The organism is Amycolatopsis sp. NPDC052450, assembly GCF_044547565.1.
Classification (GTDB): domain Bacteria; phylum Actinomycetota; class Actinomycetes; order Mycobacteriales; family Pseudonocardiaceae; genus Amycolatopsis.
On record NZ_JBIUAQ010000005.1, the window covers coordinates 232,346 to 289,277 of the forward strand.

Sequence of the window (56,932 nt, forward strand, 5' to 3'; positions counted from 1 at the left end):
TTTGGGCGTTGTGTTCTCGCCTAGCCCCCCCGTACCCCCCCCCGGGGGCGTTCCCCCCTCCCCCCCGGACCCTACACCCCCGCCCCCGACGGCCACCCCCGCGACTCGCCTTGGCCATAAATCGCCACTCATGACCCACCGGACCGGGCGGAAACGGCACCGCGATACCAGTACTCGAGGGTCAAGATGTGCCAGAGGTGTTTGGACCGGTCCTGCTGCCCGGACGCGTCTTCGTCGACGAGCCGTTGCAGGGCCTCACGTTGGAGGAACCCGGCCTTCACCAATTCGCCTTCGTTCGTCACCTCGCGCACCAGTGGCGCGAGGTCGCGGCTCATCCAAGCCCGCAGTGGTGCGCTGAACAGGCCCTTCGGCCGGTGCACGATCTCGGCGGGGAGGATCGAGAGCGCCGCTTCCTTCAGCGCCATCTTCCCTTGCCGCTTCACGATCTTCTTGTCGCCGGGGATCCGGAACGCGGCCTTCACGACCTCGATGTCGACGAACGGCGTCCGCACCTCGGTGGACGCGGCCATACTGGACCGGTCGGTGTAGGCGAGGTTGAGCCCTGGCAGGAACAGCCGGGAATCGGCGAGGCACATGCGGTTCACGAAGTCGGTCAGCGTGTTGTCGTGATAGGTGTCCGCGTGTTCGGTGATCACGTCGTCCACCGCGCCCGCGAGGTCCGGGTTCAGCAGCGCGACGAGCTCGGCCTGGTCGTACATCGTGTAGCTGCGCCGGAACGCGGTCTCCTCCGGCAGTTCCGCGAACGAGAGGAATCGTTTGGCGAACCGTACCGAACGGAATCCGCGCTTCGACGTCGCCACCGGCAGTCTGTCCACAAGGGACTCCACCGGACGCCGCACGAGACCGGGTACCCGTTGGTACTGAACGGCGATCTTGTTCGCGAGATGCTTGCGGTATCCGGCGAACAGCTCGTCGGCACCCATGCCGGACAGCATCACCTTGACGCCGGCCTCGCGGGCGGCCGTGCAGATCAGGTAGCTGTTGATCGCCGCCGGATCGCCGATCGGCTCGTCGAGGTGGTACGTCATCCGCGGCAGCAGATCGAGCACCTGCGGCGCGATCTCGATCTCGTGCAGGTCGACGCCGAACTTCGCGGCGACCTTCTTCGCGTACATCAGGTCGTCCGGCATCGCTTCGAACTTCGCGTCCTCGGCCCGGAAACCGATGGTGTACGCGGAGATCCCCGGCTGCTCACGGGCGGCGATCGCGGTCAGGTAGCTGGAGTCGAGGCCGCCGGAGAGGAACGTCGCGACCGGCACGTCGGCCATCAGGTGCTTGCGCGTGGAGTCCTCGATGACGGCGTTGAGGTCGAACTCGCCCTCGTACGCGGCGCCTTCCTCGGCGACCTGGCGCAGCGACCAGAACGTGCCGCGCTCGACATCGCCGTTCGGCCGGAACCGCGCCCAGCTGCCCGGCGGCAGCTTCTCGGCCTCGCGGAACGCGCAGCGGCCGTCCGGAACCCAGTAGTAGAGCAGGGAGGCGACGAGCGCGGTGTCGTCGACGGTCAGGGAACCGCCGAGTTCGGCGGCCAGCGCCTTCAGCTCCGAGGCGAACGTGACCCCCTTGCCGCGGCGCACCAGGAACAGCGGTTTGATGCCCAGCTGGTCCCGCACCAGGGTCAAGGCGCCGCTGCGCTCGTCGAAGACACCGAACGCGAACATGCCGCGAAGCCGGTGCAAGCCGTCGGTGCCCCACTTGCGCCACGCCTCCAGCAGGACCTCGGTGTCGGACGTCCCCCGGAACCGCACCCCGGCGGCTTCGAGTTCCTTCCGCAGCTCCGGCGCGTTGTACAGCTCGCCGTTGTAGGTCAGCGCGAGCCCGTCCTTGACCATCGGCTGCGCGCCGGTCTCGGTCAGGTCGACGATCGACAGCCTTCGGTGTCCTAAGTGGACTTCCCCGTGGTCGTACCGGCCGGAGCCGTCCGGCCCGCGATGGGCGAGGGTCTTGGTGAGCCGATCGGTGAGCGGGCCCCCGTCCGGCCAGAAGTAGGCCCCTGCGATGCCGCACATCTGCTTTCGCTCCCTAAAGCGCTTCGGCGTTGTCCGGTGAAACCGGCGCGAATCGTTTGGTCGGCTGATCGGCGTTGCCGAGTTCCTTGGCACGTTTGTACGGCGTCGGATGCCCGTTCTTCTTCGGGAACATCTCCAGCGGCTTCGGCATGGGCCGGGCGGCCCGGCCGCGTAACGCCGTGTGCAGGCCGTCCCACAGCGTCCCGTCGGTGTGGTCGCGCGGATCCGGGTCCACCACGACGACCCCGATGATCGGGATGTGCCGGTCGGCCAGCTGGCGGGCGACGGTGTGCAGCCATTCGGTGTTCGCGTGCCCGGTGCGGACGACGAGGATCGTCTCCTCACCGAGGACTTCGAGGTCGGTCCACGACGTCCCCGGCTCGACCGAACCGACGCCGATCCGGCGTTCCCCGGGAGCCAACGGCGTGTCTCCGCGCTCCAGCACCTGGATCGGGCCTTGGCCTGCCAGCTCCCGGAGGTTCGTCTTCGGCAGGTCGTCGACGAGCGACGCGGTCCCCTTCTCCGCCAGCTCGCGCGCCATGTCGACGGCGAGCGCGGCGGTGATCTGCCGGGCACCGAGGTCGAGCAAGGACACCGAACCGCCCTCCTGCCGGACGGCGCGGACCAGCGTCGCCGCGACCCGCTGCCGCCTGGTCACCGCTCGCGAGCGGCGCAGGAAACGCGGTGGCTCGGGCAGTTGCGCGATCACGGAAGCGCCGAGGTGCTGTGAGATCTCGCGGCGCAGCACCGGCCGGTCCTTCACCACACTCGTGACGGCAGCGAGCCCCAGCCCGGCGAGCAGTCCCAGCGCGAAGCCGATCCCGGCGTCGGTGGCGAGCGTCCTGAGGAAGGACTGCGGCAGGATCCGCGGCGCGTCGACGATCTGCGTCCCGGCGGCGACCTTCGGCGTGCCGATGCCCGCCTCCTGCGCGCGGCCGTCGTAGTCGGAGATCTTGGACGTCAGCTCCGCGCGGCGCGAGTACAGCCGCTCCAGCTGAGCGGGGTTGGCGTTGCGGTTCTTGGCCTCCTCGGCCACGATCGCCGACTCGATGGAGCCGAGTTCGTTCTGTGCCTGGTTGCGCTGGTCGAGCAGGGCCTTCTGCTCGGCAGCCGCGGCCGCCTGGTTGCGCGAGATGTACTCGGTGATGAAGGAGTCGGAGATCGCCTGCGCGCGAGCCACTGCCTCTTCGTTGGTCTTGCCTTTGACCGTCAGCTGGAGGACGTTGTTCGTCAGGCCCAGCCCCTCGTAGTCCTTGAGGAACTCTTCCGGCGCCTGGGTGCTGTTCAACTTCTTGAGCGCCTCGGTGGCGGTCTTCGTCGTCTGGAGCACGGCGACGTCGGTCCGCATCAACGTTCCGCTGTCGGTCGGCGAGTCGTCGGGGTGGACGACCAGGATCTGCGCGACGGCGGTGGGCGGCGACGGCAGGAACACCGCGACCAGCCCGCCGACGATGAGGCCGAGCAGGGCCATGGACGTCCACAGGCGGCGCCGTCTCCGCACCGAGACGACCAGCCGCTGCAGATCGATGAGCGGTTCGGACTTCGCTTTTTCGGCGCTGGTCACGCGGTACCTGCCAGTGCTTCGTGGTCGGCGGGGGTGGACGCGCCGGGCCGGGTTCGGGTCGGGGAGACGGGGCGGAGCAGCACGGTGCCCACGACGGTGAGCCCGGCGTCGGCGACGGCTTCGCCGATCCCGACCAGCTCCCACGCGGACCGGGAGCCGAGGCTCGTCACGACGAGGACGCCCTCGGCGTCGGCGTCTTCGACGACGGGCCGCGCCGGGGACACCGTCACCGTCGCGAACCACCGGCCGGCGAGGCGGGCGATCCGCTCGGCGGCCGCCTGCCCGGCGTGGTCACCGTCCACGGCGAGGACGAGCAGCCGCCGGTGCGGGAGCCGCGAAACCAGGCGCCGGTACTGGATGTCGGCGTCGATCTCGTCGGCGAAGACGTCGACCCGCGGGATGTTCCACGGCCGGTCGTCACGAAGGATCTTGGCCCGCAGGGTGGTTCCGGCCGGGCGCCGGTCCACGGCGTCGAAGGTGGCCAGCACCGGGCCGCCGACCGCCGCGGCGATCTCCTCGTCGTCGCGCAGCCGCCGGTCGGTGCGGGCGGTGAACAGATGCCCGAACAGGCCGATCAGGAAGAACAACGCCGCGCCGCCGAGGGCGAGCTGCGGCAAGGTGGGCGCGGCCGCCGCGGACGGCAGTTCGGCCGAACCCAGCACGACCATGTTGCCGAGACCGCTCGCCGTGTCGGCCGCGTTCAAGGTGGACATCGCCGACTCGATCGTCGAGCGCAGCCCCTGCAGTTCGGTGCGGAGCTGGACGCTCTCCACGGTCGTCTTGCCGTCGTTGACCTTCGCCGAAAGTTCACTGATCCGCTGGTTGGTCTGCGCGACCTGCTGCCGCAGCGTCTCGCGGCGCTCCTGCGCCAGCTGCACGGCGGCGTCGCCGGAACCGGCGATGATCTGCGTGGAGTACTTCACGAACTCCTGGGCGAGCTGGTCCGCGAGCCGCTGCGTCTGTTCGGCGGTGTCACCGGTGGCCTCGATGGTGATGACATTGCCCTGCGCGACCGACGTGGTCACCTTGTCCCGCAGGTCGGCGCCGGTCTCGCCGTCCCCGAGTCCGGCGGCGGCCCGGTCGAGCACGACCGAACTGGTCGCCACCTCGGCCTGGGTGAGCAGTTCGTCCGCCTCACGCGGGCCCTGCAGCAGCACGCTGGAGGTGGTCCGGTAGCCGGGGGAAAGGATCACCGACGATCCCGCGCCGACCAAGGCGCCGAGGAGGGCGAGGACCACCAGGGTCCGCCACCTCCCGCGCAGAACCTGTCCGATCATGGACAGGCGCACCGTGTCGTCACTCAAAGCCGGGATCTCCCATCGGCGCGGTTGGGTGTGGCATGAATCCCGTCGGACCGACCACGGCGTTGGTTACAGGATTGCCCCAGTCTTGTTCAAAACGCGACCGGGAAGCCGATCAACGGATCGCGGCCTCGTAGGCCGAGAGCAGGGCTTTCTGCGAGTTCTCCCAAGAGAGCGGACCGGCGACGCGCGCCCGCCCCAGCTCACCCATCGTGGTCCGCTGCTCCGGCGAGTCGAGCAGATGCGCGATCAGCTTCGCGAACTCCGGCTCGTCGTTCGCCGGCGCGTACAGCGCGGCCTCCCCGGCCGAAACCCGGGCCTCCCGGAGCTCGAACGAGACGATCGGGCGGCTCATCGCCATGTACTCCATGATCTTGTTCATGGTCGACACGTCGTTGAGCGGATTCAGGGGGTCCGGCGAAAGACAGACGTCGGCCGCGGACAGATAGCGCAGCAGGTCTTCATCGGAAATCCGGCCGGTGAACTCGACCTGATCGTCGAGCTTCAGCTCCTTCGACAACGCCACCATGGCGTCGAAGGCGTCACCGGAACCGATGAACACGGCGTGCCAGTCGGCGCGGCCGACGACGTCACGTAGCGACGCGAGCGCTCGCAAGGCGTAATCGACGCCGTCCTGCGGGCCCATCACGCCGAGGTACGCGAGCAGATGCGGCTTGCCCTTCTTCAACTCGGGCTCGACCGGGACCATGTGGAACCGCTCGACCACCGGCGCGCTTCGCACGACGAAGACGTCTTCCGGCGACTTGCCGCCGCGCTTCACGGCGACGTCCTTGTAGCTCTCGTTGGTCGCGATGACGACGTCGGCCGTCTTGTAGGTGCGGCGCTCCAGCGCGCAGACCGCGCGGTACAGGAAGTCCTCACCGCGGTCGAACCGCGAAAGGTACAGCTCGGGACACAGGTCGTGCTGGTCGAAGATGAACTTCGCGCCCTGGCGCTTGAGGTACAGCGCGACCAGGAACAGCAGGTCCGGCGGGTTGCAGGCATGCACGACGTCCACCCGGCCGACCTTGCGGGCGAGCCGGAGCGTGTGCCACAGCGCGGAGCCGTACTCCTGGACGTACCCGGCCGGGCCACCGGTGGCGGCCTTCAGCGGGTACCTCAGGATGTGGACGCCGTCGATGGTGACTTCGGCTTCGGTGTCCCGCTTCGTCCCTTGTGGACAGATGACGTGGACTTCCCAGCCGGCGTCCCGGAGTGTCTGGCACTCCTGCCAGACGCGGCGATCGAAGGGGACGGAAAGGTTCTCGACGAGGATGAGAGCTTTACCAGGCAAGGCCGACATATCCCTCTTCAGTCCGGCGCCGGTCGGCGTCGGGTACGCGGACGAGATCGACGATGGTGTGGCCGCCGCCCGCCGGGAGCGCCGCGAGGACCTCCGGATCGGTGCAGCCGATGAGGCAGACCTCGGCGTGGTCGACGACCTCGCCGATGGAACCGGCCAGCAGCTGGCCGAGATGCGGCAGCCTGCCCTCGATGTACTCGCGGTTCGCGCCCATCAGCCGCGAAAGGCTGACGTTGGCGTCGTAGATGCGGAGGTCGTACCCCTTGCCGAGCAGCCGCTCCGCCAGCTCGACGAGCGGGCTCTCGCGGAGGTCGTCGGTGCCGGGTTTGAAGGACAGGCCGAACAGCCCGACCTTGCGTTTGCCGGTGCGCGCGACCAGGTCGAAGGCGCGCTGGAGGTGTTCGTCGTTCGAGGGCAGCACGTGCGACAGGATCGGGACGGCGACGTCCGCGCGGTGCGCGGCGTGGACCAGGCCACGCAGATCCTTGGGGAGGCACGAGCCGCCGAAAGCGAACCCGGGGCGGAGGTAGGCGGGGCTGATGTTGAGCTTGCGGTCGGCGAGGAAGACGTCCATCACCTGATGCGAGTCGAGCCCCAGCGCACGGCAGATGGAGCCGAGCTCATTGGCGAAACCGATCTTGAGTCCGTGGAAGGAGTTGTCGGCGTACTTCGTCATCTCGGCCACCGGGATCGCGACGCGGAAGACCTCGCCGGGAAGCCCTTCGTACAGCGCCGCGACGACGTCGCCACTGGCCGCGTCGAGCTCGCCGATGACGGTCTTGGGCGGGTCGAAGAAGTCCTTGACGCTGCTTCCCTCGCGCAGGAACTCGGGGTTCACCGCGACCCCGAAATCGACGCCGGCGGTGAGACCGGACGACTTTTCGAGGATGGGGACGAGCAGGTCCAGACAGGTGCCCGGGAGCATGGTGCTGCGGAAGACGACGGTGTGCCGTTGTGTTTTGGTCTTGAGCGCTTCGCCGATTTCCTCGGCGACACGCTCCAGGAAAGCCGTCGAGAGACTGCCGTTGGGAGCCGAGGGGGTACCGACGCAGATGAGGGAGACTTCGCTGTCCGCGATCGCCTGTCTTACGTCGGTGGTCGCTCTCAGCTTGCCTTGGGCGACCACCTCCGCGGTCAGTTCCCCGATCCGCTCCTCGACCACCGGCGCCTTGCCGCTGGAGACGAGGTCGATCTTCACCGGGTTCACGTCCACCCCGACGACGTCGTGCCCGCGCCCGGCGAGGCACGCCGCCGACACGCAACCGACGTAACCGAGCCCGAAGACACTGATCTTCATGACGAATTCCTCCAGCCGCATTCCGCTGCCCGTTGGTCGGCAGGAGGACCGGGTTCGTTACCGGTGGCATGAGTTCGCCTGCTTTTGGCGGAATGCCTGTGCGGCAAGGGAATTACTCATCGCTCGAAGGGTGCGAAACGCTACAGGGAGCGCGTAAGGGTTTCGTCTCGATCTCCTGTACACGCCCGGGACGCCCTCGCGGTTGCCTTTCGGTAACGCCGGAATGTTCCGTGCTGGTCAATCGGACGACGCGGCTTTTAGGTTCGTTCCGTCAACGACGAGCACTTGGGGGAACATCGATGCGCAGAACCCTGTCACGGTCCGTCCGCGCTGTCAGCGCGCTGACCTTGGCCTTCACCGTCACCGGAGCGATGGCCGCGGTACCCGCGTACGCCGATCCCGGCCCGAACCTCAAGATCACGGCGGCCGTGCCGGAAGGGCGCTGGCTCCGCGGCGACCACATCCCGATCGACCTCAAGATCACCAACATCGGCGATGCCAAGGCGACCGAGGTCAGAGCCACGGGAAGCACCTATTCCGGCCCCTACTACGGCTTCGACCCGAACACGTGGGGCGACCTGGACACGAACGGCCCCGGAACCTCCTTCGAGGCGGGCGAGAGCCGGACCTATCGCGTGACCGGTTACATCTGGGGCGCCGAGGCGGGCAACCCCGTGGTGAGGATCGACTTGAGCGCCCCGGCCGACACCGACTACTCGGACAACAGAGCCGACGTCCCGGTGAACCCGATTCCGCCCGAGACCACCGAACGCGTCGCGGGTCAGGTCTACGGAGACAAGAACCGCGACGGCGTGCTTTCCCCCGGCGAGGAACTGGCCGGGCTCACGGCACTGGTGGGCGGCCCAGGGCTGTCGCAGCCGCTGTCGGTGGTCACCGACGCCGCGGGACGATTCTCCTTCGACGCGGTCCCGGTCGGCGTCACTCGGGTGCTGTATTTCCGGAACGACCCTGACGGCTGGCTGTTCCCGGAGGGCGATCTGATGCGCCTGGACGGCAGCGGCAAGTACCAGAACCTGAGCGTCCAAGGCAGGCAGCCGCTGGAAAAGGACCTTCAGGCGAAGATCGAATTCGACAAGGCGCGCTACGCGCCCGGAGAGACGGCCAAGGCGACGGTCACTCTCACGAACAGTGGCGCGTCCCCGCTTTCCGGGCTCTACGCGACGTGCAGAGACCCGCAAGGCACTGATATCGACCTGAAGATCCCGCAGGAGCAGTGGGGCGCCTTCGGTCCCGCACAGGCGGGCACGCTGGCCGCGGGAGAGCGACTGACCCTCACCCTGACCGGCCAGGTGCCCGAGAAGGCGCAATACTTCGGCAAGACCATCCTCGACTGCAACTTCAACGGCAAGACCTACCTGCGCGGCCCGTGGGTGTCCGCCGAAGCCACGGTACCCGGCAAGCGTGCCGATTCCCGAGGGCTGGCCTGGGTCGACAAGAACCGCAACTACCAGCCGGACGACGGTGAAGGCCTGCCGAACACCACCGTCACTTTGTCCACAAAGGACAACAAGCTGGTTTCGCTCGCCAAGACCGACGCCAAGGGATTCGTGACCTTCCCCAATGTCGCCGCCGGCGAATACGAGTTCCGTGTCGTCGGCCCATGGAAGGCGGTCGACGACTCGACCGTCCACCACGTCGCCCCGCCGTACGGCTGGGAGTGGTGGGTGCAGCTGGAACCGCGCTGACGCCCGGGATACCGGGGTTGCCCGTGAAGGACTCCTTGAGGGACCCAGGGTCTCTCAAGGAGTCCTTCACGGACCTGGAACACCTTCAGCCCTGGACGAACTTCGCCGCCAGCCCCTCCCCCACGGAGGTCGCCTTCCCGTGGTCCTCGGTCGGCGACACCTTCGAGTTCTTGAAGCAGATGTACGTGACGCCCGAGTCGACGCCGCCGTTCTTCGGGTCCGGGTTGATGCCCAAGGCTTTCGCGGTCGCGTAGGACGCTTCGCCGATGATGTCCTTCGGGCCCGTGTCACCGATGACGGTGTAGAGCACCTTGTTGTTGTAGATCACCGCGCACGAGCCGGCGCCCTTGAGGCCGGACTTCTCGAAGTTCCACGTGCCGCTGATGCTCGGCACGACGATGTAGGGCGTCTGGTCGGCGATCAGCGCCTTGCCGTCGGAGCGCGGGTACGCGGTGCCGTCCTGGAACCACGGGTCGGTGGTCTTGTTGCACCGCGCGGTCGGCTGCCCGTCGCAGTCGACGTCCATGTCGGCCTTCCAGAACACGGCGCCGCCCGCGTCGCAGACGGCGATGGTGCGGCCGGTCTCGTCGTCGGTCTTGTACTTGCCGTTCGAGATCTGTTTGCAGGCGGTGGTCTTCGCCAGCAACTGCTGAGCGGTCGGCGCCGCCTGTACCGAGGGGGCGGCCACGGCCGTCGCCGCGGGGGCCAGCCCCGCGGCCGCCACCATGGCCGAGAACAGCAGTAGTTTCCGCATACCGAGCACCCCTTAGTTAATAAGACTTCTTTACCGAGGATGCTCAGGATGCCGCCGTGCGCGATTCGGCTCAAGGGGCAGCGGGGTGTTGTTTTCCTGCTATGCAACGAAAAACGGTCAAAAGCGGGCAAGCCTGGCGACCCGCGCGATGACTCGTCCCGCTCGGCGGTACAGGCCGTCTCGTTCAGCGAGCACGCTGTCGAGCCACTCCTGGTCGACGTCGTGCCGCACCTCGACCCGCGGCCGCAGCCAGCCGTCGCGCGACGCCGCGCCGCCTTCGGTCGTGTAGACCCTCGTCGCGCCGGAACGCCGGAGCCTGCTGAGCACTCGCCGGTCGTAGGCGCCGAACGGCGGCGCGTACGCGCGTACGGGTTCCCCGCTCAGATCGGCGAGCAGCTTCGGCGCGGTTTCGAGTTCGCGCCGGGCGTGCCTGCCGTCGAGCCGCCGCCAGTCGCGATGTTCCCAGCCGTGCGAGCCGATCGACATCCCCGCGTCGACCAGTTTGCGAAGTCCGTCGGCGTCGAGGAAGCCCCGCTGACCGATACGGCCGGCCAGCGGGAAGAACTCCGCCGTGAGATCGCGCTCCACCAGCCTGGGGAGCGCGATCTCGACGTCGGAGGAGTTGCCGTCGTCGAAGGTGAGCCCGACGTCTTCCCGTCCGGCCACCGTGTCGAGCACTCGCTCGAACTGCTCGACGGTCACCCATGTTTCGTTTTCGCCCGGATCCAGCGCGCGCACGGGCCTGCCCACGCCGCCTATCGCCAGGATCACCATCCGCGCCTCATTCGGGACCGAGTGTGTTTCCCGATTAATCGAGTTGGCGAACGGAGTAGTTACATGATCCCGCAAGGTCTCCACGAACGGATTACTTGCGGATCTCCAGGGTGCAGCACTTCGGGCCGCCGCCCGCCTTCCGGAGCTCGGAGATGTCCAGGAAGACGACCTCGTAGCCGCGTTCGGTCAGCCGCGCAGCCAATCCGGTCGCCTCGACCGGCAGGACGACGTTGCGGCCGTCGGACACCCCGTTGAGGCCGAAGCACTCCGCGTCGGCCCGGTCCGCGATTACCGCGTCGGGGAACATCCGCTCCAGCACCTTCCGCGATCCGGCCGAGAACGCTTCCGGGAAGTAGGCGATCTGGGCGGCCGTGGTGTCGGTGGCCTCGGCGAGCACGAACAGCGCGGTGTCGAGGTGGTAGTAGCTCGGGTCGATCAGCCGCAGCGAGACGACCGGGACACCGAGGACCTCCTGCGCTTCGGCGTGCGCGGCCGGGTCGGTCCGGAAACCGGTGCCGGCCAGCAGGATCTTGCCGGTCCAGGCGAAGTCGCCTTCGGCCTCGTTGATCTTCTCGGGCATGGTGATGTCGCGGTAGCCGTGCTCGACGAACCAGCGGCGGAAGTGCTCGGCCTCGGCGGTGCGCTGCGGGGCGCGGAACCGCGAGCCGAGGACACGGCCGTCGACGACGGTGCCGGAGTTCGCGGCGAACACCATGTCGGGCAGGCCGGGCTGGGCGTCGATCTCCTCGACGGTGTGGCCGAGGCGTCGGTAGGTGTCACGGAGTTCGGTCCATTGCGCCATCGCGGTGTCGACGCTGACCGGGATGGATGGGTCCATCCAGGGGTTGATGACGTAATCCACCGCGAAGTACCGCGGCGGGCACATGAGGTAGCGGCGCGTCGTGGGTACACGGGGCTGCTGCTCCAGTTCCGGCATACCCGAAGGGTAAGGCTCACCTAATTCCGCAATCAATCGCTGTTCGCTGCGCGTATACCTGCTAAACATTGCGTGTGAACACCATCGACCAGCGAATCGTTTCATGCCTGATGGCCAACGCGAGGTCCAGCTACGCCGACATCGGCAAAGTCGTCGGTCTGTCCGCGCCCGCGGTGAAGCGACGGGTCGACAGACTGCTCGAAACCGGGGTCCTGCGCGGCTTCACCGCGGTCGTGGATCCCGAGGCGCTGGGCTGGGGCACCGAGGCTTTCGTCGAGATGACCTGCAACGGCAACATCACCCCGGCCCGGATCCGTGCCCGGCTGGAGCCGTTGCCGGAGGTCGTCGCGGCGTACACGGTGTCGGGCGCGGCCGACGCGATCGTCCACCTGCGCGCGTCGGACATCCACCATCTGGAGACCGCGCTGGAACGGCTGCGCGGGCTGGAGATCGTCGACCGCACGGTCTCCACCGTCGTCCTCTCCCGGTTATTGGAACGCCCGCCGACCCCCGAGGCGTGACACCCTCGGTCCCGTGACCGATCAGATCCGTTCCAGCCACGACGGCGGCGTCGCCATGCTCACCATCGACGCGCCCGCGACCCGCAACGCCCTGACCCTCGACCTGTCCGCGCAGCTGGCCGAGGCCGTTTCGCGCGCCGAAGCCGACGAAAGCGTCCACGCTTTGGTCGTCACCGGCGCGCCACCGGCCTTCTGCGCGGGCGCCGACCTGGACACGCTCGCCGACGCCCGGGAGGACGGACTCCGCGCGATCTACGACGGATTCCTCTCGGTCGCGCGGTGTTCTTTGCCGACGATCGCCGCGGTCGGCGGTGCCGCCGTGGGCGCCGGACTGAACCTCGCGCTCGCCGCGGACGTCCGCATCGTGGGACCGAAGGCGAAGTTCGTGGCCAGATTTCTCGATCTCGGCATTCATCCCGGCGGCGGGATGACGTGGATGATCCAGCGGCTCGTCGGCCCGCAGAAGGCCGCGGCGATGACACTCTTCGGTGAGGTCGTCGGCGCCGAAGCCGCTGTCGAATCCGGGCTCGCGCTAAAGCTTGTCGACGGCGATCTCGTCGAGGCCGCCCGTGAACTGGCGAAACCCGCCGTCGATGCTCCGCGCGACGTCCTTCTGGCGACGAAGCGCACGCTTCGGCACACCGCTTCACTGACCGACCATTCGGCCGCCGTCGACGCCGAGATCGAGCCGCAGCTGGCGTCACTCACCGCGCCCGCGTTCACCGAACGACTGACCAGGTTGCGAGCGGCACTGTCCGGCCACTGACCGGTCCCCGACCGGACTTCACTACGCTTGAAGGAGATACGGCTCACAATCGAGGCGTACAACTAACCGTTACCATCGGTAACAGATAAACCGGGAAACCCCCGCTCAGCGACGAGCTCAGGACACTCGAGAAGTAGGTCCAGGCCTTTTTTAGGGCAACCTGGGAAGTGTGCCGAGGACTAACCTCGGGACATGGCACCTGTGACCTGGCCGACATCGCCGGGCGAGGCACCGGATCTCCGGCACGGCCGGGGACGACGCACGTCGGGAGAGAGGGAATCCCTGACCTATGAGCACGAGTGCGAACGGCAACGGCTCCTTGTCGGCCGTCAGGCCCACCGAGGTCGCCAAACTGGACCGGGTGGTCATCCGGTTCGCCGGCGACTCCGGTGACGGCATGCAGCTGACGGGCGACAGGTTCACCTCGGAAGCGGCCGCGTTCGGCAACGACCTGTCGACCATGCCGAACTTCCCCGCGGAGATCCGCGCGCCCCAGGGCACCATCCCGGGCGTCTCGAGCTTCCAGGTGCACTTCGCCGACTACGACATCCTGACGCCGGGAGACCGGCCGGACGTCCTGGTCGCCATGAACCCCGCCGCGCTGAAGGCGAACATCGCCGACGTCCCGTCTGGCGGGACGATCATCCTCAACACCGACGAGTTCACGAAGCGGAACCTGGTCAAGGTCGGTTACGACAACGACCCGCTCGACGACGACACCCTTTCGGCCTATCAAGTCCACCGGGTGGCCATGTCGACGTTGACCAGGGGCGCGCTCGAAGAGACCGGACTGTCCAAAAAGGACGCCGAACGCGCGAAGAACATGTTCGCGCTCGGGCTGCTCTCCTGGATGTACCACCGGCCGACCGAAGGCACGGAAAGGTTCCTGCGCGAGAAGTTCGCGAAGAAGACCGACATCGCCGAGGCCAACATCCTGGCCTTCCGCGCCGGCTGGAACTACGGCGAGACGACCGAATCGTTCGCGACGACGTACGAGGTCGCGCCCGCGAAGCTGAACCAGGGCACGTACCGCCAGATCACCGGGAACACCGCACTGGCCTACGGGCTGGTCGCCGCCGGGCAGCAGTCCGGCCTGCAGATCCTGCTGGGCACGTATCCGATCACCCCGGCGTCGGACATCCTCCACGAGCTGTCCAAGCACAAGAACTACGGCATCCTCACCTTCCAGGCCGAGGACGAGATCGCCGGCATCGGCGCGGCGCTCGGCGCCTCCTACGGCGGTGCGCTGGGCGTCACCTCGACGTCCGGGCCCGGTGTCGCGCTGAAATCCGAGGCCATCGGTCTCGCGGTGATGACCGAACTGCCGCTGGTCGTCATCGACGTCCAGCGCGGTGGGCCGTCGACCGGGCTGCCGACCAAGACCGAGCAGGCTGACCTGCTGCAGGCGATGTTCGGCCGCAACGGCGAATCCCCGGTGCCGATCGTCGCGCCGCTGTCCCCCGCGGACTGCTTCGACGCGGCGCTGGAGGCCACCCGGATCGCGCTGAAGTACCGCACGCCGGTCTTCCTGCTCTCGGACGGCGCGATCGCGAACGGCTCGGAGCCGTGGCTGATCCCGGACGTCGAAGACCTGCCGGATCTGAGCGTGGAATTCGCCACCGAGCCGAATGCCGAGGACGGTTCCGGGGAATTCTGGCCGTATGTACGCGATCCCGAGACCCTCGCCCGAGCGTGGGCGGTGCCGGGCGAGGCCGGTCTGCAGCACCGCATCGGCGGGCTGGAGAAGGCCGACAAGACCGGCCACATCTCCTACGAGCCCGACAACCACGACAAGATGGTCCGCCTGCGCCAGGCCAAGATCGACGGCGTCGACGTCCCCGACCTCGTCGTCGACGACCCGAGCGGCGGCAAGGCACGGGTCCTGGCGCTCGGCTGGGGCTCGTCCTACGGCCCGATCGGCGCCGCTTGCCGCCGCGTCCGCAAGGACGGGATGCCCATCGCGCAGGCGCATCTACGGCATCTCAACCCGTTCCCGGGCAACCTCGGTGACGTACTCCGTTCGTACGACACCGTCGTCGTCCCTGAAATGAATCTCGGCCAGCTTTCGATGCTCTTGAGGGCCAAGTACCTCGTCGACGTGAAGTCGTACACGAAGGTCGCCGGGCTGCCTTTCAAGGCCGAAGAACTGCAAGGCGTCTTCACGGAGATCATCACCAGTACGGAGGGGACGAAGTGACCGCGATCGATCTGGGGATCCCCACCCTCGGCGGCCTGGACCTTGTGCCGACCGAGACCGAACCGCAGAAGGCCAAGGACTACAAGTCGGACCAGGAGGTCCGCTGGTGTCCCGGCTGCGGGGACTACGTCGTGCTCAACGCCGTGCAGTCGTTCCTGCCGACGCTCGGCCTCAAACGCGAGAACATCGTGTTCATCTCGGGTATCGGCTGCTCGTCCCGGTTCCCGTACTACCTGAACACCTACGGCATGCACTCGATCCACGGCCGGGCGCCGTCGATCGCGACCGGACTCGCGACCGCGCGGCCGGATCTGTCGGTGTGGGTCGTCACCGGTGACGGCGACGCGCTGTCCATCGGCGGCAACCACCTCATCCACGCGTTGCGGCGCAACGTGAACATCAAGATCCTGCTGTTCAACAACCGCATCTACGGTCTCACCAAGGGCCAGTACTCGCCGACGTCCGGGCCGGGCATGGTCACGAAGTCCACCCCGATGGGCTCGGTCGACACCCCGTTCAACCCGCTTTCGCTGGCGATCGGCGCCGAGGCGTCGTTCGTGGGCCGCGCGCTCGACTCGGACCGCAAGGGCCTGACCGAGGTGCTGGAGGCCGCCGCGAAACACCGCGGATCGGCGCTGGTGGAGATCTACCAGAACTGCCCGATCTTCAACGACGGCGCCTTCGACGTCCTCAAGGACAAGGACGAGGCCGCGAGCAGGCTCATCCCGCTGAAGCCCGGCGAGCCGATCAAATTCGGCCCGCAGGGCGAATTCGGTGTCACGCGCGGCGGCTGGGCCGGGCTGGAGGTCGGGAAGGTCGCGAACATCGGCGAGGAGAACCTCGTCGTGCACGACCCGGCCATCGAGGACACCTCGTACGCGTTCGCGCTTTCGCGGATCGGCGACCAGAACCTGAACCACGTGCCGACCGGTATCCTGCGGCAGGTCGAGCGGCCCACCTACGACGACCAGGCGCGTGCCCAGGTCGCCGAGGCCCAGGCCGCCCGCAAGCCCGATCTGCAGGGGCTGCTGCGCGGCAAGGACACCTGGACCGTCGTCAGCTAGCTCCGTAGTGCAATGAAGGGGCCTTTCATAGCAAATTTGCTATGAAAGGCCCCTTCATTGCGATCAGGTGAGGGGACGGAAGCCCACACGCTCCGCGTCGGCGGCGGACCGGAACCAGACCTCCGCGACCATCTTCGGGAACTGCGGCGAGTCTTCGGTGCAGTACCGCAGGGCCGTCACGCTGGCCTTGACCGCGAAGTCGTCGGCCGGACGGCCACCGCCGGGCCGCGGCATCGCCGATCCGGGGCCGAACGGGCCGGGCGGAACGGACTCGGTCACCGGAGCGGCGACCTGCCGCGCGGGCGGGGGCTCCGGCGCCGGCATCGCGTCGCCGGGCTGGACGGCGGGCTCGAACAGCGAGCCGCTCTGCCCGCCGGACAGTTCCGGCTCACGACGTTCGATCGCCCGCATGGACGGCTGGATCGGCTGCGGCGGCTCGAAACCACCGCGGACCGTGCCCCGGGGCGTGCGCTTGGGCAGCACCTGGGTGGCTTCGGCCGGCGTCTCGGGCTCCGAGTCGAGGAGCCCGGCCTTCGCTTCTTCGTCGGAACCGAAGGCGTACGCGGGCGGATCGTGCAGCTCTTCTTCGCGCTCGAACCAGTTGGTCTCGACGGGCGCCTGCTCCGTCTCCACGCGTGACGCGGGGCTGAACAGCGACACCGGCTCCGGCTGCGTCTCGACGCCTTCCGGGTCCAGCTGCATCTCCAGGCGGGACCGGTACGGCCCTTCGCTCGGCACGGGCGGCTGAGGCTCTGGCTCGGGTTCCGGCTCGACGTCCAGCTTCGACGCGGGCTGGAGGTACTCGGTCGCCGCGCTGACGTACGGGTTGCCCGGCTCGGGTTCAGGCTCAGGCTCGGGTTCCGGCTGGGCCGCCGGGATGTACTGCGTCCGCTCGGCCGGCTGCTCCGGTTCGGGCTCCGGATCCGGCTCCTGGTCCGTCTGGGGCGCCGTGCGGTACTCGGCCTCGTACTCTTCTTCGGGCTCGAAGGTCCGCGTCGGAGTGGCGACGGGCTCCTCGACGATCTCCTGGGCAGGTTCGGTCCACTGCTGCGCGGGTTCCTGCTCGGTGAGCGTCTCGGGGTACGCGGGCTTCGGCTCCTCGACCGCCGCGAACTCCTCGTCCAGCTCGTCGTGCGACGGCTTCGTGAGGTACGCGGTGCCGCCGGCGACGGCCGCGGCACCCGCGCCCAGGCTCACCCCGGCGGGCAGCCGGGACGTCTCGGCGTGCGCGGTGGCCAGCGAGCTTTCCAGCTCACGGATGCGCTTGCGCGCCGGGACCACCAGCACCAGCCAGGTGAGCAGCGCGCCGACGACGAACGCCAGCAGACTCCACAGCCAAACCTGTCCGAAAATGGACATCTAACCTGCCCTTTGTCAATGCGTTCGTGCGACCAGGTAGTCGGCGACCGATTCGCAGGCGTCCCGGGCGGGCGACGCGGGCAGCGCCGCGAGTTCGGCACGCGCCCGACGAGCGTAGTCGGAAAGAGTTTCGCGTGCGCGTTCGAGTCCGGACGAGGCCCGCAGCAGGTCCAGGGCCTCGGCGACGAGCTTGTCGTCGGAGATCGGTCCCGACAGCAGCTCCACCAGGCGCGGGTCGGTCGCCGGGTCGGCCAGCGCGTACAGCATCGGAAGCGTGCGGACGCCTTCGCGCAGGTCTGTGCCCTGCGCCTTGCCGAGCTCGTCCGAGGCGGACGCGATGTCGATGACGTCGTCGGAGATCTGGAACGCCGTCCCGATGATGTCGCCGAAGCGGCGGAGCGCGTCGATGTAGTGGTCGGGCGCGCCGGACATCATCCCGCCGAACCGGCCGGAGGTGGCGATCAGCGAACCGGTCTTCTGCGCGATGACCGTGAGGTAGTGCTCGACCGCGTCGTCACCGTCGGCCGGGCCGACCGTCTCGCGCATCTGGCCGGTGACCAGCTCGCCGAAGGTTTCGGCGATGATCCGGGCCGCGTCGGTGCCGAGGTCCGCGACCAGCCGCGAGGCGTGCGCGAACAGGAAGTCGCCGGTCAGGATGGCGATGGTGTTGTCCCAGCGGGCGTTGACGCTCTCCGCGCCGCGGCGCATCGTCGCCTCGTCCATCACGTCGTCGTGGTACAGCGTCGCGAGATGCACCAGCTCGACGGCCGCTGCGGCGGTGACCACCTGGTCGCCCTGCTTCGGCCCGAACTGCGAGGAAAGCAGCGTGAACAGCGGACGGAAACGTTTGCCCCCCGCCTCGACCAGATGCGAAGCGGCGTCCTCGACGGCCTTGACGTCACTGCGGACGACCTCGCGGAGCAGGGTCTCGACGTCGGCGAGACCGGTCGCGAGGGTGCGCAGGAGCTGCTCGTCGGCGATCTGGAGCCCCACGGACGCGCGCAGGTCCTCGATGGCACCACCTGGGGCAGGTGAAGACACAGACACGTCGGCTCCGCTCTCTTTGACACCGTTCGGGGTTGCTTCCAGCGTAGTGGCTACCCACCGAGGCCTGTTGACGTGCTGTCCAGGGGAAACGGTGACGAATATGACACCCCCGCCGAGTATCCTGCCCGCTCTGGCGCGAACTGGGGGAACACCATGGGAAGTCCGGACGATTCCGGCGAAAGACCGGCGTGGAGACCTCCCGCCGAAGACCATCGCGAGCAGCGGTCGACGGTGTGGATCACCGTCGTCCTCTTCGCCGTGTTCATGGCGGTGATGCTGGTCGTGGCCGTGCTCGTGGTCGGAGGCCTGAAGGAGTCGAGGGCCGGCGCCGTCCAGACCTGGCAACCGACCGTCCCGCCGACGTCGGCGGGCGCGTCGTCGGCTCCACCGTCTTCATCGCGGGAGGTGCCGATCCGCAAACTCGAGACGGCGGCCAATCCTCTCGTCGCTCCCGGCGTGACGATGCCGAAGGTGACCTGCGAACTGCCCAGGCTCCGCGGCACGAAGGAGCAGCTGGACGCGTTCTATCTGGCTTTGATCCCTTGCCTGGAGCGGGCGTGGCATCCGGTCCTGACCCAGGTGGGCGAGCCGCGGATACCGGTCGCGGTGAACCTCCACGACGTCTCGAACACCGCCTGCGGCCCACCTCCACCCGCCTCGGAGGCCATGGGCTTCTACTGCTCGGACGACAAGACGATCTTCTTGCCGTTGCCGAGGCAGCTCGCGAACGGCGGACCCGAACTCCTGACCCAGCTGTTCCTGCTCGCCCACGAATACGGGCACCACGTCCAGGAGCAGTCCGGCATCCTTCGGAAACACGACACGCTCTACCGCGAGGCGGACGGCGACCAGGTGAAGATCCTCGACCTGAGCAGGCGGCTCGAACTGCAGGCCGACTGTTTCAGCACACTGTTCCTCGCCAACGCCGCCGGCCGCGGCTCGATCGGCGCCGGGCTGATCGCCCCGCTCAAACAAGGCGGCTTCGAAGGCGAGGACAGCGAGACCCACGGCTCGGCGAAGAACGCCACGCTGTGGCAGAAGCGCGGGCTGACGGCCAAGGACACCTCGGCGTGCAACACCTTCGCCGCCCCGGCGAACGAGGTCTCCTGAACGGCCGTCGTCAGCGGCGGCGGATCTTGATGTCGTCCATGCAGGTCGCCTTCCCCGCGACGTCGCGGTACGGGTAACCCTTGGCGTCCAGCAGTTCCATGACCTTCAGCTCGGCCTCGTCGAGCACGTCGCGCTCCTCTTCACCCCGCAGCGTGATGCGGAAGGTGAACGAGCCGAGGTGCGCGCTGTAGGTGAGCAGGCCGTCCTCGGTGAACCCCATCGCCTGGTGCTGATCGAGTTCGGCGAGGAGCCGGGCGCGGGTGCCGGCGTCGGGGTGGTCGAACTTGCCGTTGACAAGGACGCGGTAGGTCGGCATGCGTTCGAATATACAGATCTGTATCCGAATACGAATCCGAATATCCAATGGGTGCCCATGATCCACGGTCGAGTGAAACGACCGTCACGCGCGCAACGGGCGAATCCGACACGCAGATAGTGATGACAAAGGAAGAACGGCCGATCCGGCTCGCTCTCCATCACGTGAGGAGGAAGCCCATGCGTAGCACCGTCGCAAGCCGGGCCGGCCTGGTCGGCGCCCTGCTGCTGGCAGGCCTCGGCACCGGCGTGACGCCCGCCGCCGCCTCGAACCCCGCGGGCGTGGCCTCGCTCGGCTCCGCCGCCTTCACCAAGGGCACCTCGGCGCCGATCTCGATCTCGTCGCTCGCCGACTGCGCGGTCGAAGGGCCGACGAGCAACTCGTCCGGGGTCGCGACCAGGACCGGGGTCACGTTCGGTGGCGGCACGTCGACGTGCACGACGACCGTCGTCGACCCCGAAAACGACGTGACCTCGACGAAGTCGGAGGCCAAGGGGCAGAACTTCGAACTGTCGGCGCTCGTCTCGTCGAGCGGCCCGCGGATCAAGCTCAGGTCCTACTCGGTCAGCTGCACGGCCACGCAGACCAGCACGAACGCGAGCTGGACCTACGGCGGCGCGACCGGGCTCGGCACCCTGCCGTCCCCCGTGCCGGTCGGCTACGTCAAGCCGATCACCAAGTCCAACGGGACCCTGCTCGCCGAGGCGATCTTCAACGAGCAGACGTTGCCGGGCGACGGCAGCATCGCGCTGACCATGCTGCGGATCAAGTTCGCCCCGGCCTCGAACATCACCGGCGAAGTGGTCATCGGGCGCACGGCCTGCTCCCCCACTCCCTGAGCCGACCCGCCGGGAAGGGGGCGTCCGGATTCGACCGGGCGCCCCTTTTCCATTCTGGCTTATATAAGCCTCTGCTGATACCTTGGCGGCAGCCGAGCAGAGGAGGGCACCCATGGTCGACGTGACCACCCAGATCAACTCCGTCCAGCGCCAGCTGGGCAAGCGCGTGGTCGAAGCGGGCGAGGCGGTGACGGCCACGGTCAGCCAGGTCTACGACACCGGCCTCGACGACCTCTGGGACGCGTGCACGAATCCCGAGCGCATCCCGCGCTGGTTCCTGCCGATCAGCGGCGAGCTGCGCGTCGGCGGCAAGTACCAGCTCGAAGGCAACGCGGGCGGGACGGTCGAGCGCTGCGATCCGCCGAAGAGCTTCGCCGCCACCTGGGAGTACGGGGGCGACGTCAGCTGGATCGAGCTCCGGCTCAGCCCCGAAGCCGACGGGCGCACCCGGTTCGAACTCACCCACACCGCCGTTCCCAACGAGCACTGGAACCAGTTCGGGCCGGGCGCCGTGGGCATCGGCTGGGACATGATGCTGAACGGGCTCGCGCTGCACCTGGAATCCGGAGAATCCGCCGACCCCGAGGCCGCCATGGCCTGGATGACCAGCGAAGAAGGCGTGCGGTTCATGACCTTGAGCAACGAGGCCTGGTACGAGGCCGACGTCGCCAACGGGACGGACGCGACCACGGCCCGCACGCGCGCCGACGCCACCTTGGCCGCCTACACCGCGCCCCCGGAGAGCTGAAGGTCTTCGGCGAGTTCCGGCGCGCGAAGCAGGTCGATGAGCTCGTCGTCCGCCTGGAACACGGCGCGGGCGCCCGGCATGCCCGACTGCCGGAGCATCGCGTGGAGGACGTCGGCGTGCGGCTGATCGAGCAGGGTCCAGATCATCGCGCGCCGCCTTCGGTCATCCCCCAGTTCGCGCGCGGTCCACCAGCCCATGACGAGCGCGCTCACCTGGTTGACCGCCGTTTCCCGCCCGCGCGCCAGTTGCGCGCGGTTCAGCCCGCACACCTTGATGGTCTGCTCGCCCTTCGCGGTCAACGCCCGATAGGTGCCGATCGACAGCACCAGGAACAGGTGGTCCAGCGGGTCTTCGGCGGTCGGGTCGATCAGCAGGCTGTTGCCGTCTTCGTCCACCGGGAACAGGTCGCGTTTGTGGTGACTGTTGCAGTACTCGCACGCCAGCACGTGATTGAGCCAGTCGAACGCGCGCCCCGGATTCCGGGCGATCGGCTCGAAATGGTCCACAGTGGACCCGAGGCCGTCACCGCAGTACATGCAGTAGCCGCGGCCGGCCGCCATGACGTCCAGGCCCGCCCGCAAAGAACGCCGTACGGCACGGGAAACCCGCCAGAGCCGTCGCGCTTCTTTGCTGTCACCGGGAGGGATCCGCGCGGTCAGCTCTTCGAGATCGGCCACCACCCGCCCCGGTAGCGCGATCCGGCGGATCCCGATCACCGATCGTCGGCCTCGAACCGCCTGGCCACCTCGTCGACCCGGCTCGGCGGCGAACTGCTCAGCATGCCCCGGAGACGTTCCCATTCCCGGACCCCGTTCGCGTCCGCCCGGCCGGAAGCCACCTGGAACTCGAGTTCGGCGAGGTGCTCCCGCAGCTCGACCGCCTGCGGCGAATAAGGCGTGTCCAAACCGAAAAGGTCGGACAGCACGGCGTCGTCCCCGGAGCCGAACACGACCCGCTCGTACAACTCCTCGGAGACCACGCGCGGCGGCATCTCCTCGTCCGGCCCGGAAAGCCGGATGAGGCCGCCGGGGTCGGCGGCCTGGCAGACGTAGGGGCTGTGCGTGGTGACGATGAACTGGATACGCGGGAAATGCGCCTTGAACCACGGCCCCATGCGTTTCTGCCACGAGACGTGGAGATGCGCGTCGACCTCGTCGATGATCACGACCCCGGGGCTCTCGTGATCGAGGCCGGCACCGTTGAGTTGCTTGAGCAGATCGACCACGAGCGCGGTCACCGTGCGATAGCCGTCGCTCATCTCGCGCAACGGGAACCGGTCACCGCGGTATTCGACCCACAGCCCGTCCGAATCGACGTCCCGGATCCGGTAACCGCCCGGCAGGAGACCGTCACCGAGGATCTCCAGCGCCGCGTCCTTCAGCTCACGCGCGCCCGCTTTTCCTTCCAGGGCACGGAGATGCTGATTGATCAGCCAGGTGACACCCTCGGCGAGCGAGGCGTCTTCGTGGAACAGGCTGGCCATCCGCGCCAGCGACCCCGCGCCGCGCATCCACGACTCGGCCTCCCCGCTACCGCCCGCGAGCCGCCGGAAGGGCCCATACGCCGCGCAGAACGGCTGGCCCGGCGGCAATCCGGAGATCGGCAGCAGACCGGAGTCGAGCCAGCGGACCTCGACCGGCGCCGGACCCTCCTCACGCATCACCGACAACTCGATCGACCCCGAGGTCTGGTTCGTCGAAATCCAGCTGCCCGCGTCCGACAGCAATCCCCAGGCCACGTCCGGCGCCGCCGCGACCGCGATGGCCCGCAGCAACGACGTCTTGCCCGAACCGTTGCGCCCGGCGAGCACCACCCAGCCGGGTCCGGGCAGCTTGAGGTCGACGGCGCGGGCGCCACTGAAGCCACGGATGTTCTCCAGCCGGACCCGCTCGATGTACATGAAGGAAGCTTACGACGGCGCGCACGTCACCTGGGCACCCGAAAGTGGGTCGCCACGGTGTGCGCCTTGGTGGCGTCCACCTCCGTACCGACCTTCGAGCGGTACCGGTCTTCGGCCCCTCGATGCCGCCGCGGCAAGGAGTCGAGAAATCGAGTGCCGCATTGACGACCTGTTCGTCACGAGCCGCGACTGTTTCGGATGCCATTGCGGAAACTGCGGTCTCGGCGGAGGCATTTCCACGGAATCCGCACAAGCCGCCAACAGGCATCCGAGAACTGGTCCGAGAATCACTCTTTGAACTTCATTACACAGAGTGCACGAATTCACCGGTCCGACCACCAGCTTGAACCACGTTTCCGGGACAGGTTCACCCGAATGGTTTCACGGATAGTCACCAGGTTCGCTTGCGCTATTCATCAGGGAGCAGGCCTTTATTCGGACGAATTCCCAGCCCCGGGAACCCTGGTAATCTTCCCGGCGTCGGATTACGCAGGGTGCATCGGGGAGACGCGCCTTGTAGCCACGGGAGGGGCACATGACGACGGTGACTTCAGCGAATTCGGGGCGGCTTCGGCTATTCACTGGGGAACGATTCGAGGCGCCAGAGGTGCATGGCCATGCCTGAGGGATCTCCGGTCTACGAGCCGGGCTTGCGCTGGAGTGAAGTCGATCGCTTCCGCCCCACCGGGGGCTCCTACGGGACGCCCGTCGCGGAAGGCGCGGGGTTCAAGTACGACGAGGCGACCCTTCACGAGCTGATGAAAGAGTGGTCTGACCTGGCCAAGGAATACAGGGACGACCTCGCTGATGCGCGGATGATCGCCGTAGCCCGGCCGCCGGGAATGGAATTCGCCAGTGGGGACAATGCCGCCATCACTCGGCAGTCCGGCGAAGCACTCGTGGCGGCCCTTGAGCAGCGTGTCGCCTACTGCGAGAACATGGCCAAGAAGTACGTTTCCGCTCTCGGCAAGTACGCCACTGCGGACGACCACGCGAAGACAGTCATCAACCAGCAGTCGAAGGGCATCGTCTGATGCGGCGCACCATCCTTGTCCTCAGCGCGGCCACGCTCGCCCTCGCGGCATGCTCGACCCCCACCACCAACGGCACACCTACACCCACTAGTGGGCGAACCAGCCCGAACCCGTCGACCTCGACTCCTGGCGTGCCCAAAGTCGAGCACCCGATTGACGTGGCACGGTTCAAGCGGGCCCCATGCGACGCTTTGACCAAAGCGCAGATCGAGGATCTCCTCGGCCCCGATACCGAAACCGTGCCGCGAGATGGTGGTGCCGGCCCCGCCTGCAGGTGGTCCATCCCTTCAACGAGCCGGCCTCTGATCGACGCGATCTTCGCTGACCTGCCGGACAGTGGCACCGCGAAGTTTTACGAAGGCAAGGGAACGACCTACAAACTCCTCGAGCCACTGGAACCGATCGACGGTTACCCGGTGACCGCATACGACGTCAACGACAATCGGGCCAAAGGCGACTGCTCGGTAGCGTTGGGAACCAGCGACACGCAAACCATCGGTATCTCTTTGGTTCAGTCCGAAGCCAATGTCGGCACAAAGGATCCCTGCGCCGCTGCTCGTGAAGCCGCAGTCAGGGTGCTGGCCACCATCCGAGGGGGCAACTGATGCCGGCAGGACCGCTCACCGCCGACCAGATCTACGAGCAGATCACCAAGGGCGAAGGCGCCGGTTCGCTCTCCGAGGCTCAGCGTGCCGCCTTCAACCTGACCGTCAAGCACCACGAGCGCGCGCAGAAGCTCACTGCTCTCACCCAGAAGACCATTGCCGGCTGGCAGGGTGGCGCCAGCGACGCGGCCGCCGACGCGACGAAGCCCGTCGTGGAAGCCGCGTACGACGATGCGATGCATCTCGCCGTGGCGCAGTCGGCGATCAGCGCGCAGATGGACGCGTTCGGCACGGCCAAGAACTCCGTCAAGCCGGTTCCGCCCGAGCAGCCCGCGCCGACCGCCGAGGACGTCAAGGCCCTCATGGGTGGCGGCGGCACGTTCACCTACTGGGACCGGGTCAAGGGGTACCAGGCCGACAGCCAGCACAACATCGACGCGTTCGCGTCTTACCACTCCGCCAGCACCGCCAACGGTGACGAGCTGCCCGCCCAGTACGCGCAGCTCACCGATCCCGGCGGCAGCGTGACCTTGGACGACGGCGGCTCCGGCAAACCGGCGGTGAAGGGCTTCGGCGACGGCTCCGACGGACGCGAACACCGTGTTGGCGAGCCCTACCAAGGCCCAAGTGGGCCCAGTGGGCCCAGTGGACCGAGCACACCGGCGCCGGGTGGCGCGGCAGACAGCGGCCCCCAGCCTGGGCAAGGCGCCCAGCCGGGTCAGTACCCGAACCCGCATCAGCCGGGACAGTCGCAGCCAGGACAGCCGCATCCGGTCGCACAGCAGCCGGACGATGGGACCCGCGCGAATTCGTACACGCCGACCCAGAGCACTCCGGTCGCGCCGCCGGCGGCGAACCTCGACTTCGGGCCCACCGGCAAACCGAACCCCACCTACAACACCCCGGGTGCCTTCCCGCCCGGGTACGGCCCGGGTACGGGCGTGCCCGCGCCCTACGGTCCGGGCACGAGTGGCAAGCCGCCCGGGGTGCCCGGCGGTGGCGTCCCAGGTCCAGGTGGGACAGGCGGGCCCGGTTCCGCAGGCGGGCATCGGGGTGGCCCAGGCGGCACCGGGCAGCCTGGGACGGGTGGCCGGAGCGGTGCCGGGATGCCCGCTGAGGGCGTCGGCGGCCGAGGCGCGGCGGGGACGGCCGGAGCAGCGGGTCGTGGCGGGGCGAACGGGATGCCGATGGCGCCCGGCGCCGCTCGCGGGAAGGGCGAGGAGGACAAGGAGAAGAAGGCGCCGGCGTACCTCCAGAACCCGGATCCCGACGAGACGTTCGGCGGCTACCCCGAAAAGCCGATGCCGCCGGTGATCGGCGAGAACCAGAGGTAGCACCACAGTCCCAGGGGAGGGAGACACGTGGTGCTCGCGCGCCCGGTCGAGATCACGCTCGACACCTTGTTGACCGCGTTCCGTCACGCCGGCTGCGGAGATCCCCATCTGGTCTTCGCGGGCGGGCTGCGGTACGTCCCACCGTCGTCGCGGAACGGTGAAGACCGGGCGGCGTTCGAGGAGCTCGGCGGGCTCGGGTTCACCGAGGGCAAGCGGCTGACCAGCGACTTCGAGGACGTCCTGCACATACTCGACCGGCCGGACACCGAGTATTACGCGACGGTTCGAACGGAGGCGGAGCAGTACAACGTGCTCGTCGCCGTGCGTGGACGTGGCGCGGTGACCGCGATCTGTGAAGGAAACCGGGTGTGGTTGAAAGGCGTGCGGACCTCCGACCGCGCGGCGGCGCTCGTGCTGAACCTGCCCGAGTACCCGCCCGCGCGTTTCACACCGTTTTCCTTGCCCCAGGACGACATCAAGGACTCGCGAAGCCGGGACGCGCGGTGGCTCGACGACGTCTTCGAACAGCCCTATTTCGGTGTCGGGTTCTTCGCCGCGGCCAAGCGTCCCAACGGAGAAAAGCGCACAGAGGCCACCGACGGCTTGACGTATCTGGACCTCGACGCCGGACGGGTGGCCATGCACGTGAGCGGTTCTCCCCGGAACCGGTACGTCACCGTCCTCCCCGGCGAACCCACGTTACTGGCCCAAAAGGTCGCCGCGCTGTGCGCGAGCCTCGACCACTGAGCCCGAAACGCGTGAAGGCCCCCCTTCCCTCGGCTGAGCAGAGGGAAGGGGGCCTTCACGCGCAAAGAAAACTACTTGAGGGCGAAGCCGCCGGAGCCCGCCCAGTCGAGGGCGAACGCCGGGATGAGGCCGAGCACCAGCGTGACGATGACGCCGAGCGTGATCGCCGTGGTGGTGAACGCGCCGGGCACGGTGACGGTCGGGCCGTCGGGCGCCGGCTCGGAGAAGTACATCAGCACGATCACGCGCAGGTAGAAGAACGCGGCGACGGCGCTGAAGACCAGGGCGACGACGACCAGCGGCGCCATCCCGTCGGACAGGGCCGCCGAGAACACCACGAACTTGCCGACGAACCCACTGGTCAGCGGGATACCGGCCAGCGCGAGAAGCAGGAAGGTGAACACCCCGGCCAGCACCGGGGACCGTTTCGCCAACCCGGCCCAGGCGGACAGGTGCGTCGCCTCGCCGTTCGAGTCCCGCACCAGCGAGACGACACCGAACGCGGCGAGCGTGGTGAAGCCGTAGGCCAGCAGGTAGAACAGTGTGCTCGACAGGCCTTCTTCGGTCATCGCGATCGCACCCACGAGCAGGAACCCGGCGTGCGCGATGGACGAGTAGGCGATCATGCGCTTCACGTCGGTCTGCGTGAGACCCAGCACCGCGCCGATCAGCATCGAGATGATCGCGACGCCCCAGAGCACGCCGCGCCATTCCCAGCTCGTCGACTCGAACGCCACCTGGAACACCCGCAGGATCCCGCCGAACGCGGCGACCTTGGTGCAGGCGCCCATGAACGCGGTGACCGGGGTCGGCGCGCCCTGGTAGACGTCCGGGGTCCAGGTGTGGAACGGACCGACCGAACCCTTGAACAACAGACCGACCGCGACCAGCCCGAGCCCGGCGAACAGCAGCGTGTCCGAACGATCCGAACCGGCGGCGGCGTTGGCGATGTCCGACAGTTTCACGGAGTTCGCGTAGCCGTACAGCAGCGCCAGACCGTAGAGGAAGAACGCCGACGAGAACGCGCCAAGCAGGAAGTACTTGACCGCCGACTCCTGCGAAAGCAGGCGACGGCGACGGGCGAGCCCGCACATCAGGTACAGCGGCAGGCTCAGCACCTCGAGCGCGATGAACATGGTGAGCAGGTCGTTGGCCGCGACGAACGACATCATGCCGCCGAGCGCGAACAGCGTCAGCGGGAAGACCTCGGTCTGCATGCCGGTGGTGCCGACCTGCGCGCGGTCCTGCAGCGTGCCGGGCCGGATACCGGCCTGCGCGACGAACGCGCCGCCCGGCTCGACCGAGCGGTCCGCGATCAGCAGCACCGCGCCCAGCGCCAGCGCCAGCAGCGTGCCCCACAGGAACAGCGACGGCCGGTCGACGGCGATCGCGTCGCTGAAGGTCGTGATGCCGTTCTTCGGCGCGGAAGTACTGGCGTACCAGGCCAGGAAGACACCCGCCGCGCCGATCCCGACCAGGGACAGGAAGACCTGCGACGGCCACCGCATGTGCTTGGGCAGGAATGCCTCGAACAGCACGCTGACACATGCGGCCCCGAGGATGATCAGGATCGGCGTGACGGCGAAGTAGTCGATCGACGGCAACTTCACCGGTGGCGCCTGAGTCAAGAAGAGCACTGTTTACTTGCCTCCCTGCACGGACGACATCGTCGCCTGCACCGACGGGGTGATCGTGTCGAGCACCGGCTTGGGGTAGAACCCGAGCGCGATGATCAGCACGACCATCGGCGCCAGGATCGCGATCTCCCGGCCGCCGAGGTCCTTGATTGCCTTGGTCGCCCCGAGTTCGGGAGCGATCGCCGTGCCAGGGCCACCGCCGGCGCCGATGAGGGCGTCACCACGGACGGGGCCCTGCATGACACGCTGGTAGAGCCAGAGCACGTACGCCGCGGCCAGCACCATGCCGACCGTCGCGATGATCGTGTACACCGGGTAGTCCACAAAGGACCCCAGCAGCACCAGGAACTCACTGATGAAGGAGTTGGTGCCGGGCAGGGACAAAGTGGACAGACCGGCGATGAGCAGCATCCCGCCGAGCAGCGGGGTCACCTTCGCCATACCGCCGTAGTCGGAGATCCTGGTGGATCCGCCGCGCATCACGATCAGGCCGACGACCACGATCAGCATGCCGGTGGCGAGGCTGTGGTTGAGCATGTACGACACCGAGCCGACCATCGCCTGCTCGTTGAAGGTGAAGATGCCCAGCGCGATGAAGCCGAAGTGGGCGATCGACACGTAGGCGATGAAGCGCTTCATGTCGCGTTGCCCGGCCGCGAGGATCGATCCGTAAAGGACACCCGCGACGGCGAGCACCAGCACCCACGGCGCGAGTTCCTTGCTGGCCTCCGGGAACATCGGGAGGCAGTAGCGCAGGAAGCCGAACGTGCCGACCTTGTCCAGCACACCGACCAGCAGCACCGCGACGCCGATGGGCGCCTGGCCCGCGGCGTCCGGCAGCCAGGTGTGGAACGGCACCAAAGGGGCCTTGATCGCGAACGCGAGGAAGAACCCGATGAACAGCCAGATCTGCGTCCCCAGCGGGGCGTCGCGGACGACGGTGACGAGCGTTTCCCAGTCGAAGGTGCCCTTGCCGAGTTCGTCCGACGCCATCGAATAGGCCCCGATGGCCGAGGCCAGCATGATCAGGCCGCCGAGGAACGAGTACAGGAAGAACTTGACCGCCGCGTACTGCCGGTTCGCGCCGCCGTAGCCGCCGATCAGGAAGTACATCGGGATCAGCATGATCTCGAACAGCACGTAGAACAGGAAGACGTCGGTCGCGGCGAACACCGCGATGGTCAGCGCCTCCTGCACCAGGATCAGCGAGAGGAAACCGCCCGCCGAGCGCCCGGCCGGGAGCTTGTCGGTCAGCCCCAGCGCGCCGACCACGATCGGCACCAGCAGTCCGATGACCGCGATCATCACCAGCGCGATGCCGTCGATGCCGAACGAGATGTGGATGCCGAAGTTCGGGATCCAGTCCATCGAGGACTTCTGCTGGATCCGGTCCCCCGAGGGCACGTAGCTCGCCCACATCGGGATCACCAGCAGGAACGTCAGGAGCGACACCACGAGCGCGGTCAGCGTCGCCAGCCTGTCGTTCTTCTTCATCCCCGCGACGACCGCGGCGCCGGCCAGCGGCAGCAGGATGGTTGCGAGTACCCAGGTCATCAGGAGAACCTCACCAGCAGGAGTGCCGCCAGAAGCAGGAATGTGCCGCCCAGCATGGACAGTGCGTACGAGCGGACGAAGCCGGTCTGAAGGCGGCGCAGGCGCCCGGATCCGCCGCCGAGTGCGGCGGCGAGGCCGTTGACCGCGCCGTCGACCCCGCGGTTGTCCACGTAGACCAGTGCGCGGGCGAGCCAGGTGCCCGGACGGGCGACCAGCGTCTCGTTCAGGGTGTTGCCGTAGAGGTCGTTGCGCGCGGCCTTGACCACGGCCGAGACCCGCTCGGGGCGTTCCACCGGAACGTCCTTACGCCCGACGAAGAGCCACGCGGCCACCGCGCCGAGGACCGACAGCGCCACGGTGAGGAACGGGACCAGCAGATGCGGAATGACGCTGTGGCCGCCCTCTTCGAGCGGTCCGACCACCGGGGCGAGCCATTCGGCGAACCGGTCGCCGAGGGCGAAGAACGCACCAGCGCCGATCGAGCCGATCGCCAGGATGATCATCGGCCACTTCATCACCGCGGGCGATTCGTGCGGGTGGAAGTCGCGGCCGTCGGAGCTCTTGATCTCCTTCCAGCGTTCCTTGCCGAAGAAGGTCATCACCATCAGGCGGGTCATGTAGAACGCGGTGAGCCCGGCGCCGAGCAGTGCCGCGCCACCCATCACCCAGCCGCGCCAGCCGCCCTGGGACAGCGCCGCTTCGATGATCGCGTCCTTGGTGAAGAAGCCGGACAGCGGCGGGATGCCGATCAGGGCGAGGTAACCGAGCGCGAAGGTCCAGAAGGTGACCGGCATGTGCTTGCGCAGGCCGCCGTACTTCCGCATGTCGACCTCGTCGTTCATGGCGTGCATGACCGAACCGGCCCCGAGGAACAGCCCGGCCTTGAAGAAACCGTGCGCGACCAGGTGCATGATGCCGAGCGCGTAGGCGATCGGCCCGAGGCCGACGGCGAGCATCATGTACCCGATCTGGCTGACCGTGGAGTACGCCAGGACCTTCTTGATGTCGTCGTAGGCGCAGCCGATGATGCACCCGATCAGCAGCGTGACCGTCCCGACGAGGGTGACGATCAGGCGGCCGTCCGGGGTGGCGTTGAAGATCTCGTGCGCGCGGGCGACCAGGTAGACGCCGGCGGTGACCATCGTCGCCGCGTGGATGAGGGCCGAGACCGGGGTCGGGCCCTCCATCGCGTCCGGAAGCCATGCCTGCAACGGGAACTGACCGGATTTACCGCAGGCGCCCAGCAGCAGCAGGATCGCGATGGCGGTGATAGCGCCGGCCGGGATCTTGTCGATCGCGCCGAAGACCTCGGCGTAACCGGTGCTCCCGACGTACTTGAACATCAGGAAGATCGCCAGCGCGAGCCCGACGTCACCGACGCGGTTCATCAGGAACGCCTTCTTCGCCGCGGTGGCCGCGGACGGGCGGTCCTGGTACCAGCCGATGAGCAGGTACGACGCGAGACCGACGCCTTCCCAGCCGAGGTACAGCGTCACGAAGCTGTTGCCCAGCACCAGGATCAGCATCGAGGCGACGAACAGGTTGAGGTACGCGAAGAACCTCGACCGATCGCGGTCCTCGGCCATGTAGCCGATCGAATAGAAGTGGATCAGCATGCCGACGCCGGTGATCAGCAGCACGAACGTCAGCGAAAGCGCGTCGATCCGGAGCCCGAAGTCGACCTGCAGCGCCGAAACCGGGATCCAGGAGAACAGTTTGACGTCCGCGACGTTCTTCGTGTCGGCCGTGAAGAAGAGAATCAGGCCGTACACAAAGGACAGTGAGACGGTCGCACTGCCGAGGAGATGTCCCCAGCCCCTGGCTCGTTTACCGGCCAGCAGAAGAATAAGGGCGCCGAGGGCGGGAAAAGCCACCAGCAGCCACGATGATGCGGTCACTCTCGGATCCAATCAGTCGCGCGGAGCGCGTCCGTCAAGGGCGGGCGGTGGGGATGAGGCGGCACTAGTACTTCAGCAGGTTGGTGTCGTCGACCGAGGCCGAGCGCCGGGTGCGGAAGATCGCCATGATGATCGCCAGCCCCACCACGACCTCCGCGGCGGCCACGACCATCACGAAGAACGCCATCACCTGGCCGTCGAGCCCGCCGTTGATCCGGGCGAACGTGACCAGGGACAGGTTCGCCGCGTTCAGCATCAGCTCGATGCACATGAACACGACGATCGCGTTGCGGCGCACCAGCACCCCGACCGCGCCGATGGTGAACAGCAGCGCGGACAGGAGCAGGTAGTACGTCGGGGTCATTCCTCGTCCCCTTCTTTCTTACCTACGAGCGCGTGGGCGTCCGGGCCGTCGGTCGAACCCGCGACCTGCTTGCGCTCGTCTTCCAGCCGCGAGGCCGAAGTGGACTCGATGATGTCCGAGAGCGACTCCGGCGCGATCGAACCGTCCGGCAGCAGCGCGGGAGTGGCGATCGAGTTGGCCGTCGCGAAGACACCCGGGCCGGGCAGCGGCGAAGGCCGGTCGTGCTTGCCGGTGAACCGGTCGACGACGAGTTCCTTCTGGTTCTTCTTGCCGCCCTTGGCGTGCCGGTCGGTGAAGGCGAGCACCATCGCGCCGAGCGCGGCGGTGATCAGCAGCGCCGACGTGAGCTCGAACGGGAACAGGTACTTGGTGAAGATGAGCCGTCCCAGGCCGCCGGGGCCACCGCCGTCGAGGTTCGCCGGGTCGAGCGGCATCGCCGGGGTGACGTTGGCCAGCGAACGGGCGAGACCGGCCGCGAGCAGTCCACCGACGCCGATGCCGAGCAGGGTCGCCATGACCCGCTGCCCGCGCAGGACTTCGACGACCGAGTCCGAGCTCTCCCTGCCGACCATCATCAGCACGAACAGGAACAGCATCATGATCGCGCCGGTGTAGACGATGATCTGCGTGAAGCCGAGGAACGGCGCCTGCTGGATCATGTACAGCGCGCCGAGGCACAGCATCGTGAGGACCAGCCACAGCGCCGAGTGCACGGCGTTGCGGGAGAAGATCATGCCGAGCCCGCCGAGCAGCGCGAGCGGGCCGAGCACCCAGAACGCGATGGTCTCGCCGGTGGTGATCCCGGCCGAAACGTCGGTCTGGGCGAGGAAAGCCGTGATCACTGGACGGCCTCCGTGCTCTCAGCGGGCTTGCGAGCCAGCTCGGGGCCGTTCACGTAGTAGTCCTGCTCGTTGTCGCCGAGCCGCATCGGGTGCGGCGGCTGCTCCATCCCGGGCAGCAGCGGCGCGAGGAGGTCTTCCTTGGTGTAGATCAACCGCTGCCGGTCGTCGTCGGCCAGCTCGTAGAAGTTGATCATCGTCAGTGACCGGGTCGGGCAGGCCTCGACGCACAACCCGCAGCCGATGCAGCGCAGGTAGTTGATCTGGTAGTCGGCGCCGTACCGCTCACCGGGCGAGAACCGTGCCTCTTCGGTGTTGTCGCCGCCTTCGACGAAGATCGCGTCCGCCGGGCAGGCCCACGCGCACAGCTCGCAGCCGACGCATTTCTCCAGCCCGTCCGGGTGCCGGTTCAGCTGGTGCCTGCCGTGGTAACGCGGAGCGGCGGGGGCGCCTGCCTCCGGGTACTCCTCGGTGGCGACCTTCTTGAACATCATCCCGAAGGTGACACCGAAACCCTTGATGGGATCAAACATCCCCATCGCCGGCCTCCCTTCCACTGGAAACCGCCGCGGGCTTGCGCTTGGCAGCCCGGGCTTCGGCCTTCGCGAGGGCCTTCTGACGCGGAGTCTGGTCCGGAACCTGCAGGTCGAGCGGCGGCACCGGGAATCCGCCACCGGTCACCGGGACGTAGTCGTCGTCCGGAACCTTCTTGTCGGGCAGCAGCAGGCTCAGGATGACGACGACGAGGATGAGCGCGCCGCCGCCGATGAGGATCTGCGGGGTGGAGAGGCCGCCCGAGTTCTTGATCGCGCGGACCGTGACGATCACGACGATCCAGACCAGGTTGACCGGCACCAGGACCTTCCAGCCCAGCCGCATGAACTGGTCGTACCGCAGCCGCGGCAGCGTGCCGCGCAGCCAGATGAACCCGAACAGCAGGATGAACAGCTTGGCCGTGAACCACAGCAGCGGGAGCCAGCCCTGGTTGAGGACGTGGTCGGCGCCGACGAACGGGAACTTCCAGCCGCCGAGGAACAACGTGGTCGCGAACGCCGAAACGATCACCATGTTGACGTACTCGGCGAGGAAGAACATCGCGAACTTCATCGAGCTGTACTCGGTGTGGAAACCGCCGACCAGCTCGGATTCGGCCTCGGGGAGGTCGAACGGCGCGCGGTTGGTCTCGCCGACCATGGAGATCAGGTAGATCACGAAACTCGGCAGCAGCAGGTAGAAGTACCAGCCGCTCTGCTGCGACTCGACGATCGCCGACGTCGACATCGAACCCGCGTAGAGGATGACGCCCACAATGGACAGACCCATCGCGATCTCGTAGGAGATCACCTGAGCCGCGCTTCGCAGCCCACCGAGCAGCGGATACGGGGAGCCGGACGACCAGCCGGCCAGCACCAGGCCGTACACGCCGATCGAGGAGCAGGCGAGGATCACCAGCACGCCGACCGGCAGATCGACCAGCTGGAGCGTGGTGCGCTCGCCGAAGATCGAAACCACCGGGCCGAACGGGATCGCGGCCAGCGCGATCAGCGCCGGCACCGCGGAGATCACCGGCGCGAGGAAGTACACCTTGCGGTCGGCGGTGTCCGGGATGATCTGTTCCTTGAACGGCAGCTTGATCGCGTCCGCGAGGGACTGCAGGTAGCCGCCGGGCCCGACCCGGTTGGGGCCGGGACGGTTCTGCATCCGGCCGACGGCCTTGCGCTCCCAGACGATCAGGAAGATCGTCAGGATCGGGCCGATCAGCAGGATGACGACCGTCTTGATCAGGACCAGCCACAACGGGTCGTCGGCCAGCAGCGCCGCCCGCTCGGCGGCGTCCGGCATCTGGCTGAGCAACGGAGTCACTTCTCACCTCCGGTGAGGGTGACGGCCGAACCGTGACCCGCGCCGAGAGAGGCGCGGACGGCGGAGCCGTCGGAGTTGCCCGGGAGCCACACGACGCCGTCCGGCAGGTCCGCGACCTCGATCGGCAACGTGATGGAACCGCGTTCGGTGGAGACCTTGACGGTCTTGCCCAAGCCTTCGGCGGTCTTCGCCGAGAGCTTGGCGACGACCTCGCGCTGGGTGCCCTTGAGGTGCGGCTCGCCGTCCTGCAGCGAACCGTTGTCGATCAGCTGCCGCCAGGTGGCGAGGAGAACCTGACCGTTCCCCGCCTCCGGACGTGCGATGAAAGCGTCCTTCATTGCGAAATCTGCAATGAAGGAGTCCTTCATCTCACGCGCGGGCAGCTTCGCGAGATCGGCGGCAGCGGCGGCCGGGGTCTGCGTGAAGATGTCCGCGTCCATCTCGACGGCGAGGGTGTCGAGCACCCGGCAGTCCGGCAGGGCGCCGGTGCCTTCGAGGGTGACGGCGAACTCGCGGCGGCGGCCTTCCCAGTTCAGGTAGCTGCCCGCCTTCTCGACCGCCGGGGCGATCGGGAGGACGACGTCCGCGTGTTCGGTGACCCCGCTGTGCCGCAGTTCCAGGCTCACGACGAACTTCGCGTTCTCGAGGGCGCGGCGGGCCAGGTCCGGGTCCGGCAGGTCGTCCGGGTCGACGCCGCCGACCAGCAGGCCGTCGATGTCCTGACCGGAAGCGGCCTTGAGGATGGCGGTGGTGTCGCGGCCCGCCGTGGCGGAAAGCGTGACGCCCCAAGCCTTTTCGATTTCGGCGCGAGCCGCGTCGTCGGTGACCGGACGGCCACCGGGCAGCAGCGTCGGCGCCGCGCCCGCCGCCAGGGCACCGCGTTCACCCGCGCGACGCGGGATCCACGCGAGCCGGGCGCCGGTGCGCTCCACCAGCCGGTGCAGGGCCGAGAACAGACCGGGGACCTCGGCGGCACGCTCGCCGACGAGGATCACCGAACCCTCAGCCGAAAGCGCCTGGTCGACGTCCTGCGCGTGCTGCGCGATGCCGTCGATCGCGGCGGCCTCGGCACCCGGCGCGCAGGCCAGCAGTTCACCGAAGGTCTTGCTGACCGAGGAGGTGGTCCACTGTCCCAAGTGGACGACGCGGGTGCGGTTCTTGCGAGCCGCCTTGCGCAGCCGCAGGAACACGATCGGCGCCTCGTCCTCCGGCTCGAACGCGACGCACAGCACCGTGCGTGCCCGCTCGATCTCGCCGAAGGTGACGCCGCTTTCCGGCGTCGTCCCGACCACGTGCGACGCGAGGAACCCGAGCTCCTCGGCCGAGTGCGGCCGCGCCCGGAAGTCGATGTCGTTGGTGCCCAAGGCGATCCGCGCGAACTTCGAGTACGCGTAGGCGTCCTCGACGGTCAACCTGCCACCGGTGAGCACCGCGGCACCCTTGCCGTCCCGTGCCTCGGCGAGCCCGGCGGCGGCCGCGCGCAGCGCGTCGGTCCAGGAAGCCTCTTCCAGCACGCCGTCGGCGTTGCGGATCAGCGGACGGCGGATGCGGTCATCGGCGGTGGCGTAGCGGAAGGCGAAGCGGCCCTTGTCGCAGATCCACTCTTCGTTGACCTCGGGGTCGTCGCCCGCGAGCTTCCGCATGACCTTGCCGCGGCGGAAGTCGGTCCGCTCGGCGCAGCCGGACGAGCAGTGCTCGCACACGCTCGGCGCGGACACCAGGTCGAACGGCCGCGAACGGAACCGGTACGCGGCCGACGTCAGCGCGCCGACCGGGCAGATCTGGATGACGTTGCCGGAGAAGTACGACTGGAACGGCTGGCCCGACGTCGTCCGCGAAGCCAGGTCCAGCACGTCCGCGGTCTCCGCGGTACCGATCTGCTGGTGGGCGCCGCGTTCGAGCAGCTCGATGAACGGGTCGCCGGCGATCTCGCGGGAGAACCGGGTGCAGCGCTGGCAGAGCACGCAACGCTCGCGGTCCAGCAGCACCTGCGAGGAGATCGGCAGCGGCTTCGGGAACGTCCGCTTCGTGTCGACGAAACGGGATTCCGCGCGGCCGTGCGCGAGCGCCTGGTTCTGCAGCGGGCATTCGCCGCCCTTGTCGCAGACCGGGCAGTCCAGCGGGTGGTTGATGAGCAGCAGCTCCATCACACCCTGCTGGGCCTTGTCCGCGACGGCGGAGGTCAGCTGGGTCTTCACGACCATGCCGTCGGCGACCGTCATGGTGCACGAGGCCTGCGGCTTCGGCATCGGACGGCCGCCCATTTCGACCTCGACCAGGCACTGGCGACAGGCCCCGGCCGGGTCGAGCAGCGGGTGGTCGCAGAAGCGCGGGATGACCGTGCCGAGCCGTTCGGCGGTGCGGATCAGCAGCTCGCCCTTGGGCGCGATGACCGTTTCACCGTCGATGACCAGCTTGACGTGGCCTTCGGGAACCGGAATGTCCTCTGTGGACGTTTCGGGCTTGTCGGGTGCGATCGTCATGCCTGCGCCCCCACCAATTCGCGCTTGTTTGCTTGACACAAAGCCAGGAATTCATCCCGGAAGTACTTGATCCCGCTCTGGATCGGCGAGACCGCGCCGTCGCCGAGTGCGCAGAACGAGCGGCCGAGGATGTTGTCGCAGACGTCGAGCAGGGTGTCGATGTCCTCCTCGGTGCCGTGGCCCTCGACCATGCGCTCCAGGATCTGCGCCAGCCAGTACGTGCCCTCGCGGCACGGCGTGCACTTGCCGCAGGACTCGTGCTCGTAGAACTGCGTCCACTTCATCACGGCCCACGGCACGGAAACGGTCTCGTTGAAGACCTGCACGGCCGTCGTGCCCAGCATCGACCCGGCTTCCGCCGCGCCTTCGAAGTCCAGCGGAACATCGAGGTGTTCCTTGGTGAACATCGGCGTGGACGAACCACCCGGCGTCCAGAACTTCAGCGGGACGCCGTCCTTCATGCCGCCCGCCATGTCCAGCAGTTCGCGCAGCGTGGTGCCGAGCGGGCATTCGTACTGGCCGGGCTTCTCGACGTGGCCGGAGATCGAGTAGATCTTCGGACCGGGCGACTTCTCGCGGCCCATCTGGCGGAACCAGTCGGAACCGCCGTTGATGATGTACGGCGCGCTGGCGATGGTCTCGACGTTGTTCACCGTGGTCGGCGCGGCGTAGAGGCCCGCGGCGGCCGGGAACGGCGGCTTGAGCCGCGGCTGGCCGCGACGGCCCTCCAGGGAGTCCAGCAGCGCCGTCTCCTCGCCGCAGATGTACGCCCCGGCGCCCGCGTGCACGGTGATGTCGAGGTCGAATCCGGAGTCGAGGATGTTCTTGCCGAGGTAGCCCGCTTCGTACGCCTCGCGCACGGCCGCGTTGAGACGGCGGATGCAGTGCAGCGCCTCGCCGCGGACGTAGATGAAGCAGTGGTGCGAACGCATCGCGTACGAGGCGATGATGCAGCCCTCGATCAGCGAGTGCGGGTCCGCCATCATCAGCGGGATGTCCTTGCAGGTGCCCGGCTCGCCCTCGTCGGCGTTGATGACGAGGTAGTGCGGCTTGTCCTCGTTCGGCGGCATGAAGGACCACTTGATGCCGGCGGGGAAGCCCGCGCCGCCACGGCCGCGGAGGCCGGAGTCCTTGACCAGCTGGACGATCTGCTCGGGAGTGGCCTTGAGCGCCTTGCGGATCGCGGTGTAGCCCTCGAGGGCCTCGTAGGACTGGATCGTCCAGGAGTTGGGCGAAAGCCAGCGCTTCGTGAGGACCGGAGTGATGGGATCGGCCATTACTTTTTCTCCACTTCCGGCAGGGCCACGTCCTTCATCGCGGGCGCGGTCCAGCCGCGGTCCTGCGCGACCTGCGCGCCCCGCAGGGTTTCGACGGCCTGCGAAGGACCGTCGACGTCCGTGCGGTACTGCTGCGCGTCCTCCGGGAAGAACCCGGCGAGCTGCAGTTCGGCGCCCTTGAAGTTCGTCAGCGGCGCGCCGCGCGTCGGGGCGGGCTTCTTGCCCGCCTGCAACGCGTCGACCAGCGCGACGGCCTTGTCCTCGGTCTGGTTGTCGAAGTACTCGTAGTTGACCTGGATGACCGGGGCGAGGTCACAGGCCGCGAGGCATTCGGCGTGTTCGAGGGTGATCGAGCCGGGCTCGTTCGGCGTCCCCGCGGTCTCGTTGTGCCCCAACGGCTTCTCTTCGGAACCGAGATGCGTCTGGAGCTTCTTGTAGATCGCGTCGCCGCCCATGGCCGCGCAGAGCGTGTTGGTGCAGACGCTCACCAGGTGCTCGCCGCACGGGCGGCGCTTGTACATGGTGTAGAACGTCGCGACCGCGCTGACTTCGGCGTCGGACAGGTCCAGCTGCGCGGCGCAGAAGGCGATGCCCTCCTGGCTCACGTACCCCTGCACCGACTGCACCAGGTGCAGCAGCGGCAGCAGCGCCGACCGGGACTGCGGGTACCGCGAGATCAGGTTCCGCGCCTTGGCGTAGGTGTCGGCGTCGAAGATGTCTTCGAGCTTCGCGTTCTCCAGGATCCCCTCCGCCTCGGCGGGATCCGGCGCGATCGCGATCACGTCGACGTCGCCACCGGCGGCGATGTGGGTCTGCTCGGCCAGGCTGGTGCCGGGCTCGGGCGTCGGTGTCGTTCCGGGCTGGGTGCTCAACGGTCCACTCCCCCCATGACGGGGTCGATCGAGGCGATGGCGGCGATCACGTCCGCCACCAGGCCGCCTTCGGCCATCGCGGGCATCGACTGCAGGTTCACGAAACTCGGTTCGCGCACGTGGACCCGCAGCGGCCGGGTGCCGCCGTCGGAGACCAGGTGCACGCCGAGTTCGCCGCGCGGCGATTCCACCGACGTGTAGGTCTGGCCCGGCGGGACCTTGAAGCCCTCGGTGACCAGTTTGAAGTGATGGATCAGCGATTCCATCGACTGGCCCATGATCTTGCGGACGTGCTCGAGCGAGTTGCCCATGCCGTCGCTGCCGATCGAGAGCTGCGCCGGCCAGGCGACCTTCTTGTCCTCGACCATGACCGGGCCCGGTTCGAGCTTCTTCAGGCACTGCTTGATGATCCGCAGGCTCTGGTGCATCTCCTCGACACGCAGCAGGTACCGCGCCCAGCAGTCCGCGTCGGTCGAGGTCGGGATGTCGAACTCGAACTCGTCGTAGCGGGAGTACGGCTCGGTCTTGCGCATGTCCCACGGCAGACCGGCGCTGCGCAGCACCGGGCCGGTGACACCGAGCGCGAGGCAGGCGTCGACCGGCAGGTACCCGACGCCCTTGAGCCGGTTGCGCCAGATCGGCTGACCGGTGAAGAGCTTGTCGTACAAGGGAAGCCGCTCGTCCATCGTCTTGACGAACGCGCTGACCACCTCTTGGTAGTCGGCGGGCATGTCCTGGGCGAGGCCGCCGGGGCGGATGAACGCGTGGTTCATCCGGAGACCGGTGAGGTGCTCCAGCAGGTGCAGGACCTCTTCGCGCTCACGGAAGCCGAGCGTCATCGCCGTGGTGGCACCGAGTTCCATACCGCCGGTGGCGATGTAGACCAGGTGCGAGCCGATGCGGTTGATCTCCAGCAGCATCACGCGCAGCAGTTCGGCGCGGCGCGGGGCCTGGATGCCGAGCAGCTTCTCGACACCGAGGCAGTACGCCATCTCGGTCGAGAGCGGCGCGAGGTAGTCCATGCGCGTCACGAAGGTGACGCCCTGGGTCCAGGTGCGGTACTCGCAGTTCTTCTCGATCCCGGTGTGCAGGTAGCCGATGACCGAGCGGAGCTGGGTGACGGTCTCGCCCTCCATCTCCAGCACGAGCCGGAGCACGCCGTGCGTCGACGGGTGCTGCGGGCCCATGTTGATGACCATGCGCTCGTCGTGGCGGGAGTCCTCGATGACGTCTTCCCAGTCACCACCGGAAACGGTGTAGACGCGGCCTTCGGTGGTCTCGCGGGAGTCGGCTTCGGGGACGCTGTCGCTGCCCTCAGGCGAAGTGTCGGTGCCTGTGGTCACGTCGGAGAGGTGTTCGGTGCTCACGAGTACGACCTCCGCTGGTCCGGCGGCGGGATCTCCGCGCCCTTGTATTCGACCGGGATCCCGCCGAGCGGGTAGTCCTTGCGCTGGGGGTGGCCGTCCCAGTCGTCCGGCATGAGGATGCGGGTCAGCGCCGGGTGGCCGTCGTAGACGATGCCGAACATGTCCCAGGTTTCCCGCTCCTGCCAGTCGGCCGTCGGGTAGACCCCGACCAGCGACGGGACGTGCGGGTCTTCGATGTCGAGGGTGACCTCGAGCCGGATGCGGCGGCGGTAGGTCATCGACGTGAAGTGGTAGACCGAGTGCAGCCGCTGCGGGACGTCGACGCCGTAGTCCACGCCGGAGACGGAGCTGAGCAGTTCGAAGCGGAGACCGGTGTCGTCGCGCAGGATCTTGGCGATCTCGACGAGGTGCTCGCGGGCGACGTAGAAGGTGATCTCACCGCGGTCGACCGTGGTCTGCAGGACCGCGTTCGCCGGGATCTTGTTGTCCGCCAAGGCCGCGTAGAACTCGTCGGCGAACTCGTCGAACCAGCCGCCGTACGGGCGCTCCGCCGGGGGCGGGCTGTACGCGGGGAGGCGGACGCCGCCGTAACCGGAGGTGTCACCGGTGCCGCGCACGCCGAACATGCCCTGGCGCTCTTTACCGGTGACGACCGGCTCGGCCGGGCGGGTGCCTTGCGGCTCGAGGCCGCCTTCGGGACGGTCGGCGCTGGACTGCTCGCCGCCCGTCTCCGGGGTCTCTTCGGGGGTGTTGTCTTCGGGCACGTCGCTCACTTCTTCGCGTACTTGATCGAGGAGGCGATCAGCTCGGTGCGCTCACCGCTGGCGGCGCGGATCGCGGCCCGGCGGGCGTTGATCGGCTCGTCCTGGATCTTGGCGTGCAGCTTCAGGATCGCGTCGAGCAGCATTTCGGGGCGCGGCGGGCAGCCGGGGAGGTACATGTCGACCGGGACGATGTGGTCGACGCCCTGCACCACGGCGTAGTTGTTGAACATCCCGCCGGACGAGGCGCAGACGCCCATCGCCAGGACCCACTTGGGCTCGGCCATCTGGTCGTAGATCTGGCGGAGGACCGGCGCCATCTTCTGCGTGACGCGGCCGGCGACGATCATCAGATCCGCCTGGCGCGGCGTCGCGCTGAAGCGCTCCATGCCGAAACGCGCGATGTCGTAACGGGAACCGCCGACGGTCATCATCTCGATCGCGCAGCAGGCGAGACCGAAGGTGGCGGGCCACATCGAGTTCTTGCGCGCCCAGTTGACCAGGCCTTCAAGGCTGGCGAGCAGGATGCCGTTGGGGAGTTTTTCTTCGAGGCCCATGCTTCTCTAGTTCCAATCCAGGCCGCCGCGACGCCATACGTAGGCGTACGCGAAACCGACCGTCGCGATGAACAGCACGATCTCCACCAGGCCGAACATGCCCAGCGCGTCCGCGGAGACCGCGAACGGGTAGAGGAAGACCATCTCGATGTCGAACAGGATGAACAGCATCGCGGTGATGTAGTACGCGACCGGCATCCGGCCGCCGCCGACGACCGGCTGCGGCGACGGTTCGATACCGCATTCGTAGGCCGCGGTCTTCGCCCTGTTGGGGCGGCTCGGGCCGACCAGCGGGCCGAGCAGCACCGAGAGCACCGCGAAGCCGAGAGCGAGGACGAACAAGAGGACCAGGGGGAGGTACATGTCCAGGTTGGGCACCGAAGGGGTGCTCGCCTGGGTCAGCACGGGCAACATCAGCACGGGGTTTTCGCCATCCTTTCCGCGCCGCTGCGGTTTTCGAGTCGGGGTTCACCGCTTCCCTCGGTCGGCACCCTAAGTCACCTGGGTCACACCTCCGAGGGTTAGGCAACCCTTACGGGCCGTGCATGACGGCCCCCTTGCTTGTGAAATAGTTCACAAGCCTCCCGTCGAGGATGTGAAGCGATTCACAAAGCATGGGGCGAGTGTAGGACGTGACTCACATTCTTGTCCCTAGGCCCCGTGCTATAAGGCTGCCCTAACTTGGCCGCACGGCCAGTACGGTTACTTCCGGCGTGCGGTACCGGTGACCTGCGACGTCGTTCCCAAGATCGGCTTCCCGAGGCCGCTTGACCGCATTTGTCCTGTGACCGATACCACTGCCCGGCGTACCCGTGACTGGTCCAGACGTGTGGGACCCACGCAGGTCGGGGCGGGGCGAGCGGCCTGCGATGGAGGCGTGGGCCGGGTGGGTCGTGAGTGGTAAGTGTCGTTCTAACGACACTTACCACTCACGACGCCCCAGCACCGACGAAAGGCCCTTCGCCGCGCGAGATGCGGCGAAGGGCCCCTTCAGCCCGGCGTCAGCGCGGAGAGGGCGTCGCGCGGGCCAGCGCGGCGATGAGGCGGTCGACGCCGTCCCCGCCCTTGGCGTCGTAGCAGCCCGAGAGTCCCTTGTAGACCAACGGAAGGATCGAGTTGATCCGCAGCCCGTACTTCGTCGCGGCGTGCATGACCTTCGGCTTCCCGATCAGCTTCGCGAACACGTTGCCGAGCCGGTAGTAGCCACCCATCAGCTCGCCGACCGCGCGCGGGTAGCCCTCCAGCGCCCGCTCACGGGACGGGCCTTCGCGGCGCGCCAACGCCTGCACGACGAACTCCGACGCCAGCTGCGCGGACTCCATCGCGGCCGAGATGCCCTCGCCGTTGAACGGGCTGACCATGCCGCCGGCGTCGCCGAGCAGCAGCAGGCCGTCGCGGTAGTGCGGGGTGCGGTTGAAGCCCATCGGGAGACCGGCGCCGCCGACCTTGCCGATGGCGTTCTCTTCGCGGTAGCCCCATTCCTCGGGCGTTCCGTCGAGCCACTGGCGCAGCAGCGCGCGGTAGTCGGTGCTGCGGAACGCGGCCGACGTCGACAGCATGCCGAGGCCGACGTTCACCGTGCCGTCGCCGAGCGGGAACGCCCAGCCGTAGCCGGGCAGCAGCTTGGGGTCGCGCGGGTCCGAGCGGTCCCACAGCTCCAGGTGGCCCTCGATGAACGGGTCGTCGTGACGCGGGCTCTTGTAGTACTGCCGCACCGCGACACCCATCGGGCGCTTCTCGTTCTTCTGGATGCCGACGCTCAGCGCCAGCCGCGCGGAGACGCCGTCGCAGGCCAGCACCAGCGGAGCGCGGTAGCTCACCGGCGTCTTCTCCGGGCCGACCTTCGCCTCGACGCCGATCACACGGCCGGTCGGGCTGGTGATGGCGCCGGTGACGGTGGTGCGCTCGTAGAGCCGCGCGCCCGCCTTGACGGCGGTCTTCGCGAGCAGGTCGTCGAAGTCCTGACGGGTGCGCGAAACGCCGTACGGCGGGTAGCTGGTCAGGTCCGGCCAGTCGAGCTCCAGCGTGAGCTCGCCGGTGAGGATCCGCAGGCCCCGGCTGTGCACCCAGCCCGCGTCCTCGCTGGTGTCGATCCCCAGGTCGATGAGCTGCTTGACGCCGCGCGGGGTCAGGCCGTCGCCGCACACCTTCTCGCGCGGGAACTCGGTCTTCTCCAGCAGCAGCACGTCGACGCCCGCGCGGGCGAGGTACGTGGCGGCGGTGGAGCCGGCCGGTCCGGCACCGACGACGATGACCTCGGCGTCGTGGTCTGCGTTGCGACGTGTCATGGCCGCGAGTTTACGGAGGGCTTTTTGGCGCGGTGGATGGCGACGACGCCGAACGTGAGGTTCAGCCACTCCACCTCGGTCCACCCGGCGCTCGCGATGATCTCCCCGAGCGTCCGCTGATCAGGCCAGGCCAGCATGGATTCGGCCAGGTAGGAGTAGGCCTCGGGGTTCGACGAGGTCCGCGCGCCGACCCAGGTGAGCAGCTTCGCGATGAACTTCCGGTGCAGGAACCGGATCGGCGGGAATGTGGGCGTCGACACCTCGCAGATCACCAGCCTGCCGCCCGGTTTGACCACCCGCGCGATCTCGGTGAGCGCGGCCTTGGTGTCGACGAAGTTCCGCAGCGCGAGCGAGATGGTGACCGCGTCGAAGCTCTCGTCGGCGAACGGCAGCTTCATCGCGTCGGCGGCCACCATGGGGACGCCGCGGTGCTTGCCCGCCCTGAGCATGCCGACCGAGAAGTCCGCCGCGAGACACCAGGCGCCGTTGCGCGCGTACTCGACGGTGGACACGCCGGTGCCCGCCGCGAGGTCCAGCACCTTCTCGCCGCGTTTGGCGTCCAGCACCCGGCCGGTGATGGTGCGCCAGCGGCGGTCGAAGCCGAAGGTCATGAACGAATTCGCGCGGTCGTAGCCGTCCGCGACGTCGTCGAACATGGCGGCGACTTCGTGCGGATCCTTGTCAAGACTCGCTCGGGACATGCCTCAAACACTAACTCGCCCGCACTGAGACACGTCGGCCAAGCGGGAGCAAAGCGACGCGCCGTAGGTTCACCTGGCCCGGTGAAGCAACGCCGGGGCACGGTGCGCACCGGCCCCCGCGACCTCACCGGCGAGGATCCTCCGCTCCAGCAACCGCAGTTCCGGCCCCGGTTCGAGGCCGAGCTGATCGACCGAGACCCGGCGCGCCCGCCGGTACGCCGCCAACGCGTCGGAGGTGCGCCCGGCCCGCCAAAGAGCTTCCATCAGGAGGTACTGGGCACGCTGCCGCAACGGGTTCCGCCGCACCAGATCCGCCAGCTCGACGGCCGCGCTCGCGTGCCGCCCGAGGTCGAGTTCGGCCTGGTAGAGCTCTTCGAGCAGGACCAGACGGTGCTCCGAGAGGCGCATCGTCTCGTCCGAAAGCAGCGGGACGTCCAAGCCGTCGTAGGGCGCGCCGTGCCAGTGCGTGAGGGCCTGCCGGATCAGTGAGGCGCGCTGCGCGGGGTCCGCGGACTTCAGCGCCTGGCCTGCCAGCGTCTCGAAGGTCTCGACGTCGAGTTCGCCGGGATGGACCTCCAGCCGGTAGCCGCCGTTGTCGAAGCCGAGCCGGTCGCCTTCGGGCAGGGCCTGCCGCAGCTTGTGGACGTGCCAGTGCAGCTTCGGCACCGCCCGTGGCTCCCACTTGCTCTCCCACAGGGCCTCGGTGAGCACGTTCACCGGTACGAAGGTGTTCGCGCGGACCAGCAGCACGCCGAGGAGCGTCCTTCTCATCCGGCCGTGCAGCGGGACCGACCGCGAACCGGTGGAGATGCTGAACGTTCCCAGTACTTCGAACCTCACGTGCCGTCCTCTCGCTCGATGGCGTGAGGGGACGATGAATGCCGGTTGTACAAAAGAGATACAAAGTGATCACTTGAGTGCGGAGAGCATTCCCTGCACCGATCTCGGCCAGGCGAATTCCTCCGCCCGAGCCCGCGCCGCCGCGCGTCTCGTGTCCTCGGGACGTTCGAGCAGACCGGTGACGGCACCGGCGAAAGCGGGAGCGCGATCGTCGACGGCCTCGCCGCAGCCGGGCCGCACGATCTCCCGGAGCGCCGACGACGCCGAGACCACCACCGGCGTCCCCGAAGCGAGTGCCTCCAGCGCGGCCAGCCCGAACGTCTCGTGTGGACCGGGGGCGAGGGAAACGTCCGCGCTGGCCAGCAGGCGCGCGACGTCGCCACGTCCGGAAAGGAAGCCGAGGAAGGTCACCGGAAGCCCGCGTGCCCGCCGTTCCAGCGCACGCCGCCGAGGGCCGTCACCGGCGATCACGAGGCGAACGCGATGCCCTGACTCGGTCAGCTCGGCGACGGTGTCCACACTGCGCTCGACATGCTTCTCCGGCGACAAGCGTCCACAGTGGACAAGGAGGGCGTCGGCGTCGCCGGACAGCGTGTGCCGCCAGCCGTCGTCACGCCGGGCCGGGGCGAACGTCGTGAGATCGACGCCGAGCGGGACCCGTCGCACGTTCGGTGCGGCGCTCCGGTCGAATTCCGCGCGGGCGAACGCCGTCGTGCAGACGACCGTGTCGTAGCGCCGCGCCATCCGCCGGTTCGCGACGTCCGCGACACGCCGCGCGACGGGTTCCGGCATCAGGAACTGCTCCAGCAGCCTGTCGAGCCGCTCGTGCGAGATCACCATGCTGGGCACACCGTTGCGCCGCGCCCAGACGCCCATGCCGCGCAGGGTGAGCCTGTCGGACACTTCCAGCCTGTCCGGCTCCAGGCGTTCCAGCACCGCGCGCACCCGGTGCGGATCGACCGCGCGATAGCCGCCGGTGCCCGGGATCCGCGGTGCCGGAAGGGAGAACCGGCGGACTCCCGACGGCAGCGTCTCGTCCGCGTAGCGCCGCCCCGGCACCACGAGGGTCACCTGATGACCGCTCGCCACGTAACCGGCGCCGAGGTGATGCAACGCCGTCCGCAGCCCGCCCGAGCGTGGCCCGTAGAAGTTGGCCAGCTGGATGATGTGCATCAGGCCGCGCGAGCGACTTTGCCCTGGACGGCCTCGTAGTGCCCGACCAGTTCGTGGCAGACCGCGGGCCAAGTCCGGCCCAGCACGACCTTGCGCGCCTTCTCCCCCAGCCTGGCGCGCAGCGCTTCGTCGCGCAGGTCGTTCACCTTGTCCACCAGTTCTGTCGCGAACCCGTCGCGGTCGGCGGGCAGCAGGTACCCGGTGCGGCCGGGCAGGACCAGATCCTTCGGACCGCCCGCGTTCGGCGCCAGCACCGGCAACCCGGACGCCATCGCTTCCTGAATGGCCTGGCAGAACGTCTCATGGGGTCCTGTGTGGACGAACACGTCGAGGCTCGCGTACGCCGCGGAGAGCTCTTCGCCGTACCGGGCGCCGAGGAACGCCGCACCCGGGATCCGTTCGCGCAGCATCGGCAACTCCGGTCCATCACCGACGACGACCACGCGGATCCCGTCGACCCCGGCGAGCGCGGTCAGCCGCTCGACCTCCTTCTCGGGCGCGAGCCTGCCGACGAAACCGACCAGCAGTTCGCCGTTCGGCGCCAGTTCGGCGCGCAACGCGGGATCGGCGTGGACCGGCGAAAACCGCTCGATGTCGACGCCACGCGCCCAGCGGTGCACCCGCGGGATCCCGTGCAGCTTCAGCTGTTCCACCGAATCCGTCGACGGCGCGAGCGTGCGGTCGGCCCGCGAGTGCAGGCGGCGCACCCAGCGCCACGCCGCCCGGGCGGCGATGCCGAAGCCGTACGCGGCGGCGAAACCGGCGATGTCGGTCTGGTACACCGCGACGCACGGCACCCGCAGTCGTCTTGCCGCGGCGAGCCCGCGGGCGCCGACCACGAACGGCGACGCCAGATGCACCACGTCCGGACCGAAATCGGCGAGGGCGGTGAGCACCGTCCGGGTCGGCACGCCGACCGGGAGGGAGTTCACGCCGGGGAAGTCGAGGGCGGGAATGCGCACGACCGGGGCGCCGAGATACTCCGCGGGACCCGGACCCGGGGCGATGATCAGCACGTCGTGCGCGCGGTCGCGGAGGTGTTCCACGACGCGGAGCACGGAGTTGGTCACGCCGTTCACCTGGGGCAGGAAACTTTCGGTGACTATCGCGACTCGCACGCGGATCACTGTCGCATCCGGTTGTGACGCCCACGCCAACAAAAACGGAACAGACGACATGTCATCTCAAGGTCGTGTTCCGTAAACCAGGCTCGGCCACACTAGTCAGGCATGACCCTCCTGTCGTCAAGGCCGCCCCAGCCCGTCGAGCCAGGGCTGGTGTCGAGGGCCCTCGAAGTGGCCGGGCGGCTGGCCAACGACGCGACCGACGTGATCACCGCGACCGCCGGCCGCGGCGCCCAGCCCGATCCGAGGGACTCGCCCTTCGACTGGGTCACCGACACGGACCGGATCCTCGAACGCCACACCCGCCGCGTGCTGACCGCGGAATTCCCCGGAATCCCCGTCGTCGGCGGCGAATTCGGCGCCGACCACGGTGCCGACGTCGCCGAATACCGCTGGGTGGTCGACCCGGTCGACGGCACCGCGAACTACGTCGCCGGTGTCCCCTGGTGCGCGTACAGCCTCGCCCTGATCGACGCTTCGGGGCCGGTGGTGGGCGTGGTCGCGGATCCGTACCGCGCCCAGATCTACGCCGCCGCCCGCGGCCGCGGGGCCAGGGCGAACGGCAAACCGATCACGCTCACCGACCGCCGCGGGACCGCCGGGGCGATCGTCTGCACGGAACTCACCCGCAAAGGTGTCTGGCCGGGGATGGGCCAGTTCATCGAACGGGCCGCCGCCGCGCACGCCGGGGTCCGGGTGCTCGGCTCGGCGGCCTTGGCGATCGCGCAGGTCGCGCTGGGGCACGCGGCCGCGGCGGTACTGCACAGCTACCGCGAATGGGACGTCGCCGGATCGGTCGCGCTGGCCATCGAGGCCGGGGCCGTGGTGCTGGACCGGCACGGGGAAGGCACGGCCCTGCCGGTCGACGCGCTGCTGGTGGCGGCGCCGGGCGTGGCCGACGAGGTCCTGGGCTGGTGGCAGGAGTCGGTCGGCTGAGTTACGCCTCTGATCACGTGAGTTACGCCCTCGATCACGCGAGTTACGCCCCTGATCACGCGAGTTCGCCGGTTCCACACGACGAGCCCGCGTGCCCGAACTCGGGACTCGCGTGCTTGAAGGCGTAACTCGCGTGATTAGGGGCGTAACTCACGTGATTGAAGGCGTAACTCGCGTGATCAGACGGACGACTCGGCTCGTGCCCGGACGTTCTGCCGCCGGATCCACCACAGCAGCGGGCCGGCGATCAGCCAGGTGAAGAAGATCATGCTGCCCAGCGGCAGCAGCGTGTTCGCCGCGGAGCGGCCCGCCACCCGCGCGAGTTCCGGGTCGCCGACGTCGTACTCGATGTTCACCAGCTGCCCGGCGGCCAGCCCCGAGGGGTAGAGCACGCCGTTGGCCGGGCTGTGCATGATGCCGTCGGGGGTGGCGTAGTTGATGATCGTGCGGTCGAAGGTCACCGACTCGACCTGTGCCGTCGCCTGCCCGAGTTCCGCTTCGATCGCGTTGTCGTTGCGGATGGCGGCGAACAGAAGCGAGACGCCGAGCACGGTGACGAGTGAGGCGACAACGAGGGCGGCATACCACCCGATGCGCCTCACCCGCTCCGTTTTGGCCGTCACGCCGCGAGCGTAGCGCTACCCGTCAGTGGGCGTGTCGCTCGGCGAGGAATTCATGAGTCGCCTTGATCTGGGGGTAGGACTTCGGTGCGACAGGCGCCACAGCGGCCCGAAGAGCCGGCGTACCGTTCGGGCTCACCGCGGGCTTGCCCTTGGTGTACAGCCACGTCTGGAACAGGTCGTAAAGCGGCTTGCCCGAGATCTTCTCCGCCAGCGCGATGAATTCTCCGATCACCGCCGACTTGGCCTTCTTCACCTGCTGCCAGGTCTGCAAAATCCGGAAGAACGTGTCGTCGCCCACGGCCTTGCGCAACGCGTGCACCGCGAGCGCGCCGCGGTCGTAGACGGCCGCGTGGAACTGGTCGTCCGCGCCCGGGTCGGCGGGAAGGACCTGCCAGAACGGGTCCTCGGCGGGCGTGGAGTCGTAGATGTACTGGGCGAGTTCGTCGGCCGTGCCCTCGCCGGTCTCCTCCGACCACAGGAACTCGCCGTAGGACGCGAAGCCCTCGTTCAGCCAGATTTCGCTCCACTTGCCCAGCGTGACGCTGTCGCCGAACCACTGGTGCGCCTGCTCGTGCGCGACGATCGAGGTGTTGGAGCCGGACCGGAACGCCCTGGCGCCGTACACCGGCCGCGTCTGGTTCTCCAGCGCGAAGGTGATGCCGGTGGTGACGACGCCACCCTGCGCCTCGAACGGGTACGGCCCGAACTTGGAGGCGAGGAATTCGGTGATCTCCGGCGTCCGCTCGATGCTGGCCTTGGCCGCGCCGAGCGATTCGCCGAGGTCGGCGCCATAGGCGGTGATGAACGGTTTGCCGTCCGGCGTGGTCTGCTCGTTCACCTCGAACTTGCCGACCTCCAGCGACGTGAGATACGTCGCCTGCGGTTTGGTGCTGCGCCAGTTCCAGCGCGTCCAGCCCGGCCGCTGCACCGTCTTGCGCACGAGCGTGCCGTTCGACAGCGCGGCGACGTCGTTCGGGACCTCGACCGAGACGTCGTAGGTCGCCAGGTCGGTCGGGTGGTCGTTGGACGGGAACCACCAGGCCGCGCTCTGCGGCTCGTCGACGGCCAGCGCGCCGTCCGGGGTCTTCTTCCAGGCGGTGAAGCCGTCGATCTTCACCTTCGACGGCGTGTCCGCGTAGGCGACGACGACCGTGGCCGTCTGCCCCTTCTTCAGCGGCGTCGACGGCGTGACGGTCAGCTCACCGGTGCCGTCGGTCGACGTCGCGAACTTCGCGGGCCGGTTGTTGACGCGGACGCTCGACACCTTCAGGCCGAAGTCGAGGTTGAACGCCGAAAGGTCCTGCGTCGCGGTGAGCAGGATCGTCGTGGCACCGGAGAGCAGGTCGGTGGACGGCTGATAGGTCAGCCGGAGGTCGTAGTGACCGACGTCGTAGCCGCCGTTCCCGGCGTGCGGGTAGTACGGGTCGCCGATACCGATCGAGCCGGGCGCGGGTGCGGCGGCCGCGGTGCCCACGAGCAGCACCGAGACGACGCCCGCGGTCAATCCGGCGAAGCCGGCGCGAGTGTTCAAGCGCATTGCGAATCCTCCCAGGATTTGTCAGCGCGCTCGAACGTAGCCACCCGATCATCACCGAGACACAGCCGAAGGAGGGGTTCCTAGCCTCTGGACTGAGATCAAAAACGGCTAGACAGCACGCACGGCCGACGACACCGCCGTACGGAGGCGCGCGTGCAGCTCACGGTGACGCGTTCGGTCCACCCGGACCTCCACCACCCGCAGCCCCGGCGCGGGCTTGAGCGCCGCGCGGAACTCGGTGAGCGTCTCGGCGACGACATGCGGAACGCGGTAGCCGGCGCACAAGGCACCGAGATCGGCCCCGTGCGGCGTGCCGAAGACGCGCTCGAAGCTGGCGTTGTGCTCGGGCGCGCCCTGCTCCAGCAGGGAGAAGATGCCTCCGCCGTCGTCGTTGAGCACCACGATCGTCAGGTCGGGGCGCTGTTCGGCGGGACCGGTCAGCAGGCCGCTCGCGTCGTGCAGGAACGTCAGGTCGCCGAGCAGGGCGTACGAATGTCCCCTGTGGACGGTCGCGGCACCGATCGCGGTCGACACCATGCCGTCGATCCCGGCGACGCCGCGGTTGCGGTGCACGAGGACGTCCGGCCGCAGCCGTCCGGCGAGCGCGACGTCACGGGTCGGATTGGACGAGCCCACGACCAGCAGCGACCCCTCCGGGACCGCGTCGACCAGCTCGGTCGCCAGGCGCAGCCCGCTCGGCCACGGTTCGGCGGCCAGCGCCTCGGTCACCGCCGCCGACGCCGCCTTGTCCGCGCGCTGCCAGCTGGCGAGCCACTCGGGATCGGCCGGTTTGGTCGGCTCGTCGAACCACTGGCCGACCTGGCGGACGTTGTGCGCGGGCGCGGGCCAGTCCGAATCCGGCCGGACCAGCAGCACCTCGACGTCGGGATCGGACAGCACGCTCTGGACCTGCCGGAACACCGTCGGACGCCCGATGCACAGGACCTGCTCGGGTTTGTGGCGCGAGATGAACTCCTCGACGCCGAGCAGCCACGCGCCGGACGAGATCGCCGTCGCGCCCGCCAGCCCGATGCCGCCGGTCTCGGAGACGACCGGCCAGCCGTGCAGCTCGGCCCATTCGCTGGCCGCCTGCACACCGGTGTCGCACGCGATGACCAGGCCGGACCGCGCCGAGGGCACCACGAACGAGGGAAGCGCGCCGAAGTCGGGCAACTCGGTCCAGCGAGCGCCGTCGGGACGTCCTTCGAGTGACTCGTACCACTCGCCGTCGTCGTTGATGTCCGGCACGAGCGGCTCACGGAACGGGATGTTCAGATGCACCGGTCCGCAGCGCCACTCGCCGTACGCGGCGTTCCAGGCGCGGCAGACCTGGCCGCGCCAGTACGAGTTCTGGCCGGCGCGGCGTTCGGCGACGGCGAGCTCGTCGAAGTAGCGGATGGCGTTGCCGTAGAGCTGGTGCTGGTCGATGACCTGGCTCGCGCCGGCGGCCCGCATCTCGGGCGGGCGGTCGGCGGTCAGCACGATCAGCGGCACGCCCGCGCGGTCCGCCTCCAGCACGGCGGGGTGGAAGTTCGCGGCCGCGGTGCCCGAGGTGCACAGCACGGCGACGGGGCGGCCCGTGCGCGCGGCGATGCCGAGGGCGAGGAAGGCGGCGCCGCGTTCGTCGATCCGGACGTGCAGCTGGAGCCGTCCGGCTGCCGCCGCGTCGTACAGCGCGATCGACAGCGGGGCGTTGCGTGAGCCCGGGCAGAGGACGACGTGCGAGACGGTGTTGCGGACGAGTTCGTCGACGATGACCCTGGCCTGCGCGGTGGAAGGATTCACCGGCAGACCTCGGGTTTCACACTACGACTCACGGCCACACGTCCTATTCTCCCAAACGTGGATGACGCCCAGGTTTCCGAGCTGTTCGACCCGGCCTTGTGGACCGAAGTCGACGGTTTCGACTTCACCGACATCACCTATCACCGCTCCTCTGAGAGCCGCTCAGGCAAACGGGTGGTGCGTATCGCGTTCGACCGTCCGGAGGTCCGCAACGCCTTCCGTCCGCACACCGTCGACGAGCTGTACCGCGCGCTCGACCACGCGCGGATGAGCTCGGACGTCGGCTGCGTCCTGCTCACCGGCAACGGCCCATCGCCGAAGGACGGCGGCTGGGCGTTTTGTTCCGGTGGTGACCAGCGTATTCGCGGACGCTCCGGGTATCAGTACGCGGACGGGGAGACCTCCGACACGATCGATCCGGCGAGGGCGGGACGGCTGCACATCCTCGAGGTCCAGCGGCTGATCAGGTTCATGCCGAAGGTGGTGATCGCCGTGGTCCCCGGCTGGGCGGCCGGCGGCGGGCACTCACTGCACGTGGTGTGCGACCTCACGCTCGCTTCGGCCGAACACGCGCGCTTCAAGCAGACCGACGCCGACGTCGGCTCGTTCGACGGCGGCTACGGCTCGGCGTACCTCGCCAAGCAGGTCGGGCAGAAGTTCGCGCGGGAGATCTTCTTCCTCGGGCGCGAGTACACGGCCGAGCAGATGCAGGCGATGGGCGCGGTCAACTCCGCCGTCCCGCACGCGGAGCTGGAGACCGAGGCGCTGGACTGGGCGTGGACGATCAACGGCAAGTCGCCGACCGCGCAGCGGATGCTCAAATACGCGTTCAACCTCACCGACGACGGCCTGGTCGGCCAGCAACTCTTCGCCGGCGAGACCACTCGATTGGCGTACATGCAGGACGAAGCCGTCGAAGGCCGCGACTCCTTCCTGGAGAAGCGCTCCCCCGACTGGTCGGCCTTCCCGTACTACTACTGACCCCTCCGCAATTCGGCACCTGGTTGCGGTCGTTGCGTGCGCAACGATCGCAAGCAGGTGCCTAATTGCGGTCGTAGGCTGGCGGGATGCGTGCGATAGGGGTGGCCGGGGGTCCGGCGTCGATCGACGGGCTGACCTCGGCGTTGGCCGAGGCGCTCGGCGGCGGCCCGGCCGTCCTCCCCTACGCGTCGGAGGCCCTGCGGGACGCGATGGAGCCGACGCGCCCGGCCGAACCCGGGACGGCGGTGATCATCGCCACCTCCGGGTCCACCGGCGAGCCGAAGGGCGTGCTGCTGTCTGCGTCGGCGTTGACCGCGTCGGCGAACGCCACCCACGCGCGGCTCGGCGGTCCGGGGCACTGGCTGCTCGCGACCCCGGCGCAGTACATCGGCGGACTGCAGGTGCTGGTCCGCTCGCTGCTGGCCGGGACAACACCCGCCGTGCTGTCCGCCCCTGGTTTCCGGCCGGACGACTTCGCCGAGGCCGCCGCGCCGCTGCTGTCACTGGACGGCCCGCGCTACACCGCGCTCGTGCCGACCCAGCTCGGCCGCTTGCTCGACGCGGGCGGGCCCGGTCTGGCGGCGGCCCGCGCTTTCGACGCGATCATCGTCGGCGCCGCGGCGACCACGGCGGATCTGCGGGAGCGAGCCGCCGAAGCGGGCGTGAAGATCGTGCCCGCGTACGGCATGAGCGAGACCGCGAGCGGCTGCGTCTACGAAGGCGTACCGCTGGACGGAGTACACGTCGAACTCGAAGACGAGCGGGTCTGTATCACGGGTGACGTGCTCTCGCACGGCTACCGGCTGCGACCCGACCTGACCGCGGAGGCCTTCGAGGACGGCCGGTTCCGCACCTCCGACCGCGGCCGGTGGTCGGCCGACGGGCGGTTGGAGATCCTCGGGCGGATGGACGACATGATCAACACCGGCGGGGTGAAGGTGGCCGCCGCGGCCGTCGAACGGATCTTGACCGCGCAGCCCGGGATCCGGGACGCGTGCGTGGTCGGAGTGCCTGACCCCGAGTGGGGTGAAGCCGTCGTCGCGCTCGTCGTCGGCGCTGGTCGCGACGTCGATTCGCTGCGGGCCGCGTGCCGCGAAGAGGCCGGTGCCGCGGCCGCTCCGAAGCGAGTCGAGTTCGCCGAAGAACTCCCGCTGCGAGGTCCCGGGAAGGTCGACAGGACGGCCGTCCGGAATCTCCTACGAAGGTCGTGAATTCCCCACCGATTACTGGGACATTGTTGACACAATCATTACCCGCGGGTTTACGTCTAGGTATGACGCGCTGGACACGCACTGTATTGGCCTGCACCGCCGTCACGATGGGACTGGTCGCTTTGGCCGGGCCCGCGCTGGCGGACGAACCGGAAACCGCCGTTCCGAACAGCGGCACGCTCACCTGGACACTGGAAGACGTGATCGACGATCTGAAGTAGCGCGACTCGTCACCTGCTCGGGATGCCTCGAGCAGGTGACGAGCCCCGCATACCGGCCGGTAGTGGCCAGGGCCAGAATGGCGACATGGCGACTGCTGGTGAATGGATCGAAGGGGCGCGCCCGCGGACGCTGCCCAACGCGGTGGCTCCGGTGGTCGCCGGAGTCGGCGCGGCGGTCGCGCTCGACGGCTTCTCCTGGTCCCGATCGATTCTCGCGCTACTGGTCTCACTGGCCCTGATCGTCGGCGTCAACTACGCCAACGACTACTCCGACGGCATCCGCGGCACCGACGAGAACCGCGTCGGCCCGCTGCGGCTGGTCGGCTCCGGAGTCGCGAAGCCGAAGGCCGTCCTGACGGCCGCCCTCGTCGCCCTCGGGCTCGCCGGAGTCCTCGGGCTCATCCTCGTCGCGATCAGCGGCCTGTGGTGGCTGCTGGCCATGGGCGCGGTCTGCATCCTCGGCGCCTGGTTCTACACCGGCGGTAAAAAGCCTTACGGTTACTACGGTTTCGGTGAGATCGCGGTCTTCGTCTTCTTCGGGCTGGCGGGCGTTCTGGGCACCGTGTACGTCCAAGCCGGACAGCTCAGCTGGACGGCGGTCGGCTGCGCGGTCGCCGTCGGCTCGTTCTCGACCGGCGTGCTGACCGCCAACAACCTCCGCGACATCCCGACCGACATCGAGTCCGGCAAGCGCACCCTCGCCACCCGGCTCGGCGACGACGGCACGCGGCGCCTTTACCTGACGCTGGTCGCGATCCCGTACGTCGTGAGCGTGCTGCTCGCCTTC

The 56,932-nt window shown here is 68.4% G+C and carries 52 protein-coding genes (1 of these 52 only partly in view); 17 read left to right on the plus strand and 35 right to left on the minus strand.

From position 1 onward, the window contains the following. Positions 1–128 precede the first annotated feature (128 nt). The 5 genes from asnB to ACIHAO_RS11880 all read right to left on the minus strand — a co-directional run bounded on the left by asnB (position 129) and on the right by ACIHAO_RS11880 (position 7,495). Positions 129–2,030: an asparagine synthase (glutamine-hydrolyzing) gene (asnB, locus tag ACIHAO_RS11860; protein WP_396557001.1), complete on the minus strand. Its 1,902-nt coding sequence runs from the start codon at positions 2,028–2,030 to the stop codon at positions 129–131. Positions 2,031–2,043: 13 nt separating this feature from the next. Then, complete coding sequence (locus ACIHAO_RS11865) at positions 2,044–3,594, minus strand: Wzz/FepE/Etk N-terminal domain-containing protein (protein WP_396557003.1); 1,551 nt, start codon at positions 3,592–3,594, stop codon at positions 2,044–2,046. Further along, positions 3,591–4,871, minus strand: coding sequence for an exopolysaccharide biosynthesis protein (locus ACIHAO_RS11870; protein ID WP_396557005.1), 1,281 nt, complete (start codon positions 4,869–4,871; stop codon positions 3,591–3,593). The genes ACIHAO_RS11865 and ACIHAO_RS11870 overlap by 4 nt, the downstream gene beginning before the upstream one ends. 139 nt (positions 4,872–5,010) lie before the next feature. Continuing rightward, positions 5,011–6,198: a glycosyltransferase family 4 protein gene (locus tag ACIHAO_RS11875; protein ID WP_396557007.1), complete on the minus strand. Its 1,188-nt coding sequence runs from the start codon at positions 6,196–6,198 to the stop codon at positions 5,011–5,013. Further along, positions 6,179–7,495, minus strand: a complete 1,317-nt coding sequence (locus tag ACIHAO_RS11880; protein WP_396557009.1) for a nucleotide sugar dehydrogenase — start codon at positions 7,493–7,495, stop codon at positions 6,179–6,181. Before ACIHAO_RS11880 ends, ACIHAO_RS11875 begins: the two co-directional genes overlap by 20 nt. Positions 7,496–7,794: 299 nt before the next feature. On the opposite strand from ACIHAO_RS11880, the gene ACIHAO_RS11885 reads away from it, so the two are divergent. Continuing rightward, positions 7,795–9,201, plus strand: a complete 1,407-nt coding sequence (locus tag ACIHAO_RS11885) for an SdrD B-like domain-containing protein (RefSeq protein WP_396557011.1) — start codon at positions 7,795–7,797, stop codon at positions 9,199–9,201. Positions 9,202–9,286: 85 nt separating this feature from the next. Here ACIHAO_RS11885 and ACIHAO_RS11890 read toward each other — a convergent pair whose 3' ends face one another. The 3 genes from ACIHAO_RS11890 to ddaH form a co-directional block, all read right to left on the minus strand. Continuing rightward, positions 9,287–9,955 carry a glycoside hydrolase family 75 protein gene (locus ACIHAO_RS11890; protein WP_396557013.1) on the minus strand — a complete coding sequence of 223 codons (669 nt, stop codon included), beginning with the start codon at positions 9,953–9,955 and terminating at the stop codon, positions 9,287–9,289. A gap of 117 nt (positions 9,956–10,072) precedes the next feature. Continuing rightward, positions 10,073–10,729 (minus strand): polysaccharide deacetylase family protein, encoded by a 657-nt coding sequence (locus ACIHAO_RS11895; RefSeq protein WP_396557015.1) that lies wholly within the window; start codon positions 10,727–10,729, stop codon positions 10,073–10,075. A 91-nt stretch (positions 10,730–10,820) separates the two neighbouring features. After that, complete coding sequence (gene ddaH, locus ACIHAO_RS11900) at positions 10,821–11,666, minus strand: dimethylargininase (protein ID WP_396557017.1); 846 nt, start codon at positions 11,664–11,666, stop codon at positions 10,821–10,823. Between the two features lie 74 nt (positions 11,667–11,740). On the opposite strand from ddaH, the gene ACIHAO_RS11905 reads away from it, so the two are divergent. From ACIHAO_RS11905 to ACIHAO_RS11920, 4 genes are all read left to right on the plus strand, one after another. After that, entirely contained in the window at positions 11,741–12,187 is a 447-nt protein-coding gene (locus tag ACIHAO_RS11905; RefSeq protein ID WP_005151923.1) for an Lrp/AsnC family transcriptional regulator, read from the plus strand. Between the two features lie 13 nt (positions 12,188–12,200). After that, positions 12,201–12,953 (plus strand): enoyl-CoA hydratase, encoded by a 753-nt coding sequence (locus ACIHAO_RS11910; protein WP_396557020.1) that lies wholly within the window; start codon positions 12,201–12,203, stop codon positions 12,951–12,953. Positions 12,954–13,242: 289 nt separating this feature from the next. Beyond that, the gene (locus tag ACIHAO_RS11915) at positions 13,243–15,150 is read left to right on the plus strand and encodes a 2-oxoacid:acceptor oxidoreductase subunit alpha (RefSeq protein WP_396557022.1); all 1,908 of its coding nucleotides are present in this window, start codon (positions 13,243–13,245) and stop codon (positions 15,148–15,150) included. Further along, the gene (locus ACIHAO_RS11920; RefSeq protein ID WP_396557024.1) at positions 15,147–16,214 is read left to right on the plus strand and encodes a 2-oxoacid:ferredoxin oxidoreductase subunit beta; all 1,068 of its coding nucleotides are present in this window, start codon (positions 15,147–15,149) and stop codon (positions 16,212–16,214) included. Before ACIHAO_RS11915 ends, ACIHAO_RS11920 begins: the two co-directional genes overlap by 4 nt. A 63-nt stretch (positions 16,215–16,277) precedes the next feature. Here ACIHAO_RS11920 and ACIHAO_RS11925 read toward each other — a convergent pair whose 3' ends face one another. Together ACIHAO_RS11925 and ACIHAO_RS11930 are read right to left on the minus strand one after the other, a co-directional pair. Continuing rightward, entirely contained in the window at positions 16,278–17,573 is a 1,296-nt protein-coding gene (locus ACIHAO_RS11925; RefSeq protein WP_396557026.1) for a hypothetical protein, read from the minus strand. A 15-nt stretch (positions 17,574–17,588) separates the two neighbouring features. Then, a complete protein-coding gene (locus tag ACIHAO_RS11930) occupies positions 17,589–18,614 on the minus strand; it encodes a polyprenyl synthetase family protein (RefSeq protein ID WP_125789056.1) in 1,026 nt (341 codons plus the stop codon). Positions 18,615–18,773: 159 nt separating this feature from the next. Between ACIHAO_RS11930 and ACIHAO_RS11935 the strand changes: the two genes are divergently transcribed. After that, a complete protein-coding gene (locus ACIHAO_RS11935; RefSeq protein ID WP_396557028.1) occupies positions 18,774–19,730 on the plus strand; it encodes a neutral zinc metallopeptidase in 957 nt (318 codons plus the stop codon). A 10-nt stretch (positions 19,731–19,740) separates the two neighbouring features. Here ACIHAO_RS11935 and ACIHAO_RS11940 read toward each other — a convergent pair whose 3' ends face one another. Then, entirely contained in the window at positions 19,741–20,046 is a 306-nt protein-coding gene (locus ACIHAO_RS11940; RefSeq protein ID WP_125790175.1) for a DUF6204 family protein, read from the minus strand. Positions 20,047–20,225: 179 nt separating this feature from the next. Between ACIHAO_RS11940 and ACIHAO_RS11945 the strand changes: the two genes are divergently transcribed. Both ACIHAO_RS11945 and ACIHAO_RS11950 read left to right on the plus strand, forming a co-directional pair. Next, positions 20,226–20,885, plus strand: coding sequence for a hypothetical protein (locus tag ACIHAO_RS11945; protein ID WP_396557030.1), 660 nt, complete (start codon positions 20,226–20,228; stop codon positions 20,883–20,885). A 112-nt stretch (positions 20,886–20,997) separates the two neighbouring features. After that, on the plus strand, positions 20,998–21,633 hold the full coding sequence (locus ACIHAO_RS11950) for an SRPBCC family protein (RefSeq protein ID WP_396557032.1): 636 nt from the start codon (positions 20,998–21,000) through the stop codon (positions 21,631–21,633). Here ACIHAO_RS11950 and ACIHAO_RS11955 read toward each other — a convergent pair. Both ACIHAO_RS11955 and ACIHAO_RS11960 read right to left on the minus strand, forming a co-directional pair. Then, positions 21,609–22,349: an HNH endonuclease gene (locus tag ACIHAO_RS11955; protein WP_396557034.1), complete on the minus strand. Its 741-nt coding sequence runs from the start codon at positions 22,347–22,349 to the stop codon at positions 21,609–21,611. The two genes, ACIHAO_RS11950 and ACIHAO_RS11955, sit on opposite strands and share 25 nt — an antisense overlap. Next, on the minus strand, positions 22,346–23,533 hold the full coding sequence (locus ACIHAO_RS11960; protein WP_396557036.1) for an AAA family ATPase: 1,188 nt from the start codon (positions 23,531–23,533) through the stop codon (positions 22,346–22,348). Before ACIHAO_RS11960 ends, ACIHAO_RS11955 begins: the two co-directional genes overlap by 4 nt. Before the next feature lie 617 nt (positions 23,534–24,150). On the opposite strand from ACIHAO_RS11960, the gene ACIHAO_RS11965 reads away from it, so the two are divergent. From ACIHAO_RS11965 to ACIHAO_RS11980, 4 genes are read left to right on the plus strand one after another with little or no spacing between them, the layout of a single operon-like run. Next, on the plus strand, positions 24,151–24,567 hold the full coding sequence (locus ACIHAO_RS11965) for a hypothetical protein (RefSeq protein ID WP_396557038.1): 417 nt from the start codon (positions 24,151–24,153) through the stop codon (positions 24,565–24,567). Next, entirely contained in the window at positions 24,567–25,172 is a 606-nt protein-coding gene (locus ACIHAO_RS11970; RefSeq protein ID WP_396557040.1) for a DUF3558 domain-containing protein, read from the plus strand. Before ACIHAO_RS11965 ends, ACIHAO_RS11970 begins: the two co-directional genes overlap by 1 nt. Beyond that, positions 25,172–26,506, plus strand: coding sequence for a PPE domain-containing protein (locus ACIHAO_RS11975; protein ID WP_396557042.1), 1,335 nt, complete (start codon positions 25,172–25,174; stop codon positions 26,504–26,506). The genes ACIHAO_RS11970 and ACIHAO_RS11975 overlap by 1 nt, the downstream gene beginning before the upstream one ends. 27 nt (positions 26,507–26,533) lie before the next feature. Then, positions 26,534–27,253, plus strand: a complete 720-nt coding sequence (locus ACIHAO_RS11980) for an ESX secretion-associated protein EspG (protein ID WP_396557044.1) — start codon at positions 26,534–26,536, stop codon at positions 27,251–27,253. A gap of 71 nt (positions 27,254–27,324) precedes the next feature. Here the strand turns inward: ACIHAO_RS11980 and nuoN are convergent, their stop codons facing one another. From nuoN to ACIHAO_RS12075, 19 genes are all read right to left on the minus strand, one after another. Then, a complete protein-coding gene (gene nuoN / locus ACIHAO_RS11985) occupies positions 27,325–28,890 on the minus strand; it encodes an NADH-quinone oxidoreductase subunit NuoN (RefSeq protein ID WP_396557046.1) in 1,566 nt (521 codons plus the stop codon). Between the two features lie 3 nt (positions 28,891–28,893). Further along, complete coding sequence (locus ACIHAO_RS11990; protein WP_396557048.1) at positions 28,894–30,444, minus strand: NADH-quinone oxidoreductase subunit M; 1,551 nt, start codon at positions 30,442–30,444, stop codon at positions 28,894–28,896. Next, the gene (gene nuoL, locus ACIHAO_RS11995; RefSeq protein ID WP_396557050.1) at positions 30,444–32,342 is read right to left on the minus strand and encodes an NADH-quinone oxidoreductase subunit L; all 1,899 of its coding nucleotides are present in this window, start codon (positions 32,340–32,342) and stop codon (positions 30,444–30,446) included. Before nuoL ends, ACIHAO_RS11990 begins: the two co-directional genes overlap by 1 nt. Before the next feature lie 64 nt (positions 32,343–32,406). After that, the gene (gene nuoK, locus ACIHAO_RS12000; protein ID WP_101612053.1) at positions 32,407–32,706 is read right to left on the minus strand and encodes an NADH-quinone oxidoreductase subunit NuoK; all 300 of its coding nucleotides are present in this window, start codon (positions 32,704–32,706) and stop codon (positions 32,407–32,409) included. Next, positions 32,703–33,548 (minus strand): NADH-quinone oxidoreductase subunit J, encoded by an 846-nt coding sequence (locus tag ACIHAO_RS12005; RefSeq protein WP_396557052.1) that lies wholly within the window; start codon positions 33,546–33,548, stop codon positions 32,703–32,705. Before ACIHAO_RS12005 ends, nuoK begins: the two co-directional genes overlap by 4 nt. Continuing rightward, on the minus strand, positions 33,545–34,084 hold the full coding sequence (gene nuoI, locus ACIHAO_RS12010) for an NADH-quinone oxidoreductase subunit NuoI (RefSeq protein ID WP_125788710.1): 540 nt from the start codon (positions 34,082–34,084) through the stop codon (positions 33,545–33,547). Before nuoI ends, ACIHAO_RS12005 begins: the two co-directional genes overlap by 4 nt. Then, on the minus strand, positions 34,071–35,408 hold the full coding sequence (gene nuoH, locus ACIHAO_RS12015; RefSeq protein WP_396557054.1) for an NADH-quinone oxidoreductase subunit NuoH: 1,338 nt from the start codon (positions 35,406–35,408) through the stop codon (positions 34,071–34,073). The genes nuoI and nuoH overlap by 14 nt, the downstream gene beginning before the upstream one ends. Continuing rightward, on the minus strand, positions 35,405–37,891 hold the full coding sequence (locus ACIHAO_RS12020; protein ID WP_396557056.1) for an NADH-quinone oxidoreductase subunit G: 2,487 nt from the start codon (positions 37,889–37,891) through the stop codon (positions 35,405–35,407). The genes nuoH and ACIHAO_RS12020 overlap by 4 nt, the downstream gene beginning before the upstream one ends. Further along, on the minus strand, positions 37,888–39,168 hold the full coding sequence (nuoF, locus tag ACIHAO_RS12025; RefSeq protein WP_396557058.1) for an NADH-quinone oxidoreductase subunit NuoF: 1,281 nt from the start codon (positions 39,166–39,168) through the stop codon (positions 37,888–37,890). Before nuoF ends, ACIHAO_RS12020 begins: the two co-directional genes overlap by 4 nt. After that, positions 39,168–40,040 (minus strand): NADH-quinone oxidoreductase subunit NuoE, encoded by an 873-nt coding sequence (gene nuoE / locus ACIHAO_RS12030; protein WP_396557060.1) that lies wholly within the window; start codon positions 40,038–40,040, stop codon positions 39,168–39,170. The genes nuoF and nuoE overlap by 1 nt, the downstream gene beginning before the upstream one ends. After that, complete coding sequence (locus ACIHAO_RS12035) at positions 40,037–41,407, minus strand: NADH-quinone oxidoreductase subunit D (protein ID WP_396557062.1); 1,371 nt, start codon at positions 41,405–41,407, stop codon at positions 40,037–40,039. The genes nuoE and ACIHAO_RS12035 overlap by 4 nt, the downstream gene beginning before the upstream one ends. After that, complete coding sequence (locus ACIHAO_RS12040; RefSeq protein WP_396557064.1) at positions 41,404–42,171, minus strand: NADH-quinone oxidoreductase subunit C; 768 nt, start codon at positions 42,169–42,171, stop codon at positions 41,404–41,406. Before ACIHAO_RS12040 ends, ACIHAO_RS12035 begins: the two co-directional genes overlap by 4 nt. A 5-nt stretch (positions 42,172–42,176) precedes the next feature. After that, positions 42,177–42,725, minus strand: a complete 549-nt coding sequence (locus ACIHAO_RS12045) for an NADH-quinone oxidoreductase subunit B family protein (RefSeq protein ID WP_005151847.1) — start codon at positions 42,723–42,725, stop codon at positions 42,177–42,179. A 6-nt stretch (positions 42,726–42,731) separates the two neighbouring features. After that, complete coding sequence (locus tag ACIHAO_RS12050) at positions 42,732–43,139, minus strand: NADH-quinone oxidoreductase subunit A (protein WP_125789053.1); 408 nt, start codon at positions 43,137–43,139, stop codon at positions 42,732–42,734. A gap of 587 nt (positions 43,140–43,726) precedes the next feature. Beyond that, positions 43,727–45,013 (minus strand): geranylgeranyl reductase family protein, encoded by a 1,287-nt coding sequence (locus ACIHAO_RS12055; RefSeq protein ID WP_037332937.1) that lies wholly within the window; start codon positions 45,011–45,013, stop codon positions 43,727–43,729. Then, entirely contained in the window at positions 45,010–45,714 is a 705-nt protein-coding gene (locus ACIHAO_RS12060; protein ID WP_396557067.1) for a demethylmenaquinone methyltransferase, read from the minus strand. The genes ACIHAO_RS12055 and ACIHAO_RS12060 overlap by 4 nt, the downstream gene beginning before the upstream one ends. A gap of 69 nt (positions 45,715–45,783) precedes the next feature. Next, positions 45,784–46,554, minus strand: coding sequence for a BTAD domain-containing putative transcriptional regulator (locus ACIHAO_RS12065; RefSeq protein ID WP_396557069.1), 771 nt, complete (start codon positions 46,552–46,554; stop codon positions 45,784–45,786). A 69-nt stretch (positions 46,555–46,623) separates the two neighbouring features. Beyond that, positions 46,624–47,727, minus strand: a complete 1,104-nt coding sequence (locus ACIHAO_RS12070) for a glycosyltransferase family 4 protein (RefSeq protein WP_396557071.1) — start codon at positions 47,725–47,727, stop codon at positions 46,624–46,626. Then, positions 47,727–48,845 carry a glycosyltransferase family 4 protein gene (locus tag ACIHAO_RS12075; protein WP_396557073.1) on the minus strand — a complete coding sequence of 373 codons (1,119 nt, stop codon included), beginning with the start codon at positions 48,843–48,845 and terminating at the stop codon, positions 47,727–47,729. Before ACIHAO_RS12075 ends, ACIHAO_RS12070 begins: the two co-directional genes overlap by 1 nt. A 111-nt stretch (positions 48,846–48,956) precedes the next feature. On the opposite strand from ACIHAO_RS12075, the gene ACIHAO_RS12080 reads away from it, so the two are divergent. Next, positions 48,957–49,787, plus strand: a complete 831-nt coding sequence (locus ACIHAO_RS12080) for an inositol monophosphatase family protein (protein WP_396557075.1) — start codon at positions 48,957–48,959, stop codon at positions 49,785–49,787. Positions 49,788–49,966: 179 nt separating this feature from the next. Here ACIHAO_RS12080 and ACIHAO_RS12085 read toward each other — a convergent pair whose 3' ends face one another. The 3 genes from ACIHAO_RS12085 to menD form a co-directional block, all read right to left on the minus strand. Beyond that, positions 49,967–50,410, minus strand: coding sequence for a DUF3592 domain-containing protein (locus ACIHAO_RS12085; protein WP_125790199.1), 444 nt, complete (start codon positions 50,408–50,410; stop codon positions 49,967–49,969). Positions 50,411–50,432: 22 nt separating this feature from the next. Beyond that, on the minus strand, positions 50,433–51,947 hold the full coding sequence (locus tag ACIHAO_RS12090; RefSeq protein ID WP_396557077.1) for a M1 family metallopeptidase: 1,515 nt from the start codon (positions 51,945–51,947) through the stop codon (positions 50,433–50,435). A gap of 108 nt (positions 51,948–52,055) precedes the next feature. Next, positions 52,056–53,732 (minus strand): 2-succinyl-5-enolpyruvyl-6-hydroxy-3-cyclohexene-1-carboxylic-acid synthase, encoded by a 1,677-nt coding sequence (gene menD, locus ACIHAO_RS12095; RefSeq protein WP_396557079.1) that lies wholly within the window; start codon positions 53,730–53,732, stop codon positions 52,056–52,058. A gap of 57 nt (positions 53,733–53,789) precedes the next feature. Between menD and ACIHAO_RS12100 the strand changes: the two genes are divergently transcribed. The 4 genes from ACIHAO_RS12100 to ACIHAO_RS12115 all read left to right on the plus strand — a co-directional run. Further along, a complete protein-coding gene (locus tag ACIHAO_RS12100; RefSeq protein ID WP_396557081.1) occupies positions 53,790–54,713 on the plus strand; it encodes a 1,4-dihydroxy-2-naphthoyl-CoA synthase in 924 nt (307 codons plus the stop codon). A gap of 86 nt (positions 54,714–54,799) precedes the next feature. After that, the gene (gene menE, locus ACIHAO_RS12105) at positions 54,800–55,924 is read left to right on the plus strand and encodes an o-succinylbenzoate--CoA ligase (RefSeq protein ID WP_396557083.1); all 1,125 of its coding nucleotides are present in this window, start codon (positions 54,800–54,802) and stop codon (positions 55,922–55,924) included. Positions 55,925–55,986: 62 nt separating this feature from the next. Further along, positions 55,987–56,145 carry a hypothetical protein gene (locus tag ACIHAO_RS12110; RefSeq protein WP_340684878.1) on the plus strand — a complete coding sequence of 53 codons (159 nt, stop codon included), beginning with the start codon at positions 55,987–55,989 and terminating at the stop codon, positions 56,143–56,145. An 85-nt stretch (positions 56,146–56,230) separates the two neighbouring features. After that, positions 56,231–56,932: the 5' portion of a 1,4-dihydroxy-2-naphthoate polyprenyltransferase gene (locus ACIHAO_RS12115; protein ID WP_396557085.1), read on the plus strand. Its footprint extends 168 nt past the window's final position; only the first 702 of its 870 coding nucleotides appear in the window; the start codon lies at positions 56,231–56,233; its stop codon lies beyond the right edge, outside the window.

What these genes read in the sequence shown, in the direction of transcription:
- nuoF (WP_396557058.1), bottom strand. Translation starts at nt 39,168, where the DNA reads ATGGCCGATCCCATCACTCCGGTCCTCACGAAGCGCTGGCTTTCGCCC.
- menE (WP_396557083.1), top strand. Translation starts at nt 54,800, where the DNA reads ATGCGTGCGATAGGGGTGGCCGGGGGTCCGGCGTCGATCGACGGGCTG.
- ACIHAO_RS11950 (WP_396557032.1), top strand. Translation starts at nt 20,998, where the DNA reads ATGGTCGACGTGACCACCCAGATCAACTCCGTCCAGCGCCAGCTGGGC.
- ACIHAO_RS12110 (WP_340684878.1), top strand. Translation starts at nt 55,987, where the DNA reads ATGACGCGCTGGACACGCACTGTATTGGCCTGCACCGCCGTCACGATG.
- ACIHAO_RS11970 (WP_396557040.1), top strand. Translation starts at nt 24,567, where the DNA reads ATGCGGCGCACCATCCTTGTCCTCAGCGCGGCCACGCTCGCCCTCGCG.
- ACIHAO_RS11875 (WP_396557007.1), bottom strand. Translation starts at nt 6,198, where the DNA reads ATGTCGGCCTTGCCTGGTAAAGCTCTCATCCTCGTCGAGAACCTTTCC.
- ACIHAO_RS12045 (WP_005151847.1), bottom strand. Translation starts at nt 42,725, where the DNA reads ATGGGCCTCGAAGAAAAACTCCCCAACGGCATCCTGCTCGCCAGCCTT.
- ACIHAO_RS11925 (WP_396557026.1), bottom strand. Translation starts at nt 17,573, where the DNA reads ATGTCCATTTTCGGACAGGTTTGGCTGTGGAGTCTGCTGGCGTTCGTC.
- ACIHAO_RS11890 (WP_396557013.1), bottom strand. Translation starts at nt 9,955, where the DNA reads ATGCGGAAACTACTGCTGTTCTCGGCCATGGTGGCGGCCGCGGGGCTG.
- ACIHAO_RS12055 (WP_037332937.1), bottom strand. Translation starts at nt 45,013, where the DNA reads ATGACACGTCGCAACGCAGACCACGACGCCGAGGTCATCGTCGTCGGT.
- ACIHAO_RS11885 (WP_396557011.1), top strand. Translation starts at nt 7,795, where the DNA reads ATGCGCAGAACCCTGTCACGGTCCGTCCGCGCTGTCAGCGCGCTGACC.
- ACIHAO_RS11895 (WP_396557015.1), bottom strand. Translation starts at nt 10,729, where the DNA reads ATGGTGATCCTGGCGATAGGCGGCGTGGGCAGGCCCGTGCGCGCGCTG.
- ACIHAO_RS12020 (WP_396557056.1), bottom strand. Translation starts at nt 37,891, where the DNA reads ATGACGATCGCACCCGACAAGCCCGAAACGTCCACAGAGGACATTCCG.
- ACIHAO_RS12060 (WP_396557067.1), bottom strand. Translation starts at nt 45,714, where the DNA reads ATGTCCCGAGCGAGTCTTGACAAGGATCCGCACGAAGTCGCCGCCATG.
- ACIHAO_RS11945 (WP_396557030.1), top strand. Translation starts at nt 20,226, where the DNA reads ATGCGTAGCACCGTCGCAAGCCGGGCCGGCCTGGTCGGCGCCCTGCTG.
- ACIHAO_RS12070 (WP_396557071.1), bottom strand. Translation starts at nt 47,727, where the DNA reads ATGCACATCATCCAGCTGGCCAACTTCTACGGGCCACGCTCGGGCGGG.
- ACIHAO_RS11990 (WP_396557048.1), bottom strand. Translation starts at nt 30,444, where the DNA reads ATGACCTGGGTACTCGCAACCATCCTGCTGCCGCTGGCCGGCGCCGCG.
- ACIHAO_RS11940 (WP_125790175.1), bottom strand. Translation starts at nt 20,046, where the DNA reads ATGCCGACCTACCGCGTCCTTGTCAACGGCAAGTTCGACCACCCCGAC.
- ACIHAO_RS11975 (WP_396557042.1), top strand. Translation starts at nt 25,172, where the DNA reads ATGCCGGCAGGACCGCTCACCGCCGACCAGATCTACGAGCAGATCACC.
- ACIHAO_RS12090 (WP_396557077.1), bottom strand. Translation starts at nt 51,947, where the DNA reads ATGCGCTTGAACACTCGCGCCGGCTTCGCCGGATTGACCGCGGGCGTC.
- ACIHAO_RS11965 (WP_396557038.1), top strand. Translation starts at nt 24,151, where the DNA reads ATGCCTGAGGGATCTCCGGTCTACGAGCCGGGCTTGCGCTGGAGTGAA.
- ACIHAO_RS11960 (WP_396557036.1), bottom strand. Translation starts at nt 23,533, where the DNA reads ATGTACATCGAGCGGGTCCGGCTGGAGAACATCCGTGGCTTCAGTGGC.
- ACIHAO_RS12080 (WP_396557075.1), top strand. Translation starts at nt 48,957, where the DNA reads ATGACCCTCCTGTCGTCAAGGCCGCCCCAGCCCGTCGAGCCAGGGCTG.
- ACIHAO_RS11870 (WP_396557005.1), bottom strand. Translation starts at nt 4,871, where the DNA reads ATGATCGGACAGGTTCTGCGCGGGAGGTGGCGGACCCTGGTGGTCCTC.
- ACIHAO_RS11935 (WP_396557028.1), top strand. Translation starts at nt 18,774, where the DNA reads ATGGGAAGTCCGGACGATTCCGGCGAAAGACCGGCGTGGAGACCTCCC.
- nuoK (WP_101612053.1), bottom strand. Translation starts at nt 32,706, where the DNA reads ATGACCCCGACGTACTACCTGCTCCTGTCCGCGCTGCTGTTCACCATC.
- ACIHAO_RS11915 (WP_396557022.1), top strand. Translation starts at nt 13,243, where the DNA reads ATGAGCACGAGTGCGAACGGCAACGGCTCCTTGTCGGCCGTCAGGCCC.
- asnB (WP_396557001.1), bottom strand. Translation starts at nt 2,030, where the DNA reads ATGTGCGGCATCGCAGGGGCCTACTTCTGGCCGGACGGGGGCCCGCTC.
- ddaH (WP_396557017.1), bottom strand. Translation starts at nt 11,666, where the DNA reads ATGCCGGAACTGGAGCAGCAGCCCCGTGTACCCACGACGCGCCGCTAC.
- ACIHAO_RS12050 (WP_125789053.1), bottom strand. Translation starts at nt 43,139, where the DNA reads ATGTTGCCCGTGCTGACCCAGGCGAGCACCCCTTCGGTGCCCAACCTG.
- ACIHAO_RS11880 (WP_396557009.1), bottom strand. Translation starts at nt 7,495, where the DNA reads ATGAAGATCAGTGTCTTCGGGCTCGGTTACGTCGGTTGCGTGTCGGCG.
- nuoI (WP_125788710.1), bottom strand. Translation starts at nt 34,084, where the DNA reads ATGGGGATGTTTGATCCCATCAAGGGTTTCGGTGTCACCTTCGGGATG.